The organism is Thalassospira lucentensis, assembly GCF_011806425.1.
GTDB classification, from domain to species: domain Bacteria; phylum Pseudomonadota; class Alphaproteobacteria; order Rhodospirillales; family Thalassospiraceae; genus Thalassospira; species Thalassospira lucentensis_B.
Genome location: NZ_JAATOV010000004.1, coordinates 230,686 through 288,356 on the forward strand (window position 1 = coordinate 230,686; position 57,671 = coordinate 288,356).

The following is a 57,671-nucleotide window of genomic DNA, read 5'->3' on the forward strand; positions in this document are numbered from 1 at the left end:
GCGGTTCCGTGCGGCCCTTGAGCGTGAAACATTCGCTGGCATCTACCTGTATCAATCCCACAAAGAAAGCGCGCTTGAAGGCTGCAGCGAAAGCCATATGGAGCGTATCGCGGCATCACTTGATGAACTTGATATGTTCTCTGACGAGGCCGACGATCTGGCTGACACCATTCTTGGTTCCTCGCATATGCTGCCTTATGACGGCGAAGGCCGCATCATTTTACCCGCTGAATTGATCGAATATGCCCGTATCGAAGATCAGGTCGCTTTTGTTGGCCGTGGTCGCACCTTCCGCCTTTGGAACCCTGACATCTTCAAGCCCCTGCAAGATGCCAGCCGGACCCGTACGCTGAACCGTGGTGCGACGCTCAAGCTCAAACCAATGTCTGAAACCTCAATCGGCACACGTCCCGGTGCCCCGACCGAGGAGGATGCATCATGAGCGACCAAGACATCAGCTTTGCGACAGAAGATCGCCCGCACAAACCGGTTTTGCTCCGCGAGGTGCTTGACGCACTTGCCCCGGCGGATGGCGAAATCATGGTTGATGGTACGTTTGGCGCAGGCGGTTACTCCCGCGCCATTCTTGACTCCGCCAAGTGCGAGCTTTTCGGCATAGACCGCGACCCGACCGCGGTTGCCAACGGCAAGGCGATGGAAGCCGACTATGACGGCCGTTTCCATATGGTCGAAGGATGCTTTGGCGAGATTGGTAAACTGATCCCCGCATCTGGCGCCCAACAGGTTGATGGTATCGTTCTTGATATCGGTGTTTCATCCATGCAGATCGATCAGGCGGATCGCGGATTTTCGTTCCGCACCGACGGGCCGCTTGATATGCGCATGTCGATGTCGGGTCCCACGGCCGCCGATTTTATCAATACCGCCGAAGAAGAAGACATCGCCAACGTGATTTACCGGTACGGCGAAGAACGTGCGTCGCGCAAAGTCGCGCACAAGATCGTTGAAATGCGTGCCGAGGAACCGTTTACAACTACCGCACAGCTTGCGCGCGCGGTGCGCTCTGTCGTGCGCAAATCCAAAGATGGCATTGATCCCGCCACCCGCACATTCCAAGCATTGCGCATTTTTGTAAATGACGAGCTTGGCGAACTTGAACGTGCCATGGATGCGGCCGAAACCCTGCTGAAACCAGGTGGGCGTTTGGTCATCGTGACGTTCCATTCGCTTGAAGACCGCCAGGTCAAAACGTTTATGAAGGAACGCTCCGGCGATCCGAACAAAATGTCGCGCCGCCTTCCGGGCGAACCCGAAGTTGCCATTCCGACCTTTACGACCATCACCCGCAAAGCAGTGACAGGCCAAAAGGACGAAATTCGCGCCAATCCGCGTGCGCGTTCGGCCAAACTGCGCGCAGTCGCCCGCAATGATCAGCCTGCCGCTGCGCAAGGGGGTGCGAAATGACCCGCGCCGTAACAATTATCGGGCTGCTTTTGACCGTTATTATTGGTGCGGGCACCTATTGGGTTAGTCACGAGGTTGAACGCCTTGAAAAGCGTTATGCTGGTATTCAGTCAGAAATTTTGGCCGAACAGGAAAGCATCCATGTCCTGCAAGCAGAATGGAGCTACCTGAACAATCCAGAACGGATTGAACGACTTTCGCAGGAATATCTGAGCCTAGCACAGATTGATACGCTGCAGATGGCAAGCATTGATGACCTGCCCGAGAATGCCGACCAGCACCTTTATCGTCTCGATAAATTCGGCGAGGCAGTAGCCTTCCTGCCTGTGCCGCGTACGCGTCCGGGTGATTTGATGCCCGACGAAGCAGCAGAAGCCATGATCATCGACGCCCCGTCGGTTGCCAATGCAGGAGGCAACCAATGAGCTTTATGCGTTTTTCATACTGGCTGCGCGGCGACCGTCCGGAACTTCGCCCGGAACAGCGCGAACGTCTGGCCATTGAAACGGCCCGTAACCGCATTTTCATCACCGGCGCGATGTTCTTCGTCGGCTTCACCTGGATCAGCTATGGTCTGCTTGATGCTTCTGTTTTGCGCCAGGGCAACGAACCGGCTGTCGCATCGGGGACAGACACGCGCGAACTCAAAACAGAACGTGCGGACATCGTTGATCGCAACGGCATCTTACTTGCGACCGATCTTCCGACCAATTCGCTTTATGCCGATGCCCGCGTTGTAAAGGATCCGGTTGAGTCGGCGGATTTGCTGTTAACGGCGCTGCCCGATCTGGATCGCGATACGCTGATCCGGCATTTAAGTTCGCGTAAGGCATTTGTTTGGCTGCGGCGCAACCTGACACCTGAACAGCAATATCAGGTGAACTCGCTTGGTATTCCGGGTTTGAATTTCCAGCGCGAAGAGCGCCGCGTTTACCCGCATGGTCGGCTGTTTGCCCATACGCTTGGCTTCACCGATATCGATAATAACGGCATTGCTGGCGTGGAACGCGAATTCGATAACGAACTGCGCATCAATAACGGCCCTTTGCAATTGTCGCTTGATACCCGTGTGCAATACGCACTTGAGGAAGAAGTCCAAAAAGCGATGGAAACCTACAGTGCTGCTGGCGCTGCTGGCCTTGTGATGGATGTCTATACCGGCGAAGTGATCGGAATGACGTCATTGCCGGACTTTGATCCGCACCGTCCCGGTCAAGCACCTGCTGATGCACGGTTCAACCGTACCACGTTGGGCGTCTATGAAATGGGGTCGGTGTTTAAACTGTTTAACACCGCCATCGCGCTTGAAACCGGATCGGCAAATCTGAATTCTGTGTTTGATGCGACCGAACCGCTGCGCATCGCGCGGTTCTCGATCCGCGATTATCACGCCGAAAACCGCTGGCTGACTGTGCCCGAAATTCTGGTTCACAGCTCGAACATCGGATCGGCTCGCATGGCAATGGCCTTTGGCGGCGAGACCCAGCAAAAATACCTTAAAAAACTTGGTATGCTCGAAAAACCAGAGATCGAGCTTCCTGAAGTTGGCGGGCCGCTTTTGCCCCATCCGTGGCGCGAAATTAACACTATGACGATTTCATATGGTCATGGGATCGCGGTTACCCCACTTCAGGTCGTCAATGGCATTTCCACCATCGTCAACGGTGGCATTCGCCGCCCGTCAACCATCGTCAAACAAGATGGTGCACCGGCTGGCGAACGTGTGTTTTCCCGCAAAACATCGGATCTGATGCGTCGTTTGATGCGCCTGGTTGTCACCGATGGGTCGGGCAAAAAAGCCGAAGTCGCAGGTTACTTCCTTGGCGGGAAAACCGGGACCTCGGAAAAACTCGTGAATGGGCGCTACGTAAAGAACGCCCGCATGTCGACCTTTGTCGCCGCCTTCCCGATGCAGGATCCGAAATACGTGGTTCTGGTGACGTTGGACGAGCCCAAAGGCACCAAAGAAACTTATGGATTTGCCACAGCAGGTTGGGTGTCCGCCCCTGCCGTTGGCAAGGTTGTGACACGTATTGCTCCCCTTTTGGGCATTGAACCGGCGAATGCGAAGGCGCCGGAGATCGAGCAAGCGTTGCAGATTGAACTTCGCAAAGGGGAACGCAAACTTGCGTCTTTCTGAACTCATGGCAGGTGATCAAGCGGCACTTAAACATGCCCAAGGCCAGGACCCCGATATCACGGGCCTGACAGCAGACTCGCGCACCGTGAAGGATGGCTATATGTTTGCCGCCCTTTCTGGTGCCAAGGATGATGGATCTAAATACATCGCCGACGCAATTAAGCTCGGCGCTGCAGCCATTTTGGCCAAGGACGGAACGCCCCGCCCTGCCGCACCGACGGTGCCACTTATCCCGGTTGAAAACCCGCGAAAGCGTTACGCACAACTTGCTGCACGCTTTTATGGTCAGCAACCGGCAAACATCGCCGCGATCACCGGAACAAACGGTAAAACGTCAACTGCGATCTTTACCGAACAGCTTTGGACGATCCTTGGCAATATGTCAGGTTCGATCGGAACCCTTGGCATTCGGGCCGCAGGCGCAAAAATCCCCGGTTCGTTGACCACACCTGATCCGGTTGCCTTGCATCAGGGCTTAAACGAAATGCACGAAATCGGCGTCACCCATGTCGCGATGGAAGCAAGCTCGCACGGGCTTGATCAGCATCGCCTTGACGGGGTGAAGGTCACCGTTGCTGCGTTTACCAACCTTTCGCGCGATCACCTTGATTACCACGGCAGCTTTGAAAAATACTTTGCCGCCAAGGCACGCCTGTTTTCTGATCTTTTGGCATCCAACGGCACGGCCGTTCTGAATGCTGATATCGAACAGTTCGCCACCCTGAAAGCTATGTGCGAAAAGCGCGGCCTGACCGTTATGTCCTACGGCGAGAATGCCGACGACATCAAACTGGTATCCGCGATCCCTGATAGCACCGGCACGAAAATGACCCTTTTGGCGAACAAGGGTGAATACAACATTCACCTGCCGCTGATGGGCAGTTTCCAGGTGATGAACGCGCTTGCAGCGCTAAGCATCGTGGTGGCATCGGGTGCCGATCTGGACCAAGCCGTCTTGGCACTTGAAAAGCTTGAAGGTGTGCGTGGCCGTCTTGAGATGGTTGGTAAAACCAGCTTTGGCGCACCGGTGTTTGTTGATTACGCCCACACACCAGATGCACTTGAAACCGTAATCAAGGCCGTCCGTCCGCACTGCAAAGGCCGGATTGTTTGTGTATTTGGCGCTGGTGGCGACCGTGATACGGGCAAACGCCCGCTGATGGGCAAGGTTGTGCAGGAAAATGCCGACATCGCCATCATCACCGATGACAATCCCCGCAGCGAAGATCCCGCGACCATTCGTAGTGCGATCAAAAAAGCGTGCGAGGGGGGCATCGAAATTGGCGACCGTGCCGATGCGATCAAACGCGGCATTGGCATCCTTCAACGCAATGATGTCTTGATCATCGCCGGAAAAGGCCATGAAAGAGGCCAAATCGTCGGTGATACGGTCCTTCCATTCGATGATGCATCCGTTGCGCGCAGCATTCTTGCAGGTGGCAACTGACCAAAACTGCCCGTTACGGCATCCTGGCCGTGACGGCCTGACCGAAAAGAAAGTAACGTTATGAGCAAGGCTGTTTTATGGACGGCGAAAGACGCCGCAACCGCGACCGGTGGCAAGACAACCGGCGAATGGACGGTGTCGGGCATCTCGATTGACAGCCGAAAAGTCACCGAAGGTGACCTGTTCATCGCGCTAAAAGGCCCAAATTTTGACGGCCATAAATTCGCGCAGGCAGCCCTTGACGCTGGCGCCAACGCCGTCATGGTCGAAGACACGACCGGCATTACTGATACCGACAAGGTTCTTGTGGTCGACGAGACGATGGCAGCCCTTGTGCGCCTTGGCGAAGCGGGTCGTGCCCGAAGCAAAGCCAAAATCGTCGCCATCACTGGGAGCGTCGGCAAAACCGGCACCAAAGAAGCCCTGAAATACGTGCTGTCCCAACAGGCAAAAACCCACGCAAGCCCGGCCAGTTTCAATAATCACTGGGGTGTTCCGATCAGTTTGGCAACCCTTCCGACTGATGCGAAATATGCCGTCCTTGAAATCGGCATGAACCATCCGGGCGAAATCAGCCCGCTTGTTAAAATGGTTAAACCGTCTGTCGCCCTGATTACGACCGTGGTTGGTGCGCACACTGAATTTTTCAAAGACGAAGCCGAAATCGCCACCGCCAAGGCCGAGATTTTTGATGGCTTGGACACAGACGGCTCGGTTATCTTAAACCGCGATAATCTGCATTACTTTGCCCTGGCGCGTCGGGCCAAGGAACTCGGCCTTAGCAACATCAAGTGCTTTGGTACCGATGCGGTTGCCAATTACCGGCTATTTGAAGCCAATATCGTGGCAAATGGCAGTGCGGTGCGATCCCGCATCAATGGGCAGGATTTGGAATATTTCATCGGGTGCCCCGGCGAACATTGGGTTTTGAATTCATTGGCCGTCCTTGGTTGTGTCGATGCCCTTGGCGCAGATACCGAACAAGCATCCCGGGACTTGGCCGACGTGACCCCGCCTGCGGGCCGTGGTGAAACATCAACGGTTAATGTCCCATCTGGTGAAGGCACCTTTACCCTGATTGATGATGCCTATAACGCCAACCCGACATCCATGATGGCCGGGATTAAGGTTTTGGCCCAAAGCAAACCCGCCGAGGGTGGCCGTAAAATTGCGATTTTGGGCGATATGCGTGAACTTGGCGATGATGCGGTCAAAATGCATGCTGATCTTTACCATCCCCTGAGCGCGATGGAAATTGACCGCGTCTATTGTGTTGGTCCGTTAATGGCAGAACTTGATAAAACCCTGCCAGAAGCCATGAATGCCGGACATTTCGAAACAGCGGATGCCGCAATTGCGCCGATTAAGGCCGACATTCACGCTGGTGATGTGGTTTTGGTAAAAGGTTCGCTTGGCATTTACGTTTCGAAAATTGTATCTGCGCTAAAATCCGGTGGCGTGGTCGACGCACCCACCCACCCTGAACGTTAAGACGCAGAAGGAACGAAAAGAGCGATGCTCTATAATCTGCTTTATCCGCTGGCCGATCAGATGCCGGTTTTCAACCTGTTTCGCTACATTACGTTCCGCACAGGTGGGGCGATCATAACGTCGCTTATTCTTGCTTTTGTTCTTGGACCATCGCTGATCAAATGGTTGCGATCGAAACAAAGTGAAGGTCAGCCGATCCGCGAAGACGGCCCCGAAGGTCACCTTCTGACCAAAAAAGGTACGCCGACCATGGGCGGCCTTCTTTTGCTGATCTCAACAACCATCGCGACCCTTTTGTGGGCTGATTTGACCAATGCTTATGTCTGGTCCGTCCTTTTGGTGACCATTGGCTATGGCTTCCTTGGGTTTCTTGATGATTTCCTGAAGGTATCCAAACGCAACAGCAAAGGATTGCCCGGCAAGTTAAAGCTGCTTGGTCAGTTTTCAATCGCCGCCCTTGCCGCGTTCTGGATTTCCTACAATACCGCCGATCCGCTTTCGACCGCCCTTGCCTTCCCGTTCTTTAAGAATTTCCTGTTTGATCTGGGCTGGTTCTTTATCCCGTTTGCCATGTTTGTCATGGTCGGGGCCTCCAACTCAGTCAACCTGACTGACGGGCTTGATGGCCTTGCCATCGTACCGGTGATGATTGCCGCTGCCAGCTTTGCGCTGATTACCTATTTGATCGGTAACATTCAGTTTGCTGAATACCTGCAAGTGCATTACGTGGCCGGATCTGGCGAATTGACGATCTTCTTGGGTGCACTGGTTGGTGCCGGACTTGGGTTCCTTTGGTACAACGCCCCGCCTGCCATGGTGTTTATGGGCGACACCGGATCGCTTGCCCTTGGCGGCGCGCTGGGTGCTGTTTCCGTTGTAACCAAACATGAACTTGTGCTGGCCATTATTGGCGGATTGTTTGTTCTTGAAACGCTTTCAGTGATCATTCAGGTCGGGTCATTCAAACTGACCGGCAAGCGCGTCTTCCGCATGGCCCCACTGCACCACCATTTTGAGAAAAAAGGCTGGCAGGAAGCGACCATCGTGATCCGTTTTTGGATTATCGCAGTGATCCTTGCCCTTGTCGGACTGGCAACCCTTAAACTTCGCTAAGGACATAAAACGTGATTGATCTTTCACATTTGCACGGAAAAACCATCGCGGTTCTGGGGCTCGGTAAATCGGGTCTTGCCAGTGTGAAAGCATTGATCAATGCCGGTGCGATTGTTTGGGCGTGGGACGATAACGCTGCCAGCCGCGAACAGATCGAACCGTTGGGATTGGCACCGATCAATCTGATCGAATGCGATTGGACGGAACCCGACATGCTGGTGATCAGCCCTGGCATTCCGTCGACCTTCCCAACGCCGCACCCAGCGGCGGAAAAAGCACGCCGCGCCGGAAAGCCGATCATTTGTGATGTTGAATTGCTGTGCACGGCTCAGGCGGATGTTCCGACCCTTGCGATTACGGGTACGAACGGCAAATCAACCACCACCGCCCTTACCACCCACATCCTTTCGGGTGCCGGGATCAAAACCCAAGCCGGTGGGAACTTTGGCAATGCGGCCCTTGGGCTTCAGCCATCCGGGCCCGACGATTGTCTGGTACTGGAACTTTCATCCTATCAGCTTGATCTGTTGGCTGAGGCATCCTTTGACGCTTGCGCGCTTTTAAACATCACACCAGACCACCTTGACCGTCACGGCGGGATGGATGGTTATATCGGCTCCAAACGGCAGATTTTTGCCCGCAACAAAGGCCCGAAATGGGCGATCATTTCAGTTGATGATGATCTTTGCGCAAAAATGTCGGTCGAGCTTGCCCGTGAAGGCGGCCGTCATATCATCGAAGTTTCGGTCAACACCCCAGTTGATCATGGCATATACGTCGCCGATGGTTGGTTGATTGACGATTTATCAGGGGCGCAAACCCGCATTCTTGATTTGACCACGGTTGCCCAGATGCCCGGCAAACACAATTGGCAAAACATTGCCTTTGCCTATGCGCTGTGTCGGGCACGTGGTGTTGATGCCACCCGGATCATTGACGGCATCATGTCATTCCCGGGATTGGCCCACCGTCAGGAACGCTTGGGCACGATTGATGGCGTTGTCTTTGTCAATGACAGCAAAGCCACCAATGCCGAAGCATCCGCCAAGGCATTGTCCGCCTATCAGAAGATCTATTGGATCGTTGGCGGCAAGCCCAAAGAAGGCGGGATTAATGGCCTTGAAGAATATTACCCCCATATCAAAAAAGCATATTTGATTGGGGCGGCAACCAACGAGTTCGCCGAAACACTTGGCAGCGACCTGCCATGGGAAAAATGCGAAACGCTTGACGTTGCGACCAAGGCCGCCTTTGAAGACGCCCGAAAACACGGTGATGAAGGTCCGGTTGTTATGTTAACGCCGGCCTGTGCATCCTTTGATCAGTTCAAAAGTTTCGAAGCACGCGGCGATGCTTTCCGCGACATTTACAGCACGCTGGCAACCACCGCGCAGGATCATTGATGAAATCGCTGTTTGGCAATAATTCCAACATCGCCTTTTCGCGTGCGGATACGTCGGTTCTGGGCATCTGGTGGTGGACAGTTGATCGCTGGCTGCTTGCGGCCATCATTTTGTTGATGGGCATTGGCGCGTTGCTGGTTATGTCGGCAAGCCCGCCCGTCGCAGACCGCATCAATGTTGACAGCTTCCACTTTGTCGGGCGCCAGTTCCTGTTCTTGGGACTTGCCGTTGTCTGCATGTTTTCGATTTCACTGTTGCCGGTGAAATGGGTGCGCAGGCTTGCATCGGTGATGTTCCTTGGCGTAATTGCCCTTCTTATGATTACCCCGTTTGTTGGGTCTGAGATCAAAGGCGCAGTGCGCTGGATCCATCTGGCCGGTCTGAACATTCAACCATCAGAGTTTTTAAAACCGGCCTTTGCGGTTGTCGTTGCGTGGATGTTTGCCGAAGGGCGATTAAACCCGAACTTTCCGGGATATATCGTCAGCAGCCTGATGCTTGCCCTATGTATCTTCCTTTTGATGATCCAGCCTGATTTTGGGCAAACGGTGGTGATCACATCCATTTGGTCTGTGCAGATTTTCTTGGCCGGATTGCCGATTATTCTGGTGTTCTGCCTTGGTCTTGGCGCGGCGGGGCTTGCGGTGACGGCCTATTTGGTCCTTCCGCACGTACAATCACGTGTCGATCGCTTCCTTGATCCGGCATCAGGTGACAACTACCAAATCGAACGATCCATGGAAGCCTTCATGAATGGGGGCATCATGGGCCGTGGTCCGGGCGAAGGCTGGGTTAAAAACTCCATTCCCGATGCCCATTCGGACTTTATCTTTGCCGTTGCTGGCGAAGAATTCGGTTTGTTGTTCTGTGTGCTTGTGGTCGGCGTCTTTGCCTTCATCATCATGCGCGGTCTTTCGCGCCTGATGGGGGAACGCAACCTGTTTGTTGTCCTGGCAGTGACCGGCATTCTCGTTCAGTTCGGATTGCAGGCGGTCATCAACATGGCCTCGACCCTGCAACTAGTCCCGCCAAAGGGCATGACGTTGCCGTTTGTATCCTATGGCGGTTCGGCCACGATCGGCATTGCGATTGGCATGGGGTTTGTTCTAGCGCTCACACGGAAACGTCCGGGCGAATAGCCCAACTTGGGCCATCAAATTTTTCTGCATTAAAACGACAAATTCGCAACCTATTTTACGCCCAGTTTGAAGGGATATTAACCTTTATCGGGTTTTGATGGGGGAACCTTGACGCGTGCCGTCGTTTAACATGTGGACGAGATGACCGAACTCAATCAACTTGATATTTCCGCCGCCCCCGAAGCACCGCTTACGGGGCAGGTGATTGCCGTGACATCGGGCGGCACAGGTGGCCACATGTTTCCGGCGGTTGCCCTGTCAAAGGCGCTGGTTCGGCGTGGGGCGAAAGTGCTGTTTTTCACCGATGCGCGCGCGTCACGCTACACCGATGGGGTCGAGGGTGTGCAAACCATCATCCTCCCCGCTGGCGGCATTGCGGGTAAAGGCATCAAAGGCCGGATCATGGGGGCTGCCCGTCTTGGTCTTGGCACGCTAAAAGCCCGGTCAATCATTAAAAAAGCCAAGCCCGCAGCAGTCATTGGCTTTGGTGGTTATGCATCCATCCCGGCAACCATGTCGGCCAAGTGGTTGAATATTCCGTTTGCCATTCACGAACAGAATGCTGTTTTGGGTCGCGCCAACCGATTGGTCGCCAGTGCAGCAAAACGCATTGCGACATCGTTTCCTACCGTAAAGCTGATTGACCCAGCCGATCAGAACAAAGTCATTTGGACCGGTAACCCGGTGCGCGCAGAAGTCGCAGCCCTTGCCAATTGTGATTATGACGTTCCGACGGAAGACGGCCCAATCCGCCTGTTGGTTACGGGTGGGTCACAGGGCGCACGCGTTCTTTCCGAAATTCTGCCAACCGCGTTGGTTAATATGCCCGAACATATTCGCACCCGCCTTGTGGTAACCCAGCAGGCGCGTGAAGAAGATCTGACGTCGGTGCGCAACACCTATAAAGGGTCGGGTATTGATGTGACGTTGGCATCCTTTATTGATGACATTCCCGAACGCCTGCGCGATTGCCATTTGGTCATTGCCCGTTCTGGCGCATCAACCGTTGCGGAACTGACCGCCGCCGGGCGACCTGGATTGTTGGTTCCCCTGCCCCACGCGATTGACGACCACCAACGATACAATGCCCAACAAGTCGAAGAAACCGGCGGCGCGTGGCTGATGCCACAAGATCGTTTCAGCAGCGAAGCCGTGACTGACAGACTAACTAAACTTCTTAGGAACCCGGCCGCCCTAACCCGCGCGGCAAAGGCTGCGCACAGTACGGGTCGGGCAAATGCCGCCGAACGGCTGGCCGATATGGTGCTTGATATGCTGGGGCTTAACCCGGCCGGCACGCCAGAAAACGAAAACATAAGCAAAGACCGAGGAGACATCTCATGAACACCCTGCCGCTCAACATCGGCACCATCCATTTTGTCGGTATTGGTGGCATCGGTATGTCCGGTATTGCCGAAATTCTCAACAACCTTGGTTACACCGTGCAAGGGTCAGATATCTCTGACAATGCCAATGTGCAGCGCCTGCGCGATCTGGGCATCAAGGTTTTTGTTGGTCATAAGGGCGAGAACGTCGTTGATGCCAAGGTGGTTGTGATTTCAACCGCTGTGAAACCTGATAACCCCGAAGTCATCGCCGCGCGTGCGGACATGATCCCGGTTGTCCGCCGTGCTGAAATGCTGGCCGAGCTGATGCGCCTTAAGGCGGCAATCGCTGTTGGTGGTACGCATGGCAAAACCACTACAACGTCACTGGTCGCCACCATGCTGGACGCAGCGGGTCTTGACCCAACGGTGATCAATGGCGGCATCATCAATTCATACGGCACCAATGCCCGTTTGGGTGATGGCGATTGGATGGTGGTTGAGGCCGATGAGTCAGATGGCACATTCGTTAAGGTACCGTCGACCATTTCGGTTGTGACCAATATCGACCCGGAACATCTTGATCACTGGAAAGATTTCGACCAGCTACGCGAAGCGTTCAAAAACTTCGTTCAGAACATTCCGTTCTATGGCTTTGCCGTGCTGTGTATCGATCATCCCGAAGTTCAGGCCCTGATTGGCAAGGTCTCAGACCGGCGTATTTTCACATTCGGTTTCTCCCCGCAGGCAGATGTCCGGGCGGTGAATGTACGCACCAACATTGGTGACAGCGTTTTTGACGTGGTCATCCGTGAACGTGTTGATAGCGAAGAACGCGTGATCAAGGATGTGCGCCTGCCGATGGTTGGCGATCATAACGTTTCCAACTCGCTTGCTGCGATTACGGTCGCACTTGAGCTTGGCATTCCTGACGAGAAAATCGTATCGGCCTTTGACGGCTTTACCGGCGTTAAACGCCGCTTTAGCAAAACCGGCGAAGTCGATGGTGTGACCATTATCGATGATTACGGTCACCACCCGGTCGAAATCAAAGCCGTGCTTAAAGCCGCGCGTCAGGCAACCAAGAACAATGTCATTGCCGTGGTTCAACCGCACCGTTATTCGCGTTTGCATGATCTGTTTGAAGATTTCTGCACCTGCTTTAACGATGCCGACAACGTGATTGTCGCCAACGTCTTCGAAGCTGGTGAAACCCCTATCGAAGGCGCATCACGCGACGCACTTGTCGAAGGATTGCGCAACCGTGGCCACCGCCATGTCAGCGCCCTTGAAGGCCCAGAAAAACTCGCCGAAATGATTGCCGAACAGGCCGAAGCGGGTGATCTCGTCGTCTGCCTTGGTGCAGGATCAATTAGCACATGGGCCAATGCGCTTCCGGCCCAACTTAAAGCCTTAAAAAACTGAGATTGTCATGAGTACGCCGGGACATCACACGCCACTTATTGATCGCCTGCCCAAGGTTCGGGGCAAGCTTCGCGAAGGTGCGCAATTGTCAAAGGTCACCTGGTTTCAGGTGGGTGGACCAGCAGATGTGATGCTCCGACCGGCCGATACGGACGATCTTGCCGCGTTTTTGAAAAACAAACCGTCGGATATGCCCGTTACGGTCATTGGTGTGGGGTCAAACCTTTTGGTGCGCGATGGCGGTATTCGCGGCGTTGTCATCCGATTGGGACGCCCGTTTACAGATACCAAGGTTGTCGACGGTGATCTTCATGTCGGGGCGGGTGCGCTTGATCTGAACGTTGCGCAAACGGCCCAGCAAGCTGGCATTTCGGGGCTTGAATTCCTGTCTGGTATTCCAGGCACCATTGGTGGTGCGCTTCGAATGAATGCCGGGGCTTACGGGGCTGAAATCAAAGATATCCTGATCAGTGCGACTGCCGTTGATGGCACGGGCGACATTCACACTGTAACGCCCGATGAGATGGATTTGTCATATCGTCATTGCGGCGTGCCCGATGATTGGATTTTCACATCTGCCATTTTACGCGGGCAACCGGGCGACAGCGATGAAATAGCCAAACGCATGGGCAAAATTCAGGATGCCCGTGCCGGATCGCAACCGATCAAATCGCGGACAGGCGGATCAACCTTTGCCAATCCGACACCGGACCGCGCGTGGGAAGTCATTGATGCCGCCGGGTGTCGCGGCCTGACAATTGGCGGCGCGCAAATGTCCGAACAGCATTGCAACTTTATGATCAATTTGGGCAATGCCACGGCCCTTGATCTTGAACAGTTGGGTGATGAAGTCAAAAAGCGGGTGAAAGACCACAGTGGTGTTGAGCTGCGTTGGGAAATCCGGCGTATCGGCGAACGCCTTGGCACCTCCATCATAGGAAAAGACGCATGAGCAAACATGTCGCAGTAATTTACGGCGGTTGGTCGACCGAGCGCGAAGTATCCCTGTCATCCGGGCGTGAATGCATCAAAGCACTGCGCGAAAAGGGCTATCGCGTCACAGAGATTGATGCTTCCCGCGATCTGGCGGCACAGCTTACTGCCGTTGATCCCAAACCGGATGTGATTTTCAACGCCCTTCATGGCCGTTGGGGCGAAGACGGTGCGGTGCAGGGTTTGCTTGAAATTATGAATATTCCCTACACCCATTCCGGTGTGCGGGCATCGGCCATCGCCATGGATAAAATGTCAGCCAAAGCCATGTTCACGGAATATGACATCCCATGCGCGCGCCATGTTTGGGTCACCCGTGATGAAATCGCCAACGGCACCGCCCTGCCCCCGCCCTATGTTCTTAAACCCAACAACGAAGGGTCATCGGTTGGGGTTGAAATCATTCTGACCGCTGAAGAAGAACAGAACATGCTGGCCCGTGAATGGGTGCATGGCGCAGGCGTCATGCAGGAAGAATTTGTTCCGGGCCGCGAGATGACCGTTGCGGTCAAAGACGGCAAGGCCATGGAAGTCATCGAAATCCTGACCGGCAATCACGCATTTTACGATTTTGAATCAAAATACGTGCAAGGCGGATCGGAACATGTTGTTCCAGCGAACATCAATGACGATTTGCGCGCAAAACTGCGTGAAAACGCAGAAGCCGCGTATCGGGCGCTCGGCTGTCGCGGGATTGCGCGGGCAGATTTCCGCTATGACCCTGAACATGACCGTTTGGCAATTTTGGAAATCAACACCCAGCCGGGCATGACCCCCACATCCCTTGTCCCGGATGCGGCACGTCATGACGGTTTTAGCTTTGCCGACATCGTCGCGTGGATGGTCGAGGATGCCTCATGCGAGCGATAGGAACCCTTAAAGAACAGGCCCGCGAACGTAGCGAAAAGCTTGATAAGCAAAATGGCGTTGCATCAAACGTCAAAAAGATCGCGCGCGTTCTTTGGTGGGCTGGGTTTGTTGGCGTATTTACGCTGGGTCCGATTGCGCTTTGGCGAACCGGCAAGGCCGACACGTGGCTGCTTATTGCACAGAACGAAGCCATTCGACTGTCTGCTGATTTTGGCATGACGGTAAAAAATATCGAAGTATCAGGCCGCCAAAAAACCGATCCCAACGCCCTTCTGGCGGCAATCGGCAAAAAGCCGGGCACCCCGATCGTGACATTTGACGTCGATAGCGCACGCGAACGGATCGAAGAGCTTTCTTGGGTGCGGTCGGCTGCGGTTGAACGCCAATTGCCAGATACCCTGATTGTTTCAATTGTCGAACGTCAACCGCTTGCCCTGTGGCAGACCCACAACGGCGGTCACATTCTTATTGATGGTGACGGTGCGCAGCTGCAGAACTACGAACTGGGCGATTACCTTAATCTGCCAGTTCTGGTTGGCGATGACGCGCCAGAACATGCCGCCGAGATGCTTTCGATCATTAAAACCATCCCGCACCTTTATAAAGAGGTTACCGGCGCGCAACGCATTGGTCATCGTCGCTGGAATATTCAGCTTTCAAACGGGATGTATGTCCGCCTGCCTGAAAAGGATATGGACAAAGCATGGAAACGTCTTGAGCTGCTTGACCAGGAACATGACTTGCTTGAACGTGATGTTCTGATTGTTGATTTAAGGCTGCCAGACCGCACTTTTGTGCGCCTTACACCCGGCGCGGCGGAACTTCGGCGCAACCCGCCCAAAAAGCAGGGTGCTGTTTAAATCCTGCTAAAACAAATAATCGGCAATATCCCAAAGATAAGCTGGGAACAAAGGCCCTAGCCGCGCGTCTTTGTTTGACAGATACAAGCGTGTGATAATGGCGTTTTTTGCTTATCAAACAATTCGATAGCTTAGGACGACACTGCCCCTTTAATGACTTAAATTTAGAAGATGTAAAAGACTCCGGCCAGCCTTAACCAATTTGCAACAGCTTTTGGTGGAAAACGGGCTTAAGGTTCGCAATAAAATCGAACCAATAACAACTTAAAAGATTTCGAGCACTCAATTGGCACGCAACAAAACCAGATCAGGATTGATTGCGGCTTTGGACATTGGAACGTCCAAGGTCTGCTGTTTTATTGCCCGACGTGAAAAGGACCAACCGCCGAAAATCATCGGCATTGGCCATAACATGTCAAAGGGACTGCAAAGCGGCGCAATTTCCAATCTTGATGCCGCACAGGAAGTAGTCCTTGCGGCCGTGAATGCGGCTGAGAAAATGGCCGGTCACACCATCGAATCCGTGATCGTTAATCTGTCGGGCGGACAACCGGAATCCGAAACACATACAGTTGAATTGCCGCTGGGATCACGGCCGATTGGTAACCTTGAGATCAGAAAGCTTAATGATCAAAAAGATGTGCTGTTGCGACAAGCCGGCGACGAACTGATCCACACAGTTCCGCTTGGCTTCCGGGTTGATGGTACCAAAAGCATGAATGACCCGCGCGGCATGTATGGATCGACCCTTGGTCTTGATCTGCATTTCGTGCGTACCCAAACCGCACCGCTTCGCAATCTCGACACGCTACTAAGACGCTGCCATTTGACGATCCAGGAAACCGTGGTGACCCCGCTTGCATCAGGGTTGTCTGCGTTAACACCTGATCAACGCGATCTTGGCGCGACCGTGATCGACATGGGTGCTGGCACAACCAGTGTCGCGGTTTTCCATGGCGGGCAAGTAATTTACACGACTTCGATCCCCGTTGGTGGCGCGCATGTGACGCGCGACATTGCCTATGGGCTCAATACGTCGTTAAACCACGCCGAGCGAATGAAAACCCTGCATGGCAGCGCGCTGACATCTCCATCCGATGACCAGGAAATCCTTGCGGTTCCAGTGATTGGTGATGAAGACGAGAACAATTTCAATCACGTGCCACGTTCAATGTTGATCAACATCATCAAGCCACGTCTTGAAGAAACCTTTGAGATGATCCGTGATCAACTTGAAGAACATGGCCTGTCGCAAATTGGCGGACGCAGCATCGTTTTAACTGGCGGTGCCAGCCAGTTGAACGCCATTGCCGACCTTGCCAATCAGATGTTTGAACGTCCGGCCAGCATTGCGCATCCCCATGGGGTAACCGGTCTTGCCGAAGCAACCGCTGGGCCGCCATTCTCGGCCTGTGCCGGGTTGTTGCTGCGTGCCATCGAACAACAAAATGATCCGTTAAGCGAAGCCATGGCGAATATTCGTCAATCAGGGGGGCGATGGGGCCGTCTTGGGGCTTGGCTCAAAGAAAACTTTTAACTTCCCACTACCAAAAACCAAACAACCCGCTGGTTTGCTGTGCTGATCGGGATAAATGGAATTTTTTGCTCATTTTTTTCGAAAAGTTTTGTGCGCATTAACATGCCAATAACCCTTTGCCAGCTAAAACCATCTTGGAGGTCTTTGTGTCAGGACGTGTTCTGGCATACGTGGCAAAGGGAAGGTCACGCAGATCTTTAAGCTCTAAAGCGCGGAGAGGAAGAGCAAACAATGAGTACAATTAGTTTTTCCGTACCTGAAACGGAAGAAAACCTAAAACCAAAGATTACCGTTATCGGTGTCGGCGGTGCCGGCGGGAACGCCGTTAACAATATGATCGCATCCGAACTTGAAGGATGTGATTTTGTTGTTGCCAATACCGATTCTCAGGCCCTGTCACAAAGCAAAGCCACGCGCAAAATGCAGCTTGGCCGCAAAATCACCCAGGGCCTGGGTGCAGGCGCACGTCCTGATGCCGGGGGTGCCGCCGCAGAAGAATCCATCGAAGAAATTCAAGCACAGCTTGAAGGTTGCCACATGGTATTCATCACCGCCGGTATGGGCGGTGGTACGGGTACCGGTGCAGCCCCGGTCATTGCACGTGCCGCAAAAGAAGCAGGCATTCTGACCGTTGGTGTTGTTACCAAGCCGTTCCATTTTGAAGGCACGCGCCGTATGCGCACTGCTGAACAGGGAATAGAGCAGCTTCAACAGTATGTTGACACCCTGATTATCATTCCGAACCAGAATTTGTTCCGGGTCGCGAATGAAAAAACCACCTTTGCAGATGCCTTCCAAATGGCAGACGATGTTCTGCGCAATGGTGTGCGGTCGATTACTGACCTTATGATGGTTCCGGGCCTTGTGAACCTTGACTTTGCTGATATTCGCACTGTTATGAGCGAAATGGGCAAAGCCATGATGGGCACAGGCGAAGCATCCGGCGAGAAACGTGCCCTTGAGGCCGCCGAAGCCGCCATTGCTAATCCGCTGCTTGAAGATGCTTCGATGAAGGGTGCACGTGCAGTCCTCATCAACATCACAGGCGGCATGGATATGGCTCTGTACGAGGTCGACGAAGCCGCGAACCGTATTCGCGAAGAAGTCGCATCCGAAGCCAACATCATCTTTGGTTCCACCTTCGATCCGACCATCGAAGGCGCGCTTCGCGTTTCTGTAGTAGCAACCGGCATCGATGCCGAAGACGTTCGTCGTCCGCAGCCGAAAACTGTTTCCGTCGCACAGCCAAAAGCAGCTGAGCCGGCAGAACAGCCTGCCCCTGCGCCGTCATTTGGTCAGCATGGTGCCGGCAATGCCGCTGCCAGCGCACCGGCCGCCAATGTCGCACAGGATGACTACACCGGTGGTGCATCGATCGATCAGATCCCGGCAGACCGCTTTGCCGCAACCGGCAGCGCACATCAGCCAGAGCTGAACCAACAGGCTGATTCTCAGCAGACCGGTTCGATTGAAATGGGCCAGACGGTCTTGAAACCGAAACCTGTTTTGCGTGCGACTGAAAAAGCAAACAGCAACGGCGATATGGCATTCATTCCGCCGCGCGCTGTTTCCCCAAGCGAAGCCGCCCCGGTCAGTAAACACAGCCCGGATGTCTTCGAAGCCGCCGATGCGCAGAACGCAACGTCACCGCGTTCGGTGCTCAGCAGCTTGTTTGGTAAGAACAAAGGCGCCAAGGACCATCATCAGGGTCAGCCGCAACAAAATGCAGTCCCTAAGGCTGCGCAGCCGCAGGCACCTGCACCGCGTCAGACCGAGATGCCCCTTGACGAAAACGGATCACAGATCACCACCAACGAGCCCTCTTCCCGGGGCAAAACGTCTGGTGCATCTGACGACCTGCTCGAGATCCCGGCCTTTCTACGTCGTCAGGCTAACTAACGACGTTTCTCCGCGCGAAAAAGGGAAGGCACTTTGCCTTCCCTTTTTTTATAGCAACGCATTCAGAACATGACGCAAAGCAACGCGTCCTGTGACGAAAAATTGCCGGAATATGTTCATTGCACGTGTTACGACATACTGCGTTGATCAGCCAATATAGATACAAATACGTTTATTTTCAGTGACTTATTTTAGTTACAAAGCGTAACAAAGAGTGATTTGTTAGATTGTTATTCAGTGGGTAGTGTCTGAAGCTAACGAAGCAATATTTACGACATGCCATACTGCTTCACGCGACCTGAGATAGAAAACTGACGGACCTGATTTGGGGGCTACCTTGAACAATATTTCTGACCTAAGCGCCGCACTGACGCAGTCAAGCGGATCGGATAACGATATCGTTTGTCAGCGCACGCTTAAAGCGTCCATCGGCTGTGCCGGTGTCGGGCTGCATTCCGGTCAGAAAATCCGTATCACGCTTCATCCAGCTGAAATTGATCATGGCATCGTCTTCCGCCGCACAGATCTGGCAGATCAGCCACTTTATCCTGCACGTTACGATGGCGTTATTGATACCCGCCTTTGCACCTGCCTTGGCGATGCATCCAAGGGCATTAAAATCGGCACCATCGAACATTTGATGGCGGCCTTGGCTGGTGCGCGCATTGATAATGTCTTGATTGATATTGATGCCGACGAAGTTCCGGTCATGGATGGCAGCTCCGCACCGTTTAACTTCCTGATCGACTGTGTTGGGATCGACGAACAGGATGCGCCGCGTCAGGTCATTGAAGTTTTGAAACCGGTTGAAGTCGAATTTAAAGGGTGCACCGCACGCGTCGAGCCGGGTCATGGATTTGAAATTGATTTCGAAATCGATTTTGAAAGCAAGGCCATCGCCAATCAACGCATGTCAGTGAAATTTGACGACGGCATTTTCGTTTCCAACATTTCACGCGCACGCACATTTGGTTTCCTTCACGAAGTCGAAGCCATGCGCTCTGCCGGTCTTGCTCGCGGTGGTTCACTTGATAATGCCGTTGTCCTGTCGGGCGACGAAGTGATGAATGAAGAAGGCCTGCGCTACGAAGATGAATTTGTTCGCCACAAAATCCTTGATGCATTGGGCGATCTTTATACCGCTGGCTTGCAGCTTCAAGGCAAGGTAACCGCGTATAAATCGGGTCATCATGTGAACAATCTGCTGCTCAAAGCGCTGCTTGCTGATGAAAGCGCATATCGGGTTGTCCCCATGCGCAAAACGGCCCTTCGTGCGATGAATGCGGAACGGGTTCTGGCAACGGCCTAAGCCATGTGATGCGCGGCAACTCACGTACCAAGATGGACATATTCCAATTGATTAAGGCGACCATCGCGGTCGCCTTTTTTCATGCTTTGGGACAATTTTTACAATGTATCCTTGCTCGACAAAACCGGATGTCCGATAAAAGTACCGATTGGACACACAACTACTTGCCCAATCCCGCCATGCCCATGATATAGTCCGGCGGATTTTTTAAAACGTGCCTCACGAAGTTCAAGGATAGGTCACAGTGCTGAGTACCGTTCGCGCCAAAAACATCATTGCAATTTGTGGTATGGCCATTGTGCTTGCTGCCTGCTCAAGCAACGAGGCGCCAGAATATGTCGAACGCCCTGTGTCCGAGCTATATAACAGCGCGCAAGATTTGCTCGACGAAAAAGAATACCAAAAAGCCGCCGAGGCCTTTGATGAAGTCGAACGTCAGCACCCTTATTCTGTCTGGGCGACCAAGGCGACCTTGATGTCGGCTTATGCCTATTACCAAGACAATAAATACGACGATGCGATCAGTGCGATTGACCGGTTTATCTCTCTCCATCCGGCCAACCCGGATGTGCCATATGCCTACTATTTAAAAGCATTGTCCTATTACGAGCAGATTTCCGACGTTGGCCGCGATCAGCAGATGACCCAAGATGCAATGCAAGCACTTGATGACATCATTCGTCGTTTCCCCGACAGCAAATATGCCCGTGACGCCAAGCTTAAAAAAGACCTGACGGTTGACCACCTTGCCGGCAAGGAAATGAGCGTTGGCCGCTATTATCAGGATCGCGACGAATTCCTTGCGGCGATCAACCGTTTCAAATCGGTCATTGATAACTATCAAACCACAACGCATGTTCCAGAAGCCTTGGCACGCCTGACCGAATGCTACCTTGCGCTTGGTTTGGAAGGTGAAGCGAAACGTACGGCTTCTGTTCTTGGTTACAACTTCCCAGGCAGTGAATATTACACGGAATCATATGCCCTTCTGGTCGATGATGATTCGATCAAGGTGCCTGAAAGTGACAAAAGCTGGTGGGATTCTGTAACCCAGTCGATCAAGGGAATCTTCTAAGATAGTGTTTCCTTGAACACCGGGTTTAAGACTCCGGCGGCATTTGCTTGACATCCGCAGCTAAAGCAACCTAGAACACAACAAGAACAAATTGATCTTGCGTACTGTTTTAAAACATTTTTCGCAGAAGACTGCGGATTGGGTGTTTTTGCCCGGATACAGGCATGCGCAACGCTTGCAAGCCGCACCACTATTGGGCACTGTGCAAGTCGCAGCAACGTTTGCCTGAGACGCTTGGCGATACCTGTCTGCTGCCCCGTTAACAACATCAGTACCCAGCGATGCTTCGACGCCTCAGCATTCGGAACGTAGTTCTTATCGACAAACTGGATCTTGATTTTCACGATGGGCTTAGTGTCCTGACCGGGGAAACAGGTGCCGGTAAATCGATCCTGCTTGACTCGCTTGGCCTCGCCCTTGGGGCGCGTGCTGATAGTGGCCTTGTGCGTCACGGGTTTGATAAATGCAGCGTGACGGCAATCTTTGTTTTGCCGCAAGGTCACCCTGTTTACGGACTTCTATCGCAACAAGATATCGACCTTGAGGGCGAAGAACTGGTCGTTCGCCGTGTCGTCACCGCCGATGGTCGATCACGTGCCTACATCAATGATCAACCGGTATCAGTCGGACTGCTGCGCGAGGTTGGCGATTACTGCGTCGAAATTCAGGGGCAGTTCGATCAGCATGGCTTATTGGATCCGACGACACATCGGGCTACGCTTGATGCCCATGGCAACCTTGGCAACAAGGCCCTTACGGTGCGCGATCATTGGCGCGCCTGGCGCGACACGCAAAAAGAACTAAACGCTGCACGTGCGCGCATCGATAAAGCGCGCGAAGAAGAAGAATGGCTGCGCCACGCAGTTGACGAGCTTGAAAAGCTTGGCCCAGAAGAAGGCGAAGAAGAACGCCTTGCCGAAGAACGCCAATTCTTGATGCATGGCGAAAAGCTGGTGGCCGCCCTTAATGATGCCGGCGGTGAGCTTTCGCGTGGCAAAGGGGCTGAAAGCGCCCTTCGCAGTGCGCAACGTTGCCTGGAACGTGAACTTGAAAAGGCAGACGGGCGGTTTGAACCGATTATCGAAGCCCTTGACCGCGCCGCGATTGAGCTTGAAGAAGCCAACCGTTCAATTTCTGCAACCCTTGCCGACCTTAACGTCGATACCGGTCATCAGGAAAATGTCGAAGAACGCCTGTTTGCCCTGCGTGCGGCAGCACGTAAATATAACGTCCCTGTTGATGGCTTAAACGCGCTGATGCGCGATTTCCGTTCCCAAATTGATCAGCTTGAATTTGGTGAAAAGGAACTCGCCCGCTTAACGGCTGCCGTTGCCCAATACCGCACGGCCTTTGTGGATGCTGCCGAAGAATTGCACGCCGCCCGCAAAGAAGCCGCAGCAAAGCTTGATTCCGCAATCAATACCGAGTTGCCACCCCTTCGCATGGAAAAGGCCAGCTTTGTCACAGACATTGCCAAAGTCGACGAAGCAGAATGGGGCAGTGACGGGATTGACCGCGTGCAATTTACCGTTGCCACCAACCCGGGCAGCCCACCGGGCGCACTCAATAAAATCGCATCTGGTGGTGAACTTTCGCGGTTCTTGCTGGCTTTAAAAGTTGTCTTGGCACGTGTATCCGCCGTTCCCAGCCTTGTCTTTGACGAAGTTGATAGTGGTGTTGGCGGGGCAACCGCCGCGGCAATTGGCGAACGTTTGCATTTATTGGCCAAAGAACGTCAGATCCTTGTCATCACCCACAGCCCGCAAGTCGCCGCCCGCGGGCGCACACATTTTTATATCGCCAAGCGCGAAACCGAAGGCACCATGGTCACCCGTGTTGATGCCCTTATCGAAGAAGCGCGCCGAGAAGAAATTGCGCGTATGTTGGCCGGACATTCTGTAACCTCCGAAGCCCGCGCCGCCGCAGACAGCCTGTTAGAACAACCTCGTTAGACCTCAAGAATGCGCCCCCAAAAGGGACGTTGGGCCTAACTCGCATACGGAACAAAAAGAATATGAGCGCCGAACACGCGTCAGATACGTCAAATCTTCCTGAACTGCCCGAAACCAGCAGCGAGGCACGCAAACAGCATGCGGAAATTTCCGACCGCATCCGCAGTTTCAACGAGGCCTATTACATCAATGACGAGCCGCTGGTTCCCGACGCAGAATATGACGCGCTGTTCAATCGCCTGATCGAACTTGAATCACGCTATCCAACGCTCAAGAAAAACAGTCCAACGCAAGAAGTCGGCGCGGCCCCGGCCGATGGCTTTGCAAAGGTCAAACACGCCCGCCCGATGCTCTCGCTTGGCAATGCGTTTTCCAAAGAAGACATTGTCGATTTTCTGGCCCGTATCCGTCGGTTCCTCAACCTTACCGCCCATAGCCCAGTTGAGGTTGTCGGTGAACCCAAGATCGATGGGCTTTCTTTGTCCTTGCGCTATGAAGACCGAAAGCTTGTCACGGCGGCAACCCGCGGCGACGGATCAGAAGGCGAAGACGTCACCGCCAATGTCGCCCATATCGGGGACATTCCCAAAACCCTTCCCGATGACGCCCCCGATGTGGTCGAAATCCGTGGTGAAGTCTATATGGCGCGTTCCGCGTTTCAGAAACTCAATGAAACGCAGGCCGAAACCGGCGGCAAGACATTTGCCAATCCGCGCAATGCGGCAGCCGGTTCACTGCGCCAACTTGACCCAAGCATCAGTGCCAAACGCCCGTTGCGGTTCTTTGCTTATAGCTTTGGCGAACTTTCCGAAAGCCTCGCCCAGACCCAGTGGGATTTCCTTCAGAAAGTTGATGGCTGGGGCTTTGTGATTAATCCACTCACCCGGCTTGTGAACGATGCCGACGCCATCATGGCGTTTTATGATGAGCTGGGCAAACTGCGCCCGGATCTCGATTACGACATTGATGGTATTGTCTATAAGGTCAATGACTTCGAACTCCAACTGCGCCTTGGCTTTGTCAGCCGATCGCCACGCTGGGCAATTGCCCACAAATTCCCGGCCGAGCAGGCCCGAACACGGGTCAATGCCATCGAAATCCAAGTGGGCCGCACCGGTGCACTTACCCCAGTTGCGCGTCTTGAACCGGTGACGGTGGGCGGTGTTGTCGTATCAAACGCCACACTGCATAACCGTGATGAAATCGAACGGCTGGGTGTCCGTGTCGGCGACATGGTGATTATCCAACGTGCAGGTGACGTGATTCCGCAAGTTGTCGAAGTCATTTTGGATGAACGCCCCGATGACACAACGAAATATGCCTTCCCCAATCACTGCCCGAAATGTCACAGCCACGCGATGCGTGAAGAAGGCGAAGCTGTCACCCGCTGTACCGGGGGGCTGATCTGCCCGGCACAGGCGGTAGAACGCCTTAAACACTTTGTATCTCGCAACGCATTCGACATTGACGGCATGGGCGCCAAAAATATCGAGACCTTTTTTGAAAAGGGATGGGTGCAATCACCCGCCGATATCTTCCGCCTCGAAACGCTTCATGGCGACGACATCCGCAAACTTGAAGGTTGGGGCGAGAAATCCGCAACCAAGCTTTTCAACGGCATTAACGAACGCCGTTCCATCGGCCTTGACCGGTTTATTTACGCCTTGGGCATTCGCCAGATCGGTCAGGCCACCGCAAAACTGCTTGCGCGTCATTACACATCAATCAGCCAATGGCGCACGGCAATTGTTGATGCCAATCAGGCCGACAGTGATGCCCTACGCGAACTGATCAATATTGATCAAATCGGGCCCGGTGTTGCCAAAGACCTGATCGAGTTCATGGCGGAAGACCATAACAAAACCGTTCTTGATGATCTTGAAAGCGTTCTTGATATTCAAGACGTCGAAGCCCCGCAGATTACCGACAGTCCAGTCAATGGGAAGACGGTCGTCTTTACCGGAAAGCTGGAACTGTTTTCGCGTAACGAGGCCAAGGTCAAAGCCGAAAGCCTTGGCGCGAAGGTTGCCGGATCTATCTCAGCCAAAACCGATTATTTGGTTGCAGGTCCGGGTGCGGGATCCAAATTAAAGAAAGCAGAAGAGTTGAGTGTTACTGTGCTTGATGAGCAGGCATGGCTTGATCTGATTGCCAACACCTAAACCCTTGTCATAGCGCGAAGGAAAGAGAACCGATGGAAGATCTGGGAAGTTTTTTTCGCCGTTATGCAGACGCCCATCTTAAGCTTGAGAAATCAGCCCTTGATGAGTTTTATCATTATCCAAGCTTGATTAATGATCTTGCGGGCGTACATGCGATTGGTTCGGTCGACGAACTACATACCTATCATCAGTCGTTCTTTGATGAGCTGAAGAATGCGGATCTATCCGTTGCGAAATCTATTTTGATTGAGCAGCATTCTAGCCTTCCGGGCGGGGCACGCGCGATTGTGTCTTTCCGGTTTGGAAATTCAGAAAACAATCTGATTTTTGACTGCGATTACGCGTTTGCACTTCTTAAACTGGACGATAAATGGAAAATCGTTTTCGCCCAGCTCGATGAAATACGCTATAGCGATCTGTATTGACGTATAGCCTTGCTTGCAAAAAAAGGCTTAACGCCGGGCAACAAGCTGTAATCGGGTCAAATCATCGCCTGTACCGGAACCAAGCACATGTGCGACTTGGCTCGGTTTATTGATGAATTCGGCCAGGCCATAGCCTTGGAAATACATCACCCCGGCCTTCACACCCGCTTCAATCTGTTCGGGCGTTTCACACCGACATAGCACGACCTGACGAATGACGTCTGGCGATAAATTTGCCAAGTTTTTCGTAATCATATCGGGTTCGGCAGTCGCGACATAAATCTTAATGAAACTGGCGACTTCCAGCTCTTTTTCTGACAAGCTGCCGACACCATCTATCGGCACCGCGTCAAGGGCAAGACCAATCCCCAAACGCTGAAAACGACTAAGAATAGACGCAGCAACAGCCGCGTTGCTCCGCCACACTGGTAGGGCAAATTCGACAATCAGTTGGCGGATCTGAACCATGGGGAGCGTTTTAATCATCCGATCAAAATTCACGCTCACTGCGGCAACGGGGTTGAGGTTCAAGAACTGTCGACCACGCGGCTTGCTGCGTTCCTTTGTGATATGCGACAGAACCCGGCTATCAAGCAACTCGGTAAAACGCGAAAACATCCAGGCGTCGCGCATAATCGACTTGCCTGTGATTTCTTCCATCGCGGCCATGGAAACCCACATTTCTTCGCCGTAAAGACTTGGCTTCGTCCCGTAAGCCAGTCTCCATATCGACTGGAAACGGACATGCATCGACATATCTGCCTGTCCGACGATGCGTTCAAGCTCAATCAACTCGCCCAGTTGCGCCGTCGTACATGGGCAATCAGCCTGAAAATCAAGGAACTCTTGCACAAGCTCGGGCGAAGACATCCGCAAATAATCAATACACCGCATCGCAAATTCTGGCGTTTGCTCATCAAGGTCAAAAACGCGGACATCCATCGTGCCGTAACGTCGCGACATAAGAAACGCGTTTAAATCCTCAACGCATTCTTGCATGGCCAAGCATTGTTCACCGGGCACCAAGAGCGATATTGCGTTTCTTGATAACAGCTTCGCCCGAAGTCCCGAAACAAAGCGTTGCTCGACATATCGAACAATTGCGCAAAATACCGTCAAATTACGCGCAGCAGGGATGCCGGAAAAATCAATCACATAGGCGAAGTGTCCCGGCTTATGCAGGCCAGACTGACCGATAGCGTCCAGAACTTCCCTGGGAATTGATCTTCGCACAACACACCCCAATTAAGACATCGAGCCAAAAAAGATACCGATGTATGCGCCGCTTTCATTAGAAACTGTCACTGCGCAGCGGCAGACGCCGTCATTGAATTTTCGTTATTTAGTTTTATATCAATTAAGTACGCCAAAAATCTTGAGCCCGGTCAACTCTTTAAGCTTAAAATACCCACTCTTAGGGATAGAAACTACTCTTAATAGACATCAAATAACGGCAGAAAACCTGCACCCAGTCGGCCGACACCACCTTAAAGAGCATAAACAAAGAGACTCTGGGCATTAAAAATTTAAGAAACACTCACTGAAAGTGCATTGATGGGATGTTCTCGCGACCAAAAACTTTGGGCTACTTTGCTTATAACGGGTTGCTTAATGGCCGTGTCATCGGCACATGCGGATCCTGACTATGAAAGGCTTTCGGGACCGGCCCGTGCGATCGACCCAGACACCTTGGAATTTGGGTTTCGTCGTATTGACCTTTGGGGTGCAGACGCATTTGAGCGGTTTCAAAAATGCCTTTTAAACGGTCAAAGCACAGCCTGTGGTGCCGAAGCATGGCAAATCACAACCAATCTTTTGGTCGCGACACCGATCACATGCGTTGTCCGGGGTAAAAACCGATATCACCGCAATATGGCTGTGTGCCGTAATGCTAATGGTGTCGATATTGGACAAAGCTTGATCATGCGTGGCATGGCAGTCGCCCGTACGGACGAAATGCCTGAATACGGCGCAATAGAAAACCGCACCCGCCAATCACGCAGCGGTGCTTGGGCAGGTCAATTTGTCGACCCTAGGGAATGGCGCTACGGGGAACGCCTTCCTGAACATGAAACCCACGTCTACCGCTGGCAGCGCGACGATTAGTCGTCGTTTGTTCGCGACCTTCGCCGCGTCTTGAGGCCACCTACCCCGATTGATGAGAATGAATTAGCGGGTCAAACCTTATGATTTTCGGGTCGAAAAGAAGGGGCGCGCCAGTAATCTGCCAACACCTGCCAATGTCACGCCATTTTTAAGTGATGCGATCCCAATAGTGACAACCGCAAAGCCAGCGATCTGTGGCAATGTCAGCACTTCCCCGAGCAGAAGCCACGCAGCAAAGAATGTCATGGCGGGCCCAGACAGCGAAATCAAAGCCGCCTGCGTTGCGCCAATGCGACGAATACCTTCATAAAGCAGGAAGAACGGAATGACCGTACAAAAGATGGATATTGCGGCGGTCCACAAAACACCATCAACATTCAAATTAAGCGGATTTTGCACAACCAGTTCGTACAGAATCATCGATAGACCGGCCATTGTGTTGACCAAGGCGGCAAAATGCATCGAACCGATCACCTGGATCATGCGCTGGCCAAAATAAAGGTAAGCAGCATAGGTCAGCGCCGATGCAAAGGCCCAAAACGCCCCCAACCACAACGTACCAGATACCGCCCCCAAACCGTCCGGCGCCAATACCAGCACCAGGCCGAGATAGGTCACGATAAAACAAAATATCTGACGCAAGGGTGGCAACCGCCATTTATGCAGGCATTCAAGAATCAGAACAATGGCAGGAAAGGTGAACAGAACAATCCGCGATACGGTCACTTCGATGATCGATACTGCCGTAAAATCAAACAGAGCAGCGGCAAAGAACAAACCGCCATATAAGCCCCCCCACGCCAGATCAACTGGCTTCATCGCGCGTTCGCCTGGGCGGTTCTTGCCGAAAAAATATACCCCAATCCAGAAAAAGGGCATCGCGATCATAAATCGCAACAGCAAAAGCCCATCCACCGTCATCCCGGTCGCATAAACAAACTTTGCCAGAAGTCCCTTCATGGCAAAGGCAGCTGTTGAAAGCAGCACAAGTGTCAGCGCGGAACCGACGGGTTTCGCAGCAGCTTGCGACGGGGCGGGTGATGTCATGGTGGTCTCCGATCCTGAATTGGTCGCCACTATCTAAGACATAATCCCATTATTCAATTCGAATTAATTGCTATCAGATATCAGTTTTGGCTATACCTGTACCCAACACATAGCGGTTTTGCGGAAAGCTCGCGCACATAAGGACCCATTTCCATGGATATCAAACAACTTCGAAGTTTCGTCCATATTGCCGAACTGGGCAGCCTTTCACGCGCGGCCGAGCGACTGAACCTTTCCCAACCCGCGCTGAGCCGCCAGCTTAATTTGCTGGAAGAAGCGCTTGATACAAAACTGCTGGAACGGACGGGACGCGGGGTCAAACTGACCGAAGCCGGCCAGATGCTGGTTGAACGCGCACGGGTTATTCTGGGCGATCTTGCCAGATTAGAGGCAGATCTATCTGCCCAGCGCAGCCAAGTTACCGGGCATGTGCATGTTGGTGTTCCGCCAAGTGCCGGGATCGTGATAACCGGCGCCCTGGTCGAAGCCCTGCGCGAGAGGTTCCCCGATTTAAACATCTCAATCGCCGAAGACCTTACCGGCGATGTGCAAGAAGGTTTGTTGTCGGGGCGTCTTGATATCGGCATTTTGCACGACGGGATGATATCGCGCAGCCTGCATGCGGAGCCACTGTGGCGTGAAGACCTTTATCTGATTTCCCATCCATCCAAAGTCGGCGAGCAGGAAACGGAAATCGCGTTCGAGGATGTCTTGTCCTTGCCACTCATCATGCCAACCAACAAACACGGTTTGCGCGCAAAGATGCAAGAAACCGCCTTTCGCGCGGGCCGTCCGTTATCCCCAGTGGTTGAGGCAGATGCACTTCGGGTTCTTGTCGATCTGGTGCATCGTGATTTGGGCCATACCGTGTTACCGCGAAGCTCGCTTGTGATGGAGCTTTCCACCGGGCGCCTACGCGCACGACGCATTATAAATCCGGAACTGTCGCGCAAAGTCATGCTTTCATGGCTGCATGACCGTCCACTTAGCACCGGCGGCAAGGCCGTTGTCGATACACTTCGCGAACTTGCCGGAACCATGCCGATTGCCGCAACGGATTAAGCCAGAAAGCATATATATAAAACCCCGGCAGATTAATTCTGCCGGGGTTTGTCGTTTAATATAGCCAAAGCATGAAAGCTAATTAGACAGGGGCCTCTGAGTCAGATGACTTCTGCCACAGGTTCAAGCCACCCTCGGCAGCGTATTTATCGATCTCAGCTAGATCTTCAGCGCTAAATTCAAGGTTATCAAGCGCATCAAGACTGTTATCAAGCTGCTCCACATGGCGCGCACCGATTAGGGCCGAGGTAATTTCCGGGCGCCGCAGGACCCAGGCAATCGCCATCTGTGCCAATGACTGGCCACGGCGGGTTGCGATCTCGTTTAATGCCCGTACACGGTTTAAGTTTTCTTCGGTCAGCATTCTGGTCTGGAATGATCCTTCAAGGGCCGCACGGGAATCTTCGGGCACGCCGTTAAGATACTTGTTGGTCAACAGCCCCTGCGCCAAGGGTGAAAACGCAATACACCCCATGCCAAGGTCCGATAACGTATCAAGCAACCCTTCATTTTCGACCCAGCGGTTCAGCATCGAATAGGATGGCTGGTGAATAACGCAAGGTGTGCCAAGATCGGCAAGGATCGCATGTGCTTCGCGGGTCATCTGCGGCGAATAGGACGAAATCCCAACATAAAGCGCCTTGCCAGATCGCACGATCTGATCAAGTGCGCCCATGGTTTCGGCTAATGGCGTATTGGGATCAACACGATGTGAATAGAAGATATCAACATAATCAAGCCCCATCCGCTTAAGGCTTTGATCCAGGCTTGAAATCAAATATTTGCGTGATCCCCACTCGCCAAACGGCCCCGGCCACATGCGATAGCCCGCCTTGGTCGAGATAATCAATTCATCTCGATGTTTACCAAGATCTTGGGCAAGCGCTTTGCCAAAGTTTTCTTCGGCAGATCCGGGCGGCGGGCCATAGTTGTTGGCCAAATCAAAATGAAATACACCGCGATCAAAAGCACGGCGGATCATGGCGCGTTGCGTTTCATAAACATCTACGCCGCCAAAATTTTGCCAAAGGCCCAAGGTGATTTTCGGCAGCATCAAACCGCTATTGCCGCAGCGATTATAGGTCTCGGCGTCGTAGCGGTTGGGGTTTACCATCCACTGGTTTTCGACTTCAGCCATGTCTTCCTCCTGTTATCAGAAGCGGTTTTCCGCCTTCATTTGAATCGATACAATATTCTATTTTTAGGCTATTTAGCGCGCCCTGTCATTCACCCGCATATGAAAAAGCCGCCCCACAGATCGGAGCGGCCTTTGTTTTTCACAATGTGGGAAGATGCAAAGCTATCATACACGTTTTTTCTTAATTGGTGCCGTTGCCTTTTGCAGCCATTCAAGATGATCTTCGTCCAACTCGTCGGCATAAATGGCATAAACCTGCGCGTGGTAATCATTTAGCCACTGCAGTTCATCCGCACTCATCAACTCCGGATCAATCAATTTACGCTCAATCGGCGAGAAGGTCAGGGTTTCAAACCCCAGCATTTTACGATCCGCCCCAACCGGTCCATCAATCTCGATGACGGCAATCAGATTCTCAATGCGAATACCGTATTCGCCTTCTTTGTAAAAGCCCGGCTCGTTCGACAGCACCATTCCCGGCTTAAGCGCGATTGTATTGGCTGCCTTTGAAATACGTTGCGGGCCTTCGTGAACGCCAAGGTAACTGCCAACGCCGTGGCCCGTCCCGTGATCAAAATCAAGACCAACTTCCCAAAGCGGCATTCGCGCAAGCGTATCAAGCTGGTTACCCGTCGTACCGACCGGGAAGATCGCACGTGCAAGGGCAATGTGCCCCTTAAGAACCCGCGTGAAACGATCACGGTGTTCCTGACTTGGCTGCCCAATCACCGTGGTACGGGTAATGTCGGTTGTGCCATCGACATATTGACCGCCGGAATCAATCAGGAAAATCTCACCCGGTGTCAGGTTCCGATTGCTTTCGGGTGTGTTGCGATAATGGCAAAGCGCGCCATTGGGGCCACTTCCCGGAATGGTTTCAAAGCTTGAATCGCGAAACAGCGGATCTTCAGCACGTAGTGACAAAAGTTTATCCGCAGCAACCCGTTCATCAATACTGCCATCGGATGCCGTTTCATCAAGCCACTTGAAATAACGAATGATCTTTTCGCCGTCACGCTTATGCGCCTTACGAGATCCTTCAAGCTCAACATCATTTTTGCAAGCCTTGGGAATGGCAACCGGGTCACGCCCCACCCGCACGGTCGCCCCTGCTTCGCTTAGCTTCATGCGCAACCAATCGGCCGCGGTTGCTTCATCCAACCGGACAGACTGGTTCCCCATCCCGGCAAGGGCATCAGACAATTCACCAGGGGCACGCAAGGTTGCCTCATTTTCCAGCCACGTAATCGTCTCAGCAGCCAGTTTACGTTGATCCATAAACAGTTCGACCGAGGCATCGCTGTGAATGATGGCATAGCCAAGCGCAAGCGGGGTTTGCGGTACGTCGGCACCGCGAATATTCAAAAGCCACGCAATGCTGTCCGGGGCCGATAAGATTGCGCTATCGCACGAAATACGCGACAGGGCATCGGCAATTTGTGCCCGTTTATCCGCAGCTGATTTACCGGCATATTCCAACGGATGTGGGCGGACGGGGCCAAGGGGCATGGCCGGTTGGGAATACCAAATCGCATCAATCGGGTTGGTTTCAAGCGCGACCAGCTCGGCCCCAACACCTTCGCAAGCGGCGCGTAAATGCTTTGCCTGCTGCACCGTATGCACCCACGGGTCATAAGCCATTTTCTGGCCGGCTCTCAGATTATCATGCAACCAGCCAACAACCGGTTCTTCGACCAAATGGCGATATTCAAACAAATCAGCATTAACCTGCTGACGCACCTGAATGGTGTAGCGGCCATCCACAAAGACGGCGGCCTTATCAGCAAGTACCACCGCCGCACCAGCCGATCCTGTAAAGCCGGTCAACCATGCCAGCCGTTCGGCACGAGCGGGGACGTTTTCGCCCTGATGCTCATCGGCACGCGGCACAAGAAAACCGTCAATCCCCTTGGCAGACAGATATTCACGCAGCGATGCAACCCGCTCTTTCGGGTCAAATCCATCCTTTGCCACCTTAAACAAGCCTTTGCGTTCGTCTCGAAGCGTCAGCAAAGCAGATTTAAGCGTGTCACTTGGCGATTGTGCGATCAGGTCAATCCAATCGGTGCGCGTTGCACCATCCGCCGCCGCAAGCACCCCATCAACGAGGTCGATGATCGCGCTAACATCCTTGCCAACATTTTCCTGTTCGAGCAGGGCTGCAAGTTTTTGGTCGCCGGAAATGGTCATGAATATCCTCTTTTCGCTACATGGGGCAGACACCTATGTAAGGGGTGTTGCCAACGCGGTGCAAGCTTCAAACAAACTTTGAATATTTTACATTATTCGTATTGGTAATCACTTCACATGCGTCAGAGGTATGAATGCCCTGCAAGCTTCGCAATGCAAATTAGATAAAGATTAACTTATTACATCTCTGTGACAAAAAGATGCCCTGTCGGGACGTCAATTTGCAGGAGACCACGAACGGTGATCCGTTTTCCTATTACTGCCCTAAGTGTCGTACAATCTCGTCGTCGTCAGACGGCCTATGACGGTCTTGAGCGCCTGACCCTTGGTCAAAGAGCAGCACTTGGCCTTGATATTGGCCCTGCCCATCTGGCTGATGATGAAGGATACCGGTCGCCAATCGGTAAAAACGACACCTTGGACAAGGATTAAAGGATCTTCCCGCCCGGACTGGTCGGATGCCCAAGGACGCCACGCAGGATCAAGGTTCATGATCCTAGCGGTAATTTTTGTTTCTTCCCTCTGAAACGGCCCTGCCTCTCCACGGCGGGGCCGTTTCTTTTTGACCAAGCCCATTCATCAGCGCCATAGTGTTCAAAACAAAGACTATTTTTGTGTGGGGGAACCATGACCAAAACAATCCTAATCACTGGTGGATCGCGCGGCATTGGCCGTGCAACAGCCGTTCTTTTTGCCCAAAAGGGATGGAACGTCGCCATCAGCTTTGTCGGCAATCAAGAAAGTGCTGATCAAACCTGTGCCAAGTGCGAAAGAGTCGGTTTTACCGGCAACGCCTTTGCGCGCAAATGTGATGTCCGTGACGAAGACAGCGTTGTGGCGTTTTTTGCCGCTACCCGCGAACGGTTTGGTGCGATTGATGCTGTTGTCAATAATGCCGGAATCGTTGCCCCACAAAGCACATTGGCCGAAATGACCGTTGTTCGCATGAAGGCGGTCTTTGATACCAACGTTCTTGGCGCCTATCTTGTCGCACGCGAAGCCGCACGCACGGTTTCGCCGGGCGGTACGATTGTCAATGTATCGTCAGTAGCTGCCAAACTAGGATCCCCCGGCGAATATGTCGATTACGCCGGATCAAAGGGTGCGGTTGATAGCCTGACAATTGGTTTATCAAAGGAACTTGGCCCGAAGGGCATTCGCGTTAACGCGGTCCGACCAGGCATCATTGACACCGATATTCACGGCAGTGTCGGCCGCCCAGAACGGGTTACAGAAATCGGCCCCGCCTGCCCGCTGGGGCGCCCGGGTCAAGCAGACGAAGTCGCCCAAAGCATCTATTGGCTGATCTCCGATGATGCATCCTATGTCACAGGAAGCCTTTTGGATGTTTCTGGCGGGCGGTAGTCGCGCTGTTAATGACGTGATGCGTTCTAGACCAAAGACATCACTTTGGTATGAAACGAAAAAGGCCACGCAGTTTGATTGCGTGGCGTTTCGAATTTTGATGGTGACGCGACTTAGCCAACCAAAAGCGTCGTCCAATTTTCGACTTTAAACCGTTTGATCAGCGACAAGCCAACTTCGCGATACGCCGACAGGACAAACTGTTCTTGATGTGACAACAACCCGGACAGGATCACAACACCGTCCTCAGACAAGGTGCTGGTCAGATCACGCGCCATTGACCGCAATGGCCGGGCAAGAATGTTGGCACAGATAATGTCGTAATATCCGGCATCCCGAATGCGGGTATCCTGAAAACCATTTGAATGAATGGCCGTTACCAGATCGGCGATCTTGTTGATTTTGGCATTTTCGCGCGCGACACGCACCGATGCCGGATCAATATCGGCCATCATGACGGGGCTGCGCCAGGTTTTGGCACAGGCCATGCCCAAAATGCCGGACCCACAGCCCATATCAAGGGCGTTTTGGCGTGCGCCTCGTTTGGCGACCCAATCAATGGCGGCCAAGCACCCCTTGGTGGTCTGGTGTTCACCCGATCCAAATGCCAACCCGGCATCCACCTGCAAACCGGTTTTGGCCACAGGAACACCTTCGCCCCAATGCGATCCATGAACATAAAAACGTCCGACTGAAATCGGCTTAAAGCTGCGCAGGTTTTCAGTGACCCAGTCTTTGGGTTCATAGGTGCCAAAAGTCACATTTGGGGCGTCGATCCCAACAGCTGTTGCCATGATCGACACCGCCGTCTCGACAGCCGCCTTATCAAACAACTCGCCAGAAAAACCTTCAATGCGCCATGGCCCATCCGGATCGCCATCGCGTTCGAAATGAGACAGCGCGTCACAATATTCATACAATGCTTCGGCGAACGCCGCAGCATAGGCGCCATCAACTTCGAACTGGAAGTTATAGCAAAGAACGGGTTCGGTCATATCGCTTCTCGCTTATCAGGGCAGCGCGCAATCGCCGCCCGGTTAGATCTAAACGCCAAATATTGCTTCGGGGCTTACCCCGGCAGGATGAAGCTGTCGACCACTTTCTTGGTGCCGACACCTTCGAAATGGATCTCGAGCTTGCTGCCTTCAACCGCGCGTACGGTTCCGGAACCGAATTTGCGGTGACGCACGGTATCGCCAACCTTGTATTTTGATAATTTCGACGAGGTCGAATAACTAACGTCGCCATCGGGCTTTACATCAATGACGTTCTTGCGCACCCGATCCTGCCAGCCGCTTGACGCAAACTTGCGTTCGCCAGCACCAAGGACCTTATTGCGGTTTGAACTGTCGTCGGCCCAGCTTGGCATTTTCATCCAATCATCCGATCCCCATGCACCGGGCGAATGATTGCCACCATGCCCACCAAGGCCGGTATCACTGATCCGTTCGATATGCTCGTCAGGCAATTCATCGACAAAGCGCGATGGCAATGCCGATTGCCATTGATTATAAATCCGCCGGTTTGCCGCATACAGCACCGTTGCACGTTTGCGTGCGCGCGTGATCCCGACATAGGCCAGACGGCGTTCTTCCTCGAGGCCCTTAACGCCACTTTCATCCATGGCGCGCTGATGGGGGAATACGCCCTCTTCCCAACCGGGCAAGAAGACATAATTAAACTCGAGCCCCTTGGCCGCATGCAGGGTCATGATCGTGACTTTTTCTTCATGATCATTCTGCGCGTTTTCCATTACCAGTGACACATGCTCAAGGAAGCTGGTCAGGTTTTCAAACTCGCCAATCGCGGACACCAGTTCCTTAAGGTTTTCCAGACGGCCGGGAGCGTCAATTTCCTTGGATGTCCGCCACATGTCGGTATAGCCGCTTTCATCAAGGACGGTTTCGACCACCTCAACATGGGACTTTTCAGCCAGCATCTTGCCCCAGCGTTCAAAATCACCAAGCAACCCACCAATGCTTTGACGCATTTTGGGTTTAAGTTCTTCGGTATCAATCAAATCGCGGGCCGCTGCGGGCAGCGGGATTTCCTTATCACGCGAATATTGATGCAGGGTTTGAAGGGTAGCCTTGCCAACGCCGCGTTTCGGGACGTTTACAATACGTTCAAATGCCAAACTGTCATTGGGCTGGGCCACCATGCGGATATAGGCCAGCGCATCGCGGATTTCCTGACGCTCGTAAAAACGCGGGCCGCCGACAACCCGGTACGGAATACCAAGTGTAATCAGGCGTTCTTCAAATTCGCGGGTCTGAAAACCTGCACGAACAAGGATCGCCATCTGGGCGGCACCAATGCCATCTCTTTGCAGCGCCTCGATGTCTTCGCCGACCAAACGTGCCTCGGCTTCGCCATCCCACACACCTTTGACAAAGACCTTCTCGCCGGTGTCGATTTCCGTCCAAAGCTGTTTGCCCAAACGGCCATCGTTAAACGTGATCAATTTGGACGCAGCGGCCAAAATATGCGGCGTAGAACGATAATTCTGTTCCAGCTTAACAACTTTGGCGCCGGGGAAATCAGACTCAAACCGCAGGATGTTGCCAACCTCTGCCCCGCGCCAGCTATAGATCGCCTGATCATCATCACCGACACAGCAAATATTGCGGTGGACCATCGCCATTGCGCGCAGCCAAAGATACTGCGCGACGTTGGTATCTTGATACTCATCGACCAAAATATAGCGGAAGGTATTTTGATACTGCTTGAGAACTTCGGGATGCTTTTGAAACAGTGTGAGACAATGCAGTAGCAAGTCACCAAAATCGCAGGCATTTAGAACCTTCAGGCGATCTTGATAAATCTGATACAGGTGCTTGGCCCCACCATTGGCGAACTCGACACTTTCATTGACGCGATCCGGCGTAAGCCCCTTATCCTTCCAGCGCTGAATAATACCCATCAGCTGCTTGGCGGGCCATTTTTTCGGATCGATCTGTTCGGCATCCATAATCTGCTTAAGCAGACGGACCTGATCATCACTATCCAGAATGGTGAAATTCGATTGCAGGCCGATCAAATCAGCATGACGGCGTAACAAACGCGCCGACAGCGAGTGGAACGTGCCAAGCCACCATCCTTCGACAGGACGGCCAAGAGCCTCTGCCACGCGTTCCTGCATTTCCTTTGCCGCACGGTTGGTAAAGGTCACGGCAAGAATTTGCTGAGGATGCAAGCGTTCGGTTTGCGATTTGGTTTCAAGCAAATGCGCAAGCCGCGTCGTCAGAACACGGGTTTTCCCGGTTCCCGCACCGGCCAAAACCAGCAAGGGGCCGTCCAATGTGTCGACAGCGTCGCGTTGCTCGGCATTCAGGTTATTGAGATATGCCGGGGTCGGTGCATCGGCCAGACGCATTTCGGGACTGGCGGCGAATTCATCAATTTCGAAGGGATCATCCATCATGACTGCATATATATCACGCTGCGATTTCAGAACCAGCCCCATAGAGGTCACGCACTGAAATTTTCACGATTTACGCACCATCTCAAACGGATCGAACACCTAATCGCCGTTGACCGGCCCACGCACTAAACCGTGCGTTTTCTGGCACCCTTCGGCCTTTGGGTTTTTGGATCAAAACACATTTCTTCAATGGCTTGGACAACGCGGTTTGCGGTGTTTCCATCCCAATAGGGAACCGCTGGTCTTGCCTGTTTGCGTGGGGTTTCCAACGTCTTTTGCACTTTCGCAACCAATTGATCGATCTGAACCAACGTATTGGTCCCATGTGTGATGGTCACCGGCCTTTCCGTGCTGTTGCGAAGGGTAAAGCAGGGCACATTCAAAAAAGTGGTTTCTTCTTGTACGCCCCCCGAATCCGTTATCACCCCAGCCGCCCCAGCCATGAGCCCCATAAAATCCGCATAGGCCATCGGAGGGAGAACCATCACCCGCCCATCGCAAAGCTTCGCCATCAATCCCATGTCATTCAATCTGTTACGGGTGCGCGGATGAACCGGAAAGCACACCGGCCTGTCTCGGGCGAGCTCAACCAGTACGTCGCATAGTTTTCTCAGGCGATGCGCATCATCGACATTTTCCTGACGGTGCAATGTCACAAGCAAAAAGGACTGAGCGACAAGCTTTAAGCGTTCGGCCGATGCCGCAGCATTCATCAGCGGCCTTGTCATGACCAGACTATCGATCATGACATTCCCAACCAGCCTGATCCGATCGGGTGACGTCCCCTCTGCCCGTAAGTTATCGACAGCATCTTGGGATGGGGCGAGCAACAAGTCAGCCATCCCATCAATCGCGATGCGATTTCTTTCTTCCACCATATCCGGATCAAAACAGCGCAATCCGGCTTCTAAATGAATTAAGGGGATACCGAGGTCGTTGGCCGCAGATGCGGCGGCAAGTGACGACGTCACATCACCAACAACAAGGGTCACATCCGGTCGATCCCGTTCGCAAAGATCACGATACGCCGCCTGAATATCACCATATGTGTTGGTTGCCGGTGTCGATAAGACATGAGCTGGCTGCGGAAGGCCAAGGTCACGCCAGATATCGTCGGTCATATTGATGTCACGGTGCTGCCCGGTATGAACGAACATCGGCCGGATGCGCCGATGCCCGCACAACGCATGCCACAGCGGCGCGATTTTCATGAAATTGGGACGTGCGCCCCCAACCAAATGAAGATGCATTTACGGTCTCCGCGCCGTGTATTGGGGATCGCTTGTAAGCATCATAGGCCCACTGAACTTTGCCAAACACCTATCCAATAGTGCGAATTATCTCGTTTCGCATAACCCATTGGTTAATCGGCAAAATATTCCGCCCAACGTTCTAAAAAAACGATCACAGCGCATATTCAGATCAAAACAATTCTTATGCGGTCTTGTGGGCTTTGGAAAACCGCCAATGGTATTGATATTGCATAAGTTTTCCCGGTTTGCATCACACCCGACAAAAGCTTGCTTTTTGTTCGGGGTGCGATGCTCGGTACACCCGTTAAGAAGGGTATTTTCATGAACAGTCTTCTTGGATTGGGGTTTGGCCTTCCGGTTAAGTCGGCCAATACCGAAATATCTAAGGATGGTGGAAACGAAGGTATCGGACGTTACGGCGCATTTAGCGTAACACCACAAAGCACTACTTCCGCGCAACCGACACTTTATGGAACGAAGTTCAATGATCTTTCGGATTCCATGCAGGCGGTTATGCTTGAAATGCAAGCAGTCGGAAGCGGATCAGCAACATTTGCCGATGCGATGGCCAATGTGGTCGAGCAAGGCAAAGATGCCAAATCCAACGCTAATGGCAGCGGTTTGGAGGTGGCATCCGCGAAAGATGGCTCGGGCAACTCGCTTGGGGCACCTTCGCCCGAAGACGATTTTGAAAAGTCTTTGGAAGAAGCGCTTAAAAAGCCATCAAAAATTGATTCAAAAGAACAACAAGCTGATCGCGAACAAGCCCAAGCAGCACGTCAATATAGCGACAATCAATTCGATGCAGGTCTGGCCGATCCTGACATGCAATCGAGTGTCGCTGGCCTTGACAGCCGTCTCTCAACACAAGTTATGGCTTCTGCACGGCCACGGTCTGTAAATGCGATGACAGGAAGTCTCGCAGCGTGATTGAGCATATCACTGTCTAAACTTGAAGATGAGCAACAGTGTAACTGTTGCTCATCTTTTTATGACTGTGCCACCTAGAACAGTTTGGGTGGCGCGTCGCCGCGTTCTTCGCTTTGCAGTTCCAAAAGCGCATTGTTATAGGCCATCATCGCGTCCTTCTCATGGACGAAGCCAACCATCAACCTAGCTTCATCATTATCAAGAACCGGCAAGTGTTCTTCGCCGGTTTGCTCCATCAAACGAACTGCCTTTTCAATACTATCGGTACGATACAGGACCGGTGGTTTGGACCGTGCAACCTCGCCTGCTGTAACCTCATTCCCCAGATTCGGGTCGAACGCCGCTTGACGCAAATCGGTCAGCGTAATCGTGCCGTGCAGTTTGCCGTTTTCATCGACAACAAACAGTTCTGAATACGGCGCATTGATCAGCTTTTCACGCACATCTGGCAGGCCTTCGGTCAGGGGAACCGTTTCGTATTCCCGCTTCATGATATCGGCCACCTTCATCATGCGCAGAAGGTTGACCTCCTTCCCCCACATCGTCGACAGACCACGACATTTAAGCTGCCACTGGAAGAACGACCCACCATTAAGCTGATCCATAATCACCGATGCCAAAACCGATGCCAGCATCACCGCAATCGTCAATTCATAGTCGCCGGTAAGTTCAAAAATGATCAAGGTTGTCGAAATGGGCGCACCAAGAACCGCGGCGGCCACCGCCCCCATCCCCACAAGGGTATAAGCGCCATGCCCAGATGACAGATCCGGAAACGCATGGGTCGCGATAATCCCATACGCCCCGCCCAACATAGCCCCCAAGAACAAGGCCGGACTGAACATCCCCCCGCCAAAGCCAAGCCCGGTACAGATCGCAACCACAAACGCCTTGGCAAACAAAAGACCGATCAGAAATGCCAAGCTATAGGCTTCGTACAGCGCATCATTCATCGCGCCGTAGCCCACGCCAAACACCTGCGGAAAACCAAGCCCAACAACGCCAACAACCAATCCCGCAATTGCCGGACGCAGCCACAGCGGCGCTTTACCGGTATCGGCGACCTTTTGTACAACCGGGATGGCACGAACGGTTAAAATCGCGGCAACACCGGCCAGAATCCCCAACAAGGCAAAAGCAGGAAATTCCCAAAATGACTGGATTTCGTGGGATGGGATTAAAAACGCCACGTCAGACCCGTAATAAAGCCGCGTAATCACCGTCCCCATCACCGATGACATAACGATTGGCGCAAATGCTGTCCGCGCATAGTGCCCAAGAACAACTTCGTGGGCGAAAAACATCCCGGCCAAGGGCGCATTAAAAGATGCTGCCACCGCAGATGCCACACCACATCCCAAAAGGGTCCGCGCAGCACTGCGGCGTAGATGCAATATCCGCGCAAGCCACGCGCCAAACGACGCCCCCATATGGACAACCGGTCCTTCACGGCCAAGTGACGCGCCACTGCCCAACGACACCGCACTGGCAATTGCACTTTTCAGCCCACAGCGTGTCGACATACGGGCATCGTTAAAAGACACCGCATCAATCACATCAACAACACCGTGCGGGCGCTTTTCCGGAAGGAATTTGTAAATAAATACACCAACCAAAAGACCCCCGACCGTCGGTCCAAGGATCAGATGCCAGTTCGATAATCCCCTCATATGTTCATGAAGGGATTCTTCACCCCAACCATAAAACAAAGATTGAACAATCAAAATACCGTCGCGGAATACGATGGTGCCACCACCGGCCATGGCACCAACCATCAATGCCAATATCGATAATATAAATTGCTCGCCTTTGACCATGCGGCGCATGCGGCTCAGAAGGATGTTCGACTTGATAAGATTTTCGGCCATTTCCGCAACACCGGCGTGCAAATATTTGAACAATATCGATCATAGGGTCAGTGATTGCTGCAAATAAAGGGTAAAGACCATAAACACCATGGGTATTTTCAACTTACCCAATAAAGACCGCGATTTTGTTTTTCCCAAAAACGATCATTGCCATTCATACGTGAAATACCGCATGCTTTGACTTTGAAACGCGGATATAACACCGCGATCCTAAACCGTTTTTTTTACGGAATTTCGAATTATGAATAAGACTGGACAAACGGGTGCTCCTGCGGTGCGTCCGCTCCCCGGGTTTGCTGAATTTGTGTGCTTGATGGCGATCACCATCGGGCTGGTCGCACTTTCAATTGATAACCTTTTGCCTGCGTTTGGGCCGATTGCTGCTGATTACGGCATCGAAGACGGCAATCGCATGCAAATGATGATTTATGTTTTTATGTCAGCCTTTGGGCTGATGCAGATTGTCTATGGCCCGCTTGCCGACAGTTTTGGCCGCAAAAGCGTTCTAATGGGCGGTTTGGCGGTTTATGCTGTTGGCACGATCATGGCAATCTTTGCCGACAGTTATGAACATCTTTTGATCGCCCGGTTCGTTCAGGGTCTTGGCGCCGCTGCACCGCGTGTTTTGACCATCGCGATCACGCGTGATTGCTTTGAAGGCCGCGAAATGGCGCGCGTCATGTCCTTTGTCATGATGATCTTTATCGTGGTTCCGGTCTTTGCCCCGGCATCCGGCAGCCTGATCTTGATGCTGGCCAACTGGCACATGATTTTTGTCAGCACGCTGGTTTTGGCAATCATTATTGCCATGTGGTACACGCTGCGCATGCCCGAAACGCTTAAACCCGAATACCGGCATAAGCTTTCACTTCGACGGATTGCCCGCGACATCAAGACAACCGTGACAACGCGCCAAACCGTTGGTTATTCCACCGCGATGGGGCTTAGCTTTGCGTTTCTGATGGCTTATATCGGATCCGCTCAGCAAATCTTTGAAGGCGAGGTTTATGGACTCGGCGTGTGGTTCCCACTTGTCTTTGGCATGATTGCGGCCTGCATGAGTGTATCGTCCTTCACCAATGCGCGCCTTGTCCGCAAACTCGGTATGCACAAAATGTCACAAGGCGGCCTTGTCGTGATGCTGATCAGCAGCGCAATCAATCTTTGCATCGCGATTGCCTATGACGGCGTCCCACCATTGCCCGTCTTTGCTGTCGGACTGACCATCACGCTGTTTTGTTTTTCGATGACCATGCCGAACTTCAATTCACTGGCCATGGAACCGCTTGGCGCGATTGCCGGCACCGCATCATCAATGATCGGCGTTTCAAGCACCCTGATTGGCGTATTGGCTGGCGGCATTATCGGCCAGCAATTTAACGGCACTGTCACCCCGCTCATCACAGGTTATTTGGTGCTCTCGGTCCTAACACTTACGGTCGTTGCGATCACAGAACGCGGCAAGATGTTCAAACCCACTCACTAGTTTGGGCATTGCCAAACATCACAAATAAAAAAGCCCCACAGACTTTAATCTGTGGGGCTTTTTCGTTCGTCCAACGATAATCTTACGCTTGGCGCGGATCATAATTAAGGTTCGGCGCCAGCCACCGTTCTGCCTCGGCCAAGGTCATGCCTTTACGTTCAGCATAACTTTCAACCTGATCGCGTTCGATCTTGCCAAGGCCGAAATATTTGGCTTCTGGATGGGCGAAATAGAACCCACTTACCGACGATGCCGGGGTCATGGCACAGCTTTCTGTCAGTTCAACGCCGACATTTTTCACCGCATCAAGCAACTGCCAAAGGGTTCTTTTCTCGGTGTGTTCTGGGCACGCTGGATAGCCAGGTGCTGGACGGATACCGCGATATTTTTCCGAAATCAGATCTTCGTTGGCAAGCGTTTCATCAGACGCATAGCCCCAAAGCTCTTTGCGGACATGTTCATGCATACGCTCGGCAAAGGCTTCGGCAAAACGATCACCGAGTGCCTTCACCAAAATCGCGTTGTAGTCATCATGCTCGGCTTCAAGCTTGCTTGCGATGGCTTCGACCTGCGGGCCGGCTGTTACAACGAAACCACCGATATAATCGGTTTTGCCGCTTTCTTTTGGTGCGATGTAATCGGCAAGTGCCCGGTTCGGGCGCTTGTTGTTTTCGCGGAACATCTGTTGGCGCAAAGTACGCACCATGACCGGCTCGTTATGATCCGGCGCAGGCGTCACTTCGATATCATCACCAACCGAATTGGCCGGCCAAATTCCGACAACCGCACGCGGCTTGAACCATTTTTCATCAACAATGCGTTTGAGCATTTCCTGCGCATCAGCATAAAGGTTCCGCGCGGTTTCACCGACTTTTTCGTCTTTGAGAATATCGGGGAAACGACCATGCAATTCCCAGGTTTCAAAGAACGGCTTCCAGTCAAAACGCGATACTAATTCTTCAAGATCGAAATCTTCAAAAACGGTCAAACCGGTTTTTGTCGGAACAGGGACGTCATAAGCATCCCAATCAAGCTGAACCTTGTTTGCACGTGCATCTTCGATCGCAAACCGCTTTTTCTGCAGCTGCTGATTTGCGTGCTTATCGGCCATTGCCACATATTCAGCACGAAGATCGGCGGTAAACTGTTCACGACGGGTTTCAGATACAAGGTTACTGGCAACGCCCACCGCACGCGACGCATCAATCACATAGACCACTGCATTATTATAATTTGGTGCGATCTTAACGGCTGTATGGACCTTGGACGTGGTCGCGCCACCAATCAAAAGCGGGATATTAAGCCCTTCGCGTTGCATCTCGGCGGCGACATAGGTCATTTCTTCCAGCGACGGCGTAATCAAACCGGAAAGCCCGATCATATCAACGTTTTCGGCCTTCGCCGTTTCGATGATTTTCTGAGTCGGGACCATCACGCCCAGGTCAAGGACCTCAAAGTTATTACATTGCAGGACCACGCCAACGATGTTTTTGCCAATGTCATGCACGTCACCCTTCACCGTCGCCAACAGGATTTTGCCGTTGGTTTCACGGACACCGTCTTTTTCCGCTTCGATAAACGGAATCAGGTACGCCACCGATTTTTTCATCACGCGTGCGGATTTAACCACCTGTGGCAAGAACATCTTACCGGCACCAAACAGGTCACCGACGATGTTCATGCCGTCCATCAACGGCCCTTCAATCACATGCAGCGGTTTGTCTGCCTGTTGGCGGGCTTCCTCGGTGTCTTCTTCGACAAATTCGGCAATCCCGTTAATCAGTGCATGCGCCAAACGTTCATTGACCGGCTTTTTACGCCATTCAAGGTCGGCCTTTTTCTCTGGCCCGCCCGTCCCTTTGTATTTGTCCGCAACTTCAAGCAAACGGTCCGTCGCGTCCGAGCGACGGTTCAAAATGACATCTTCAACCCGTTCGCGCAGCTCTTCTGGGATTTGTTCATAAACAACAAGCTGACCGGCATTAACAATGCCCATATCCATGCCCGCCTGAGTGGCATAATACAGGAACACAGAATGCATCGCCTCACGCACCGGGTTATTGCCCCGGAACGAGAATGAAACGTTCGATACCCCGCCAGAAATCTTGGCATAGGGCAAACGTTCCTTGATCAGTTTGCAGGCTTCGATGAAATCGACGGCGTAGTTGTCATGTTCTTCGATGCCGGTCGCGACTGCAAAGATATTGGGATCAAAAATGATGTCTTCTGGTGGGAAGCCAACCTGATCTACCAGAACCCGGTAACTACGTTCGCAAATCTCGATCTTGCGATCAACCGTATCGGCCTGACCTTTTTCGTCAAACGCCATCACCACCACCGCCGCGCCATAGCGACGCAACATTTTGGCTTGCTTGATAAAGGGCTCTTCACCCTCTTTCAGACTGATAGAGTTCACAATGCCCTTGCCCTGAAGACATTTCAGCCCGGCCTCAATGACATTCCATTTCGAACTGTCGACCATAATCGGCACACGCGCGATGTCTGGCTCGGCGGCAAGCAGATTGATGAATTTGACCATCGCCGTTTCGGCATCAAGCATGGCGTCATCCATGTTGATGTCGATGATCTGCGCACCGTTTTCGACCTGCTGACGCGCCACTTCAAGGGCGGCGTCATAGTCTTCGTCGATAATCAGTTTTTTAAACTTGATTGAGCCCGCAACGTTTGTGCGCTCGCCGATATTGATGAATCTTGAAATGTCACTCATGGGTCTGTTCGATCTCTTTTCAGCACACAATATCAGTTTCAGGCAGCGTCAAACGGCTCAAGGCCAGACAAACGCATTTTCGTTTCAATCTTGGGCAATTCACGTGGCTTGGAATCATGGACCGCGTCGGCAATTGCCTTAATGTGCGGCGGGGTCGTGCCACAGCATCCACCCAACAGATTGATCATGCCACTATCGGCCCATTCTTTGACCAGTTCGGCCATTTCCGCGTCGGTCTGATCATATTCACCAAACTCGTTCGGAAGCCCTGCATTGGGATAAACCGAAACGCGGCATTCAGCAATGCGCGATAGCTCCAACACATAAGGACGAAGCTGTTCTGCGCCCAGTGCGCAGTTCAAACCAATCGAGAATGGCTTGGCGTGACGCACCGAATTATAAAATGCCTCGGTCGTCTGCCCCGACAGGGTTCGGCCCGACGCATCGGTAATCGTTCCCGAAATCATCACCGGAACGTCTTCGCCGCGTTCTTCCAAAACTTCGTCAATTGCAAACAAGGCGGCCTTGGCGTTCAAGGTATCGAAAATAGTTTCGACCAACAGCGTATCGGCCCCACCATCGAGCAATCCATTTACGGCCTGCTTATAGGCTTCGCGTAACTGATCAAAACTGACCGCGCGAAAACCGGGATTATTCACATCTGGTGAAATGGACGCGGTGCGGTTGGTTGGGCCGATAGCACCATTAACAAACCGAACATCGCCAGGATGTTTGGCTTCCCATTCGTCACAGGCAGCGCGGGCAATCTTGGCACTTTCGAAATTGATCTCGTAGGCCAGCTCCTCCATCCCGTAATCGGCCTGCGCAATTGTCGTCGCACTAAAGGTGTTGGTCCCGTTCAGGTCGGCACCGGCTGCAATATATTGTAGATGGATGTCTTTAATGATGTCGGGCTGGGTCAATGACAAAAGATCGTTATTGCCTTTGACGTCCTGCTTCCAATCCGCAAACCGATCACCTCGGTAGTCCGCTTCGCTAAGCGTATGCTTCTGGATCATGGTGCCCATGGCGCCATCAAGGATCAAAATCTTGTTTTCTGCCCGTTTGCGTAACAGGGCAATGCGTTCCTTGCGATCATTCATCATTTTCATCCAGTCATTTTAATCATGCATGCGATTGGCGCGTAGAATTCAGGCAACGGCCTGTTCTGCACCGCGAATACCAAGTGCATGACAGATGGCATAAGTCAGTTCGGCACGGTTTAAGGTATAGAAGTGGAAATCGGTTACCCCTTCTTTCATCAAGCCTTCAACCTGTGAAATCGCTTCGTGGAATGCAACCATGCGCCGCGTATCGGGGTCGTTATCAAGATTTTCAAAACGCCAGTGGAGCCGTTGAGGAACATCTGCACCACACATTTTGGCAAATTTCAAAAGCGATCCGAAATTGGTCACCGGCAAGATCCCCGGCACAATCGGTGCTGTAATCCCGGCGGCATCGCATTTATCGCGGAATCGAAGATATGTTTCGTTATCAAAAAAGAACTGCGTAATCGCGCGGTCTGCACCCGCATCAATTTTGCGTTTCAGATAATCGATTTCGAAATCCGAATTTGGCGCATCGGGATGCGTTTCAGGATAGGCCGAAACCGAAATATCGAAATCCGCAATTTCCTTTAACCCGGCGACCAGATCGACGGCATAATCATAGCCACCCGGTGTTGGTACATATTTTTCGCCCGCATCGGGCAAATCACCGCGCAGCGCGACAATAGAACGAATACCCTCGTCCCAGTATTTGCGCGCGATCTGTTCGATTTCCTGCTTGGTGTGACCGACACAGGTTAAATGGGCCGCGGCCGGAATACCGGTTTCGCCCTGAATGCGGGTCACACTGCTGTGGGTGCGGTCACGGGTTGAACCACCTGCCCCATAGGTTACGGAGACAAATGACGGGTTCAGCGGCGCAAGCCGATGGATCGAACGCCACATCGTTTCTTCCATCTTTTCCGTTTTCGGCGGGAAGAATTCGAATGAAACCCGCAGATCGGTTTGGGATGCTGTTTTGTTTTGTACCGTCATCATATCAATCCTGTCTTCACGTTCCCTTGGATCGGGCCTTTTATTATCTGATATCTGGGGCGGATCATTCCGCCGCCTTGTGTGTTTTTTGGTGTGCGGTTGCCGCATTTGCACGCGCGGACCAAATCCGCACCGTCAACGGTTTTCCGGGCAGGCTAATCACATCGTCGGAGGCAAGCGCGCACGCACCAAACCAGCCATTAATTGCGTTATCTTCGAATCCCAAACGGCGATGTGCATGTTCTTCACGCAGCTCTTCACGGTCGTGGGATGCAAAATCGACCACGATCAGACGCCCGTTTGGCGCCAAAACCCGCGACGCTTCGTCAATTGCCGCCTCTGGCTTTTCCGCGAAATGCAAAACCTGATGCAAGATCACCACGTCAAACATCCCACCGGGATAAGGCAGTTGATACATATCCGCCTGACGCACGAGACAGTTTGAAAGATCGGCCCGCTGCAGGCGTGCGCGCGCAACCGCCAACATTTCACGCGACATATCAACACCGACACCTTCCTCGGCATTCCGCCCCAAAAGCTCAAGGATGCGTCCGGTACCGGTACCGACATCAAGAATACGCCCACCTGACAGATCGCCAACTGCCTCAAGCAGGGCTTTTTCAACAACCGTCTCGTCAACATGCAGGGAGCGAATACGGTCCCAATCTTTGGCGTTGGCGCGAAAATATTCTGTGGCGATTTGTTCACGCTGTACTTTCACCTGATCAAGTCGATCACGATCCAGCGACAGCGTTTCGTCATCGACCGGCAAAAGACCAAGGATCGGACGGACCAAATCGGCGCCAGCACCATTATGCGGCGTACGATAGAACACCCACGTCCCTTCACGGAATCGAACAAGAAGTCCGGCCTCGCACAGCAATTTCAGGTGCCGGGACACGCGCGGCTGACTTTGACCGATGATCTGGGTAATCTCGCTTACAGTCAGTTCACATTCGGCGCAAATCGCCAACAGACGAAGCCTGGTGGCCTCTGCCGCTGCGCGCAATCTTCCCAAAACTTGTTCCATACCAACGCCTCCCGTTCACGAAAGACAGATATAAAGATATATTTATATCTACTCAAGACCTATTTTCCTATCCAAAAGGGGCGTTGCATAAAAGTCACAAGCAAAAAGGGGTAGGCACGTTTCTATTTTTTGTACGCTAGCGTTTAAATTCACCCTATGCTAACCACATGATATTGGAGACGAACACGATGCACGATATGCCTTCTTGAGCAGGAAGGTTGCGCGCAACGTTTTTCTGTGTGACACACTCGAAAACGTCTTCCAATTGGGGACAGTTTACGTATCGAACATCGGTTGGCTAAAAATAATGAAGCTTAGAACTCTTCTTTCACTCTGTGCTGTTGGTTCACTGTCATTTTTGACAGCTTGCGCGTCCACCCAACCAGCACAAGACACGAGTGTCTTTGACCCGATTGAACCAGTAAACCGCTTTGTTCATAACGCGAACGGTGCTGTTGATTTCATGGTTCTGTATCCGGCAGCGATGTGGTACCGCGACATTGCACCGCAGCCAGTTAAAACAGCTGTTGGAAGCTTCGTACGCAACCTGAATGAACCGTTGAACTCGCTGAATGCTTTGCTGCAAGGCGATCCGGATCAGGCTGCGGCATCATTCCAGCGTTTCATCGTAAACTCCACAATCGGTCTTCTTGGCTTTAACGATGTTGCGACGGACTTTGGCATTCCTTACCGCCGCGAAGATTTCGGTCAGACCCTTGGCCATTATGGCATTGGTGGTGGCCCATACATCGTTCTGCCGCTGCTTGGCCCGTCGAACCTGCGTGACACCACCGGCCTTGCTGTCGATTACATGACGAACCCATTGACCTGGGGTGCGCGTAACAGCGAATCGCTCGAGGCGCTTTATTGGACGGGTGTCGGCGCAACCGCATTGCACACACGCTACTCCACGCTTGATCAGCTGAACGAACTGCAGAAATCATCGATTGATTACTATGCAGCTTTGCGCAGCCTGTACCGCCAGCAGCGTAACGCCGCCATTCGTAACGGCACACCATCGCCTGTGGCCGAAGTCGAAGATGAAAGTGCATCTTACGACTTTGACGACGCGGTTGATGGTTCGGCGAACCAGTGATCGCCATGAGCAAATCAAAAATCACCATCCCTGTCGCAGCAGCAGTTATTGCTGTTGCGGCAGCTTGGCCTCTGACCACTTTTGCCGCCAACACAACGGCAACTCAGGTGGTTGAGGTCGCCGCAGAACAATCTGCGAAAGAAGTTATCCAATCGCTTGCCGGTCAGGCCCTGACCGAGTTGACCGATAAGTCCATCCCGGACGAAGTTCGCCGTAAGAAGTTTACCTCTCTTATGGACCAATACTTCGAAATGGATGTGGTTTCTCGCTTTGTCCTGGGCCGCTACTGGCGGTCGATCTCCAAAGAAGAGATCAGCGAATTTTCCAAGCTGCTGCAAAACTATCTCGCCTTGAACTATGCCAACCAGTTCAAGGAACTCAACGGTGATGAGTTTGTTGTCGGCAACGAAACAGAAAATAACAAAGACACGTTTGTTAGTTCGCAGTTTGTACGCCCTGATGGTCCGCCCGTGAACATTTCTTGGCGCATGCGTGAATTTAACAATCAGTACAAAATCATTGATGTGTCGATCGAAGGTCTGAGCATGGGAATTACCCAGCGCGACGAATTTACATCTGTCATCCAGAAAAACGGTGGCGATGTCAGCGCATTGACCAAGGCACTGAAAGATAAGACCGGTCTCTGATCCTTTTAAAGGCAAACCGGTAACAAGAATAAAGCCACCACCTTCGGGTTGGTGGCTTTTTCTTTAGCCAAACAGCCCCATACCCCGCATCCAATCATCTTGGATACCTTGGGTATAGCAGACGATCCCGCAGGCTTTGTTCAAACAAAAAGGCCACCCGAAGGTGGCCTTTTGCTTTTCAAACCGATTATTCGCGAATTAGCGGGTAAGCGGCTTGTATTTGATGCGATGCGGGCGGTCTGCCTGATCACCATAGCGGCGCTTATAATCCGCTTCATATTCCTGATAGTTACCTTCAAACCATTCGACGTGCGAATTGCCTTCGTAGGCCAGGATGTGGGTCGCGATACGGTCAAGGAAGAAACGATCGTGCGAGATAACCACGGCACAACCAGCAAATTCCAGCAAACCTTCTTCAAGCGCACGGAGCGTATCAACGTCAAGATCGTTGGTCGGCTCATCGAGCAGCAGCACGTTCGAGCCAGATTTCAGCATCTTGGCAAGGTGAACACGGTTACGTTCACCACCTGAGAGCTGACCGACCTTTTTCTGCTGGTCGCTGCCTTTGAACGCAAACTGCGACACATAAGCACGCGAGCTCATCGGGCGTTTTGCCAAAAGGATCTCGTCAAGGCCGTCAGAGACTTCTTCCCAAACGGTTTTGTTCGGATCAAGCGAGTCACGTGACTGATCGACATAACCCATCTTAACGGTCTCGCCGATTTTCAGCGTGCCGGAGTCTGGGGTATCATTGCCGGTCAGCATCTGGAACAGGGTGGTTTTACCCGCGCCGTTCGGACCGATCACACCAACGATGCCACCTGGTGGCAGACGGAAGTGCAGGTCATCAAACAGAAGCTTATCCCCAAATGCCTTGGTCAGGCCTTCGGCGGTGATAACTTCGGTACCAAGACGTTCTGCAATCGGAATAACGATCTTGGTAGAATCCGGCACAGCTTTGGCTGCTTCGGCGACGAGATCGTCATAAGCACGGACACGGGCCTTGGATTTTGCCTGACGCCCTTTCGGGTTCTGACGAATCCAGTCAAGCTCGGTCGCCAGCTGTTTCTGACGGCTACCTTCCTGACGGGCTTCCTGCGCAAGGCGTTTTTCTTTCTGTTCCAGCCACGAAGAATAGTTTCCTTCGTAAGGGATGCCCTGACCACGGTCGAGCTCAAGAATCCAGCCAGTAACGTTATCAAGGAAGTAACGATCGTGGGTAACCAGAACGACAGTACCTTGGTAATCTTCCAAGTGACGCTCAAGCCATGCAACCGATTCCGCATCAAGGTGGTTGGTCGGCTCATCAAGCAGAAGAATGTCAGGCTTGTCCAAAAGGAGACGGCAAAGCGCAACGCGGCGGCGTTCACCACCCGAAAGCTTGGTCACGTCTGCGTCTTTCGGCGGGCAGCGCAATGCGTCCATGGCGATGTCGAGCGTCCGCTCAAGATCCCAACCATTGGCCGCATCGATGCGTTCTTGAAGTTCGCCCTGCTCTGCAAGGAGATCATTCATCTCGTCGTCGGTCATCGGCTCGGCAAATTTGGCGCTGATCTCGTTAAAGCGCGCCAGATCATCAACGATCTGGCCACAGCCTTCCATCACATTGCCAAGAACATCTTTCTCAGGATTAAGTTGCGGTTCCTGTTCAAGATAGCCAACACGCACACCTTCGGCAGGCCATGCTTCACCGGCGTAATCCTTTTCGATGCCGGCCATGATTTTCAGCAGCGTCGATTTACCCGCGCCGTTGTTACCAAGAACACCGATTTTAACGCCCGGCAAGAAGGACAGCGTAATGCCCTTGAAAAGTTCGCGACCGCCCGGAAGGATCTTGGTCAGGTCCTTCATGACGTAAATATACTGGTAGGATGCCATTAAATTCCCCATCCAAATGTCGTTGGGTCCGACCATCGGGGGTCGGAAAACTACAGCACGCGACGTTCGCGCACCTGAAATACTTTGCCCGTTTGTAACCGACCGGCACTCTACAAACAACTTCAAACCGTCACTGCGATCAACCAATCAATGTCCCACGACGAGCATAGGCAATACTAAGCCTTCTCACGCGCCGCGATGGCGCCCGAAAACCGGAACCAAAAGCGCGAAACCAACAAGGTTAAGACATTAAAAAGCTTCCAAAAACCTTCCGGTCACATCCGATTTTACCCATGAAAAACGGATCGTCGTCGCCATATGATCTTTCGGGGGCTTTTCTTTTAGTATTTTGTCAGGCAACAATAAATCCCAGCACTTCTTGCGCGACGGGGAAACAGTCGACCATGAGCATCGAACTTGAAGAAATTGCGGACTTCCTCAAACAGCATCATCCGTTTGATCTGTTACCGGATGACGTGATTGAAAGCCTGCCCAAACGCCTGACCGCCCGCTATTTCCGCGCCGGCACCAAGGTTTTGTCGCCAGAAGAGCAATGCTTGAACCTGTATATTATTCGTACCGGCGGCACCGAAACGCGTGACCCTGACGGCCAATTGCTGGGGCGCCTGTCTGAAGGCGAATGCTTTGGGGTTCGCGCAATGTTTCGCAATGGACGTGCGGCGAACAATATCACCACCCTTGAAGACAGCCTGTGCTACTTGCTTCCGGAAAAAGATTTCCACGATCTGGCTGGGAAATATCCGCAGTTTAATTACTTTTTCGCCCAGATGGGTGGGGATCGCCTGCGCAGCGGCATGCAGATGATCGAAAGCCGCGATGACGACCAACTCAAACTGATGAGTGTTAAGGTCGAAGAGCTGATCGCGCGCGATCTTGTCAGCATTGATGCAAATGCCACCATCCTTGATGCTGGTAGATTGATGTGCGCCGAACAGGTTTCCTGCCTGTTGGTGACCCAGAATGGTGACGAAATCGCAGGCATCATCACCGACCGTGATTTGCGCAATCGCGTAATCGCAGAGGCACGCAGTTATGATGCCCCGGTGACGTCAATCATGACAGCCAACCCGATTTCCATTCATCCAGACGATTATGCGTTCGATGCGCTTTTGACCATGACGCGCAACAACATTCGGCATCTGCCTGTGCTTAAAGACGGCAAGGCCGTCGGCATGATCACAACCAACAACTTGCTGGCACGTCAATCGCTGTCGGCGGTTTATATGGCAGGCAAAATCAGCAAGCTGAACGACCCTGGCGATATCGCAACCGTCATTGCACAGGTGCCCGAGCTTCTTAGCCACTTGATCGAAGCCGGGGCAACGTCACAAAATGCCGGTCATATCGTAACAACCCTCGCGGACGCGACAACCACGCGCCTTCTTCAGCTGGCTGAGGCAAAATTGGGCCCACCGCCTGTACCATATGTGTGGATGGCTGGCGGATCGCAGGGTCGTCAGGAACAAACAGCCATTTCCGTTCAGAATAACTGTTTGATGTTTGATGATGCCTATAGCCCGGATGCGCATGGCGCGTACTTTAAGGCACTGGCAGATTTCGTCTGCGATGGCTTAAACGAAATTGGCTATGTTTTTGGTTCTGGCGACATGACGGCCAAAAACGATCAATGGCGCCAATCAGCGGAAAACTGGTTGAACGATTTCAACAAATGGATCGAACAGCCCGACCCAACGTCATTGATGCAATGCTGTGTCTGGTTTGATCTTCGCCCGGTCCACGGAACCACACCGCTATTTGATGACCTCCAACGCATTATCGTATCCAGGGCCAAGGATAACCGGGTTTTCCAGGCCGTGCTGGTCAACAATGCCATGAGCCATCATGTCCCACTGGGCTTTTTCAAAAACTTTGTCATGATCCGCGGCGGCGAACATGACAGCAAACTTGACCTGAAAAACAATGGCGTACTGCCCATTGTCGATCTGGCGCGTATTCACGCCCTTGCCAATGGGGTCAACGAGGTCAACACGTTTGAGCGCCTGCGCGCTGTCAAAGCATTCCCATCGATCAGCAAACAAGGTGCGTCTGATCTTTTGGATGCATTTGAATTCATCAGCATCACACGGCTTAAACATCAAGTTCGCCAAATCCGCCAAGGCAATAGTCCTGATAACTTCCTGCAGCCTGAAAGCCTGTCTGCTTTTGAACGTACGCACCTTAAAGATGCGTTTTCGGTGGTCAAAAACCTTCAAAGTGCGCTTGAAGGCGCCTTTGGCAAAAGCGGGACCTGATCATTATGGGCCTGCGCGAAAAAATAGCCGACAGCCAGTTTTACCGCGACTTTGTTCAACGCCGGGCCACCGGTGCGCTTAGATCGTATTATGACGTCCCGGCGGCGGATCCTGCCCGCCCGATCATGGATACCGAGTTTATTGTCCTTGATCTGGAAACCACCGGCCTTGACCCAAAACGCGATGAAATCGTCAGTCTGGGCTGGGTAATCATTCGCCAACTGGGCGTCGATTTTTCCAGTTGCGAACATATTCTGGTCCGCCCAACCAAGCAGCTTAAGGAAAGCTCGGTGATTGTGCATCGGATTTTTGATAGCGACGTCGCAGATGCGCCCAACATCAAAGTCGCCTTGGAGCACCTTTTGCCGCAAATGGCCGGGCGGGTGTTGGTCGCCCATCATGCCCCCATCGAACTTGGGTTCCTTGGCCAAGCCTGTAAACAGGCGTTTGGTGCACGGTTACAAATACCGACCGTTGATACGCTTGTTTTGGGGTTACGGGCGCTGCATCGTCAGGGAAAGCCGTTTAAATCCGGTGCCCTGAAACTTGATAGCCTGCGTCGGTCTCACAACCTTCCGCCATTTCGGGCCCATAATGCCTTGTCAAATGCGATTGCCGCATCCGGTCTGTTTCTGGCACAGGTGTCGAAACGCGATCCGAAAGGCACGCTCGAGCTGCGCCGCGTCCTTCGATAGGTCGGTATCGGGACGCACCAACGAAACTGATCATCCGCTTCGTGGCAGTGGGCTATGAAACGGTGCGCTTTCGTTTTACGTTCTGCCATTAGCAAGCAGTCAACGCATTGTTTCCTGAATGCGTCCTTGGCAAAAAGCATCAAAAAGAATGCTCATTTCTTCCATCCGCACTATGATCTAGACACCGCTGATTTCGCGCAGCTATTTGTTTTATCGCACTTTTAAAAGGCTTTGGAATGCGCCGCCTGCTTGGAAAAGTCTTATCAGCTTTAATACTTCTTCTGATCGGTGTGGGAACGCTTCCGGCTTCCGCGTGGTCGAAAGACATTACTGTTTTCGCCGCGGCTAGTCTGACCAACGCCATTCAAACCGCGGCAAACCGATACAAAGAAGAAACCGGCGCGCATATTCGTCTTTCGCTTGCCAGTTCTTCCACGCTTGCGCGCCAAATTGCTGCCGGTGCGCCAGCCGATATCTATATTTCCGCCAACCAAAAATGGATGGACTGGCTCAGTGATCAAGACCTGATCATGGCCAACAGCCGCCATGATATTCTGGCCAACAACCTTGTTCTAATAGCGCCAACAAACAGCACAGTTGCGCCCCTGACGGATATCACCAAAGACACCAGTCTCCTTGGCCTGATTGATGCTGATGATCGCATTGCGCTCGGCGATCCTGACCATGTCCCGGCGGGCATATACGCCAAGCAGGCCTTGACCACACTGGGCCAGTGGGAAAATCTCGCCCCAAGGCTAGCGCGGGCCGATAACGTACGCGCAGCACTAAGCCTTGTTGAACGGGGCGAGGCACCGCTTGGCATTGTATATCGCACCGATGCGATGATTTCTGACGGGGTTAAAATCATCGGCACGTTCCCCGAAAACACCTACACGCCCATCACCTATCCGATTGCCATGATGAAACCACAGGCCGACAACGGGGCGCTAAAATTCCTTGTTTGGCTTTTGGGGGATGACGCGGCCGCAATTTTTGCAGACTATGGATTTAACGCCGTCGCAAATAAGGCAACCATCATCCCGGATACCGCGGCACAATGATCAGTTTGACGCCCGCCGAAATAGACGCCCTTTTACTTAGCCTGCGCATATCTGGCGTTGCGGTTGCCTGTGCGCTGCCCATTGCGGTTTTAACGGCCACCGCCTTGGCGCTTGGTCGATTTCCCGGGCGGTTTATTTTGGATGCCATTGTGCATCTTCCCCTGATTTTGCCCCCTGTTGTGATGGGCTATTTGCTATTGATCGGATTTGGTACGCGTGCCCCGCTTGGCGCGTGGCTTTATGAAACCTTTGATATCCGCTTTGTCTTTAGCTGGACCGGTGCCGCACTGGCATCGGCTATTGTCAGCTTCCCATTTCAAGTCCGCGCCATCAGACTGAGTTTGGAAAATATCAACCACGGC

46 protein-coding genes (2 of these 46 only partly in view) are annotated in these 57,671 nt (G+C 52.7%); 33 read left to right on the forward strand and 13 right to left on the reverse strand.

Translation table 11 applies throughout. The annotated features are described in order from the left end of the window. From HCZ99_RS14550 to HCZ99_RS14650, 21 genes are all read left to right on the forward strand, one after another. Positions 1 to 442, forward strand: partial view of a division/cell wall cluster transcriptional repressor MraZ gene (locus HCZ99_RS14550; RefSeq protein WP_167447730.1) — the 3' portion only. 62 nt of this gene lie to the left of the window's left edge; only the last 442 of its 504 coding nucleotides appear in the window; the start codon falls outside the window, past its left edge; its stop codon occupies positions 440 to 442. Continuing rightward, positions 439 to 1,425 (forward strand): 16S rRNA (cytosine(1402)-N(4))-methyltransferase RsmH, encoded by a 987-nt coding sequence (gene rsmH, locus HCZ99_RS14555; protein WP_167447731.1) that lies wholly within the window; start codon positions 439 to 441, stop codon positions 1,423 to 1,425. The genes HCZ99_RS14550 and rsmH overlap by 4 nt, the downstream gene beginning before the upstream one ends. After that, positions 1,422 to 1,850, forward strand: a complete 429-nt coding sequence (gene ftsL / locus HCZ99_RS14560; protein ID WP_167447732.1) for a cell division protein FtsL — start codon at positions 1,422 to 1,424, stop codon at positions 1,848 to 1,850. Before rsmH ends, ftsL begins: the two co-directional genes overlap by 4 nt. Beyond that, positions 1,847 to 3,565 (forward strand): peptidoglycan D,D-transpeptidase FtsI family protein, encoded by a 1,719-nt coding sequence (locus HCZ99_RS14565; RefSeq protein ID WP_167447733.1) that lies wholly within the window; start codon positions 1,847 to 1,849, stop codon positions 3,563 to 3,565. Before ftsL ends, HCZ99_RS14565 begins: the two co-directional genes overlap by 4 nt. Next, positions 3,552 to 5,012 carry a UDP-N-acetylmuramoyl-L-alanyl-D-glutamate--2,6-diaminopimelate ligase gene (locus tag HCZ99_RS14570; RefSeq protein ID WP_175581516.1) on the forward strand — a complete coding sequence of 487 codons (1,461 nt, stop codon included), beginning with the start codon at positions 3,552 to 3,554 and terminating at the stop codon, positions 5,010 to 5,012. Before HCZ99_RS14565 ends, HCZ99_RS14570 begins: the two co-directional genes overlap by 14 nt. A gap of 60 nt (positions 5,013 to 5,072) precedes the next feature. Next, the gene (locus tag HCZ99_RS14575; protein ID WP_167447734.1) at positions 5,073 to 6,503 is read left to right on the forward strand and encodes a UDP-N-acetylmuramoyl-tripeptide--D-alanyl-D-alanine ligase; all 1,431 of its coding nucleotides are present in this window, start codon (positions 5,073 to 5,075) and stop codon (positions 6,501 to 6,503) included. 24 nt (positions 6,504 to 6,527) lie between these two features. Beyond that, positions 6,528 to 7,616 carry a phospho-N-acetylmuramoyl-pentapeptide-transferase gene (gene mraY, locus HCZ99_RS14580; RefSeq protein WP_167447735.1) on the forward strand — a complete coding sequence of 363 codons (1,089 nt, stop codon included), beginning with the start codon at positions 6,528 to 6,530 and terminating at the stop codon, positions 7,614 to 7,616. An 11-nt stretch (positions 7,617 to 7,627) separates the two neighbouring features. Further along, positions 7,628 to 9,019, forward strand: a complete 1,392-nt coding sequence (gene murD / locus HCZ99_RS14585) for a UDP-N-acetylmuramoyl-L-alanine--D-glutamate ligase (RefSeq protein ID WP_167447736.1) — start codon at positions 7,628 to 7,630, stop codon at positions 9,017 to 9,019. Then, entirely contained in the window at positions 9,019 to 10,158 is a 1,140-nt protein-coding gene (ftsW, locus tag HCZ99_RS14590; RefSeq protein ID WP_167447737.1) for a putative lipid II flippase FtsW, read from the forward strand. The genes murD and ftsW overlap by 1 nt, the downstream gene beginning before the upstream one ends. A 141-nt stretch (positions 10,159 to 10,299) precedes the next feature. Continuing rightward, positions 10,300 to 11,502 (forward strand): undecaprenyldiphospho-muramoylpentapeptide beta-N-acetylglucosaminyltransferase, encoded by a 1,203-nt coding sequence (murG, locus tag HCZ99_RS14595; RefSeq protein WP_167447738.1) that lies wholly within the window; start codon positions 10,300 to 10,302, stop codon positions 11,500 to 11,502. Next, the gene (murC, locus tag HCZ99_RS14600; protein WP_167447739.1) at positions 11,499 to 12,908 is read left to right on the forward strand and encodes a UDP-N-acetylmuramate--L-alanine ligase; all 1,410 of its coding nucleotides are present in this window, start codon (positions 11,499 to 11,501) and stop codon (positions 12,906 to 12,908) included. The genes murG and murC overlap by 4 nt, the downstream gene beginning before the upstream one ends. Positions 12,909 to 12,915: 7 nt before the next feature. After that, positions 12,916 to 13,860: a UDP-N-acetylmuramate dehydrogenase gene (gene murB, locus HCZ99_RS14605; RefSeq protein WP_167447740.1), complete on the forward strand. Its 945-nt coding sequence runs from the start codon at positions 12,916 to 12,918 to the stop codon at positions 13,858 to 13,860. Next, entirely contained in the window at positions 13,857 to 14,771 is a 915-nt protein-coding gene (locus HCZ99_RS14610; protein ID WP_167447741.1) for a D-alanine--D-alanine ligase, read from the forward strand. The genes murB and HCZ99_RS14610 overlap by 4 nt, the downstream gene beginning before the upstream one ends. Further along, positions 14,759 to 15,631 carry a cell division protein FtsQ/DivIB gene (locus HCZ99_RS14615; RefSeq protein WP_175581517.1) on the forward strand — a complete coding sequence of 291 codons (873 nt, stop codon included), beginning with the start codon at positions 14,759 to 14,761 and terminating at the stop codon, positions 15,629 to 15,631. The genes HCZ99_RS14610 and HCZ99_RS14615 overlap by 13 nt, the downstream gene beginning before the upstream one ends. A gap of 286 nt (positions 15,632 to 15,917) precedes the next feature. After that, positions 15,918 to 17,168, forward strand: a complete 1,251-nt coding sequence (gene ftsA / locus HCZ99_RS14620; protein WP_167447742.1) for a cell division protein FtsA — start codon at positions 15,918 to 15,920, stop codon at positions 17,166 to 17,168. Positions 17,169 to 17,399: 231 nt separating this feature from the next. Then, the gene (ftsZ, locus tag HCZ99_RS14625; RefSeq protein ID WP_167447743.1) at positions 17,400 to 19,067 is read left to right on the forward strand and encodes a cell division protein FtsZ; all 1,668 of its coding nucleotides are present in this window, start codon (positions 17,400 to 17,402) and stop codon (positions 19,065 to 19,067) included. Between the two features lie 337 nt (positions 19,068 to 19,404). Then, complete coding sequence (lpxC, locus tag HCZ99_RS14630) at positions 19,405 to 20,376, forward strand: UDP-3-O-acyl-N-acetylglucosamine deacetylase (RefSeq protein WP_167447744.1); 972 nt, start codon at positions 19,405 to 19,407, stop codon at positions 20,374 to 20,376. 244 nt (positions 20,377 to 20,620) lie between these two features. Next, positions 20,621 to 21,451, forward strand: coding sequence for an outer membrane protein assembly factor BamD (locus HCZ99_RS14635; protein ID WP_167447745.1), 831 nt, complete (start codon positions 20,621 to 20,623; stop codon positions 21,449 to 21,451). A 281-nt stretch (positions 21,452 to 21,732) separates the two neighbouring features. Continuing rightward, positions 21,733 to 23,403 (forward strand): DNA repair protein RecN, encoded by a 1,671-nt coding sequence (gene recN, locus HCZ99_RS14640; RefSeq protein ID WP_167447746.1) that lies wholly within the window; start codon positions 21,733 to 21,735, stop codon positions 23,401 to 23,403. A gap of 62 nt (positions 23,404 to 23,465) precedes the next feature. Then, the gene (gene ligA, locus HCZ99_RS14645) at positions 23,466 to 25,565 is read left to right on the forward strand and encodes an NAD-dependent DNA ligase LigA (protein ID WP_167447747.1); all 2,100 of its coding nucleotides are present in this window, start codon (positions 23,466 to 23,468) and stop codon (positions 25,563 to 25,565) included. Positions 25,566 to 25,597: 32 nt separating this feature from the next. Then, positions 25,598 to 25,990, forward strand: a complete 393-nt coding sequence (locus HCZ99_RS14650; RefSeq protein ID WP_167447748.1) for a hypothetical protein — start codon at positions 25,598 to 25,600, stop codon at positions 25,988 to 25,990. Between the two features lie 27 nt (positions 25,991 to 26,017). On the opposite strand, the gene HCZ99_RS14655 is transcribed toward HCZ99_RS14650, so the two are convergent. After that, the gene (locus HCZ99_RS14655) at positions 26,018 to 26,953 is read right to left on the reverse strand and encodes a hypothetical protein (protein WP_167447749.1); all 936 of its coding nucleotides are present in this window, start codon (positions 26,951 to 26,953) and stop codon (positions 26,018 to 26,020) included. Positions 26,954 to 27,601: 648 nt separating this feature from the next. Here HCZ99_RS14655 and HCZ99_RS14660 point away from each other — a divergent pair. Then, positions 27,602 to 28,096, forward strand: a complete 495-nt coding sequence (locus HCZ99_RS14660; RefSeq protein ID WP_254869630.1) for a thermonuclease family protein — start codon at positions 27,602 to 27,604, stop codon at positions 28,094 to 28,096. A 78-nt stretch (positions 28,097 to 28,174) separates the two neighbouring features. On the opposite strand, the gene HCZ99_RS14665 is transcribed toward HCZ99_RS14660, so the two are convergent. Further along, a complete protein-coding gene (locus HCZ99_RS14665; protein ID WP_167447750.1) occupies positions 28,175 to 29,143 on the reverse strand; it encodes a DMT family transporter in 969 nt (322 codons plus the stop codon). A gap of 153 nt (positions 29,144 to 29,296) precedes the next feature. On the opposite strand from HCZ99_RS14665, the gene HCZ99_RS14670 reads away from it, so the two are divergent. Then, positions 29,297 to 30,205 (forward strand): LysR family transcriptional regulator, encoded by a 909-nt coding sequence (locus HCZ99_RS14670; RefSeq protein WP_167447751.1) that lies wholly within the window; start codon positions 29,297 to 29,299, stop codon positions 30,203 to 30,205. 82 nt (positions 30,206 to 30,287) lie between these two features. On the opposite strand, the gene mgrA is transcribed toward HCZ99_RS14670, so the two are convergent. Both mgrA and HCZ99_RS14680 read right to left on the reverse strand, forming a co-directional pair. Further along, on the reverse strand, positions 30,288 to 31,343 hold the full coding sequence (mgrA, locus tag HCZ99_RS14675) for an L-glyceraldehyde 3-phosphate reductase (protein ID WP_303047850.1): 1,056 nt from the start codon (positions 31,341 to 31,343) through the stop codon (positions 30,288 to 30,290). 165 nt (positions 31,344 to 31,508) lie between these two features. Beyond that, the gene (locus HCZ99_RS14680) at positions 31,509 to 33,533 is read right to left on the reverse strand and encodes an aminopeptidase P family protein (RefSeq protein WP_167447752.1); all 2,025 of its coding nucleotides are present in this window, start codon (positions 33,531 to 33,533) and stop codon (positions 31,509 to 31,511) included. Between the two features lie 240 nt (positions 33,534 to 33,773). On the opposite strand from HCZ99_RS14680, the gene HCZ99_RS14685 reads away from it, so the two are divergent. Continuing rightward, a complete protein-coding gene (locus HCZ99_RS14685; RefSeq protein WP_167447753.1) occupies positions 33,774 to 33,965 on the forward strand; it encodes a hypothetical protein in 192 nt (63 codons plus the stop codon). Between the two features lie 195 nt (positions 33,966 to 34,160). Beyond that, complete coding sequence (locus HCZ99_RS14690; RefSeq protein ID WP_167447754.1) at positions 34,161 to 34,898, forward strand: SDR family oxidoreductase; 738 nt, start codon at positions 34,161 to 34,163, stop codon at positions 34,896 to 34,898. 113 nt (positions 34,899 to 35,011) lie between these two features. On the opposite strand, the gene HCZ99_RS14695 is transcribed toward HCZ99_RS14690, so the two are convergent. From HCZ99_RS14695 to wecB, 3 genes are all read right to left on the reverse strand, one after another. Continuing rightward, entirely contained in the window at positions 35,012 to 35,893 is an 882-nt protein-coding gene (locus HCZ99_RS14695) for a 50S ribosomal protein L11 methyltransferase (protein ID WP_167447755.1), read from the reverse strand. Positions 35,894 to 35,967: 74 nt separating this feature from the next. After that, positions 35,968 to 38,319 (reverse strand): ATP-dependent helicase, encoded by a 2,352-nt coding sequence (locus tag HCZ99_RS14700; protein ID WP_167447860.1) that lies wholly within the window; start codon positions 38,317 to 38,319, stop codon positions 35,968 to 35,970. A gap of 128 nt (positions 38,320 to 38,447) precedes the next feature. Then, positions 38,448 to 39,572, reverse strand: a complete 1,125-nt coding sequence (gene wecB, locus HCZ99_RS14705; protein ID WP_167447756.1) for a non-hydrolyzing UDP-N-acetylglucosamine 2-epimerase — start codon at positions 39,570 to 39,572, stop codon at positions 38,448 to 38,450. A 324-nt stretch (positions 39,573 to 39,896) separates the two neighbouring features. On the opposite strand from wecB, the gene HCZ99_RS14710 reads away from it, so the two are divergent. After that, entirely contained in the window at positions 39,897 to 40,505 is a 609-nt protein-coding gene (locus HCZ99_RS14710; RefSeq protein ID WP_167447757.1) for a hypothetical protein, read from the forward strand. 74 nt (positions 40,506 to 40,579) lie between these two features. Here the strand turns inward: HCZ99_RS14710 and HCZ99_RS14715 are convergent, their stop codons facing one another. Then, entirely contained in the window at positions 40,580 to 42,373 is a 1,794-nt protein-coding gene (locus tag HCZ99_RS14715; RefSeq protein ID WP_167447758.1) for a chloride channel protein, read from the reverse strand. A 241-nt stretch (positions 42,374 to 42,614) separates the two neighbouring features. On the opposite strand from HCZ99_RS14715, the gene HCZ99_RS14720 reads away from it, so the two are divergent. Beyond that, positions 42,615 to 43,859 carry a multidrug effflux MFS transporter gene (locus tag HCZ99_RS14720; protein ID WP_167447759.1) on the forward strand — a complete coding sequence of 415 codons (1,245 nt, stop codon included), beginning with the start codon at positions 42,615 to 42,617 and terminating at the stop codon, positions 43,857 to 43,859. 82 nt (positions 43,860 to 43,941) lie between these two features. On the opposite strand, the gene metH is transcribed toward HCZ99_RS14720, so the two are convergent. From metH to HCZ99_RS14740, 4 genes are all read right to left on the reverse strand, one after another. Next, complete coding sequence (gene metH, locus HCZ99_RS14725) at positions 43,942 to 46,587, reverse strand: methionine synthase (protein ID WP_167447760.1); 2,646 nt, start codon at positions 46,585 to 46,587, stop codon at positions 43,942 to 43,944. Between the two features lie 38 nt (positions 46,588 to 46,625). Continuing rightward, complete coding sequence (locus HCZ99_RS14730) at positions 46,626 to 47,690, reverse strand: homocysteine S-methyltransferase family protein (RefSeq protein WP_254869631.1); 1,065 nt, start codon at positions 47,688 to 47,690, stop codon at positions 46,626 to 46,628. Positions 47,691 to 47,738: 48 nt separating this feature from the next. Beyond that, positions 47,739 to 48,629, reverse strand: coding sequence for a methylenetetrahydrofolate reductase (gene metF / locus HCZ99_RS14735; RefSeq protein WP_167447762.1), 891 nt, complete (start codon positions 48,627 to 48,629; stop codon positions 47,739 to 47,741). 64 nt (positions 48,630 to 48,693) lie between these two features. Next, the gene (locus HCZ99_RS14740; protein WP_167447763.1) at positions 48,694 to 49,659 is read right to left on the reverse strand and encodes an ArsR/SmtB family transcription factor; all 966 of its coding nucleotides are present in this window, start codon (positions 49,657 to 49,659) and stop codon (positions 48,694 to 48,696) included. 307 nt (positions 49,660 to 49,966) lie between these two features. Between HCZ99_RS14740 and HCZ99_RS14745 the strand changes: the two genes are divergently transcribed. Further along, positions 49,967 to 50,755, forward strand: coding sequence for an MlaA family lipoprotein (locus tag HCZ99_RS14745; protein ID WP_167447764.1), 789 nt, complete (start codon positions 49,967 to 49,969; stop codon positions 50,753 to 50,755). A 5-nt stretch (positions 50,756 to 50,760) separates the two neighbouring features. Beyond that, complete coding sequence (locus tag HCZ99_RS14750) at positions 50,761 to 51,402, forward strand: MlaC/ttg2D family ABC transporter substrate-binding protein (protein WP_167447765.1); 642 nt, start codon at positions 50,761 to 50,763, stop codon at positions 51,400 to 51,402. A gap of 198 nt (positions 51,403 to 51,600) precedes the next feature. Here the strand turns inward: HCZ99_RS14750 and ettA are convergent, their stop codons facing one another. After that, positions 51,601 to 53,280, reverse strand: coding sequence for an energy-dependent translational throttle protein EttA (gene ettA, locus HCZ99_RS14755; RefSeq protein ID WP_167447766.1), 1,680 nt, complete (start codon positions 53,278 to 53,280; stop codon positions 51,601 to 51,603). Positions 53,281 to 53,684: 404 nt separating this feature from the next. Here ettA and HCZ99_RS14760 point away from each other — a divergent pair, with 404 nt between their 5' ends. The 4 genes from HCZ99_RS14760 to modB all read left to right on the forward strand — a co-directional run. Then, positions 53,685 to 55,553 (forward strand): putative nucleotidyltransferase substrate binding domain-containing protein, encoded by a 1,869-nt coding sequence (locus HCZ99_RS14760; protein ID WP_167447767.1) that lies wholly within the window; start codon positions 53,685 to 53,687, stop codon positions 55,551 to 55,553. Between the two features lie 5 nt (positions 55,554 to 55,558). Continuing rightward, positions 55,559 to 56,248, forward strand: coding sequence for an exonuclease domain-containing protein (locus tag HCZ99_RS14765; protein WP_167447768.1), 690 nt, complete (start codon positions 55,559 to 55,561; stop codon positions 56,246 to 56,248). Positions 56,249 to 56,484: 236 nt separating this feature from the next. Then, a complete protein-coding gene (modA, locus tag HCZ99_RS14770; protein WP_167447769.1) occupies positions 56,485 to 57,309 on the forward strand; it encodes a molybdate ABC transporter substrate-binding protein in 825 nt (274 codons plus the stop codon). Next, positions 57,306 to 57,671, forward strand: partial view of a molybdate ABC transporter permease subunit gene (gene modB / locus HCZ99_RS14775; RefSeq protein WP_175581518.1) — the 5' portion only. It continues 327 nt past the right edge of the window; 366 of the gene's 693 nt are visible here — the first part of the coding sequence; its start codon is at positions 57,306 to 57,308; its stop codon lies off the right edge, out of view. The genes modA and modB overlap by 4 nt, the downstream gene beginning before the upstream one ends.

Bases quoted from the DNA above. Each gene is read 5' to 3' on its own strand.
- recN (WP_167447746.1), top strand. From the start codon at position 21,733: ATGCTTCGACGCCTCAGCATTCGGAACGTAGTTCTTATCGACAAACTG.
- murB (WP_167447740.1), top strand. From the start codon at position 12,916: ATGAGTACGCCGGGACATCACACGCCACTTATTGATCGCCTGCCCAAG.
- rsmH (WP_167447731.1), top strand. From the start codon at position 439: ATGAGCGACCAAGACATCAGCTTTGCGACAGAAGATCGCCCGCACAAA.
- ftsW (WP_167447737.1), top strand. From the start codon at position 9,019: ATGAAATCGCTGTTTGGCAATAATTCCAACATCGCCTTTTCGCGTGCG.
- HCZ99_RS14615 (WP_175581517.1), top strand. From the start codon at position 14,759: ATGCGAGCGATAGGAACCCTTAAAGAACAGGCCCGCGAACGTAGCGAA.
- wecB (WP_167447756.1), bottom strand. From the start codon at position 39,572: ATGCATCTTCATTTGGTTGGGGGCGCACGTCCCAATTTCATGAAAATC.
- HCZ99_RS14650 (WP_167447748.1), top strand. From the start codon at position 25,598: ATGGAAGATCTGGGAAGTTTTTTTCGCCGTTATGCAGACGCCCATCTT.
- HCZ99_RS14730 (WP_254869631.1), bottom strand. From the start codon at position 47,690: ATGAATGATCGCAAGGAACGCATTGCCCTGTTACGCAAACGGGCAGAA.
- metF (WP_167447762.1), bottom strand. From the start codon at position 48,629: ATGACGGTACAAAACAAAACAGCATCCCAAACCGATCTGCGGGTTTCA.
- HCZ99_RS14750 (WP_167447765.1), top strand. From the start codon at position 50,761: ATGAGCAAATCAAAAATCACCATCCCTGTCGCAGCAGCAGTTATTGCT.
- HCZ99_RS14710 (WP_167447757.1), top strand. From the start codon at position 39,897: ATGAACAGTCTTCTTGGATTGGGGTTTGGCCTTCCGGTTAAGTCGGCC.
- murG (WP_167447738.1), top strand. From the start codon at position 10,300: ATGACCGAACTCAATCAACTTGATATTTCCGCCGCCCCCGAAGCACCG.
- HCZ99_RS14745 (WP_167447764.1), top strand. From the start codon at position 49,967: ATGAAGCTTAGAACTCTTCTTTCACTCTGTGCTGTTGGTTCACTGTCA.
- HCZ99_RS14720 (WP_167447759.1), top strand. From the start codon at position 42,615: ATGAATAAGACTGGACAAACGGGTGCTCCTGCGGTGCGTCCGCTCCCC.
- HCZ99_RS14565 (WP_167447733.1), top strand. From the start codon at position 1,847: ATGAGCTTTATGCGTTTTTCATACTGGCTGCGCGGCGACCGTCCGGAA.
- ligA (WP_167447747.1), top strand. From the start codon at position 23,466: ATGAGCGCCGAACACGCGTCAGATACGTCAAATCTTCCTGAACTGCCC.
- HCZ99_RS14665 (WP_167447750.1), bottom strand. From the start codon at position 29,143: ATGACATCACCCGCCCCGTCGCAAGCTGCTGCGAAACCCGTCGGTTCC.
- modA (WP_167447769.1), top strand. From the start codon at position 56,485: ATGCGCCGCCTGCTTGGAAAAGTCTTATCAGCTTTAATACTTCTTCTG.
- ettA (WP_167447766.1), bottom strand. From the start codon at position 53,280: ATGGCATCCTACCAGTATATTTACGTCATGAAGGACCTGACCAAGATC.
- HCZ99_RS14700 (WP_167447860.1), bottom strand. From the start codon at position 38,319: ATGGATGATCCCTTCGAAATTGATGAATTCGCCGCCAGTCCCGAAATG.
- ftsZ (WP_167447743.1), top strand. From the start codon at position 17,400: ATGAGTACAATTAGTTTTTCCGTACCTGAAACGGAAGAAAACCTAAAA.
- ftsL (WP_167447732.1), top strand. From the start codon at position 1,422: ATGACCCGCGCCGTAACAATTATCGGGCTGCTTTTGACCGTTATTATT.
- HCZ99_RS14740 (WP_167447763.1), bottom strand. From the start codon at position 49,659: ATGGAACAAGTTTTGGGAAGATTGCGCGCAGCGGCAGAGGCCACCAGG.
- HCZ99_RS14715 (WP_167447758.1), bottom strand. From the start codon at position 42,373: ATGGCCGAAAATCTTATCAAGTCGAACATCCTTCTGAGCCGCATGCGC.
- HCZ99_RS14690 (WP_167447754.1), top strand. From the start codon at position 34,161: ATGACCAAAACAATCCTAATCACTGGTGGATCGCGCGGCATTGGCCGT.
- HCZ99_RS14695 (WP_167447755.1), bottom strand. From the start codon at position 35,893: ATGACCGAACCCGTTCTTTGCTATAACTTCCAGTTCGAAGTTGATGGC.
- HCZ99_RS14670 (WP_167447751.1), top strand. From the start codon at position 29,297: ATGGATATCAAACAACTTCGAAGTTTCGTCCATATTGCCGAACTGGGC.
- HCZ99_RS14760 (WP_167447767.1), top strand. From the start codon at position 53,685: ATGAGCATCGAACTTGAAGAAATTGCGGACTTCCTCAAACAGCATCAT.
- HCZ99_RS14610 (WP_167447741.1), top strand. From the start codon at position 13,857: ATGAGCAAACATGTCGCAGTAATTTACGGCGGTTGGTCGACCGAGCGC.
- mgrA (WP_303047850.1), bottom strand. From the start codon at position 31,343: ATGGCTGAAGTCGAAAACCAGTGGATGGTAAACCCCAACCGCTACGAC.
- metH (WP_167447760.1), bottom strand. From the start codon at position 46,587: ATGAGTGACATTTCAAGATTCATCAATATCGGCGAGCGCACAAACGTT.
- HCZ99_RS14660 (WP_254869630.1), top strand. From the start codon at position 27,602: ATGGCCGTGTCATCGGCACATGCGGATCCTGACTATGAAAGGCTTTCG.
- HCZ99_RS14655 (WP_167447749.1), bottom strand. From the start codon at position 26,953: ATGTCGCGACGTTACGGCACGATGGATGTCCGCGTTTTTGACCTTGAT.
- HCZ99_RS14575 (WP_167447734.1), top strand. From the start codon at position 5,073: ATGAGCAAGGCTGTTTTATGGACGGCGAAAGACGCCGCAACCGCGACC.
- HCZ99_RS14765 (WP_167447768.1), top strand. From the start codon at position 55,559: ATGGGCCTGCGCGAAAAAATAGCCGACAGCCAGTTTTACCGCGACTTT.
- mraY (WP_167447735.1), top strand. From the start codon at position 6,528: ATGCTCTATAATCTGCTTTATCCGCTGGCCGATCAGATGCCGGTTTTC.
- HCZ99_RS14680 (WP_167447752.1), bottom strand. From the start codon at position 33,533: ATGACCATTTCCGGCGACCAAAAACTTGCAGCCCTGCTCGAACAGGAA.
- murC (WP_167447739.1), top strand. From the start codon at position 11,499: ATGAACACCCTGCCGCTCAACATCGGCACCATCCATTTTGTCGGTATT.